Origin of the sequence: Acidiphilium sp. C61 (genome assembly GCF_905116885.1) — a bacterium.
Lineage (GTDB): Bacteria > Pseudomonadota > Alphaproteobacteria > Acetobacterales > Acetobacteraceae > Acidiphilium.
Genome location: NZ_CAJHNI010000005.1, coordinates 1,142,525 through 1,200,195 on the forward strand (window position 1 = coordinate 1,142,525; position 57,671 = coordinate 1,200,195).

Annotated in this window: 48 protein-coding genes and 1 riboswitch (2 of these 49 running past the window's edge); of the genes, 23 read left to right on the top strand and 25 right to left on the bottom strand. The window is 66.3% G+C overall.

All coding sequences use genetic code 11. The features are described from left to right. A protein-coding gene (gene pcaF / locus HUW10_RS08180; protein WP_174503042.1) for a 3-oxoadipyl-CoA thiolase crosses the window boundary here: on the bottom strand, positions 1-4 show its 5' portion. It extends 1,199 nt beyond the left edge of the window; 4 of the gene's 1,203 nt are visible here — the first part of the coding sequence; its start codon is at positions 2-4; the stop codon falls past the left edge of the window. 294 nt (positions 5-298) lie between these two features. On the opposite strand from pcaF, the gene katG reads away from it, so the two are divergent. Then, positions 299-2,485: a catalase/peroxidase HPI gene (katG, locus tag HUW10_RS08185; RefSeq protein WP_174503043.1), complete on the top strand. Its 2,187-nt coding sequence runs from the start codon at positions 299-301 to the stop codon at positions 2,483-2,485. Positions 2,486-2,536: 51 nt separating this feature from the next. On the opposite strand, the gene HUW10_RS08190 is transcribed toward katG, so the two are convergent. The 3 genes from HUW10_RS08190 to HUW10_RS08200 are packed head-to-tail and all read right to left on the bottom strand — an operon-like array spanning position 2,537 to position 5,341. Then, the gene (locus tag HUW10_RS08190) at positions 2,537-3,529 is read right to left on the bottom strand and encodes an ABC transporter permease (protein ID WP_174503044.1); all 993 of its coding nucleotides are present in this window, start codon (positions 3,527-3,529) and stop codon (positions 2,537-2,539) included. Between the two features lie 16 nt (positions 3,530-3,545). After that, positions 3,546-4,565: a substrate-binding domain-containing protein gene (locus tag HUW10_RS08195; protein WP_174503045.1), complete on the bottom strand. Its 1,020-nt coding sequence runs from the start codon at positions 4,563-4,565 to the stop codon at positions 3,546-3,548. Then, positions 4,562-5,341, bottom strand: a complete 780-nt coding sequence (locus HUW10_RS08200; protein WP_174503046.1) for an ATP-binding cassette domain-containing protein — start codon at positions 5,339-5,341, stop codon at positions 4,562-4,564. The genes HUW10_RS08195 and HUW10_RS08200 overlap by 4 nt, the downstream gene beginning before the upstream one ends. Positions 5,342-5,627: 286 nt before the next feature. On the opposite strand from HUW10_RS08200, the gene HUW10_RS08205 reads away from it, so the two are divergent. Continuing rightward, on the top strand, positions 5,628-6,380 hold the full coding sequence (locus tag HUW10_RS08205; protein ID WP_174503047.1) for an SDR family oxidoreductase: 753 nt from the start codon (positions 5,628-5,630) through the stop codon (positions 6,378-6,380). Continuing rightward, positions 6,380-7,228: an amidohydrolase gene (locus tag HUW10_RS08210; protein WP_174503048.1), complete on the top strand. Its 849-nt coding sequence runs from the start codon at positions 6,380-6,382 to the stop codon at positions 7,226-7,228. Before HUW10_RS08205 ends, HUW10_RS08210 begins: the two co-directional genes overlap by 1 nt. A 15-nt stretch (positions 7,229-7,243) precedes the next feature. Here the strand turns inward: HUW10_RS08210 and HUW10_RS08215 are convergent, their stop codons facing one another. Together HUW10_RS08215 and uxuA are read right to left on the bottom strand one after the other, a co-directional pair. Next, a complete protein-coding gene (locus HUW10_RS08215; protein WP_174503049.1) occupies positions 7,244-8,137 on the bottom strand; it encodes a sugar kinase in 894 nt (297 codons plus the stop codon). Next, positions 8,137-9,318 carry a mannonate dehydratase gene (gene uxuA / locus HUW10_RS08220; RefSeq protein ID WP_174503050.1) on the bottom strand — a complete coding sequence of 394 codons (1,182 nt, stop codon included), beginning with the start codon at positions 9,316-9,318 and terminating at the stop codon, positions 8,137-8,139. Before uxuA ends, HUW10_RS08215 begins: the two co-directional genes overlap by 1 nt. Before the next feature lie 177 nt (positions 9,319-9,495). Between uxuA and HUW10_RS08225 the strand changes: the two genes are divergently transcribed. Both HUW10_RS08225 and HUW10_RS08230 read left to right on the top strand, forming a co-directional pair. Next, positions 9,496-10,290, top strand: coding sequence for a GntR family transcriptional regulator (locus HUW10_RS08225; RefSeq protein WP_174503051.1), 795 nt, complete (start codon positions 9,496-9,498; stop codon positions 10,288-10,290). 100 nt (positions 10,291-10,390) lie between these two features. Then, positions 10,391-11,902 (top strand): UxaA family hydrolase, encoded by a 1,512-nt coding sequence (locus HUW10_RS08230; protein ID WP_174503052.1) that lies wholly within the window; start codon positions 10,391-10,393, stop codon positions 11,900-11,902. A gap of 60 nt (positions 11,903-11,962) precedes the next feature. On the opposite strand, the gene HUW10_RS08235 is transcribed toward HUW10_RS08230, so the two are convergent. From HUW10_RS08235 to bioF, 6 genes are all read right to left on the bottom strand, one after another. Next, positions 11,963-12,679 (bottom strand): ABC transporter ATP-binding protein, encoded by a 717-nt coding sequence (locus HUW10_RS08235; RefSeq protein ID WP_174504805.1) that lies wholly within the window; start codon positions 12,677-12,679, stop codon positions 11,963-11,965. Continuing rightward, positions 12,672-14,471, bottom strand: a complete 1,800-nt coding sequence (locus HUW10_RS08240; protein ID WP_174503053.1) for an ABC transporter permease subunit — start codon at positions 14,469-14,471, stop codon at positions 12,672-12,674. The genes HUW10_RS08235 and HUW10_RS08240 overlap by 8 nt, the downstream gene beginning before the upstream one ends. A gap of 33 nt (positions 14,472-14,504) precedes the next feature. Beyond that, the gene (locus HUW10_RS08245; protein ID WP_174503054.1) at positions 14,505-15,389 is read right to left on the bottom strand and encodes a branched-chain amino acid ABC transporter permease; all 885 of its coding nucleotides are present in this window, start codon (positions 15,387-15,389) and stop codon (positions 14,505-14,507) included. Between the two features lie 92 nt (positions 15,390-15,481). After that, a complete protein-coding gene (locus HUW10_RS08250) occupies positions 15,482-16,603 on the bottom strand; it encodes an ABC transporter substrate-binding protein (protein ID WP_174503055.1) in 1,122 nt (373 codons plus the stop codon). 350 nt (positions 16,604-16,953) lie between these two features. Then, positions 16,954-17,625, bottom strand: coding sequence for a dethiobiotin synthase (bioD, locus tag HUW10_RS08255; RefSeq protein WP_174503056.1), 672 nt, complete (start codon positions 17,623-17,625; stop codon positions 16,954-16,956). Then, positions 17,622-18,767, bottom strand: a complete 1,146-nt coding sequence (bioF, locus tag HUW10_RS08260; RefSeq protein WP_174503057.1) for an 8-amino-7-oxononanoate synthase — start codon at positions 18,765-18,767, stop codon at positions 17,622-17,624. The genes bioD and bioF overlap by 4 nt, the downstream gene beginning before the upstream one ends. 87 nt (positions 18,768-18,854) lie before the next feature. Here bioF and bioB point away from each other — a divergent pair, with 87 nt between their 5' ends. Both bioB and HUW10_RS08270 read left to right on the top strand, forming a co-directional pair. Beyond that, complete coding sequence (gene bioB / locus HUW10_RS08265; protein ID WP_174503058.1) at positions 18,855-19,832, top strand: biotin synthase BioB; 978 nt, start codon at positions 18,855-18,857, stop codon at positions 19,830-19,832. After that, positions 19,829-21,085: an adenosylmethionine--8-amino-7-oxononanoate transaminase gene (locus HUW10_RS08270; RefSeq protein ID WP_174503059.1), complete on the top strand. Its 1,257-nt coding sequence runs from the start codon at positions 19,829-19,831 to the stop codon at positions 21,083-21,085. The genes bioB and HUW10_RS08270 overlap by 4 nt, the downstream gene beginning before the upstream one ends. Before the next feature lie 174 nt (positions 21,086-21,259). Here the strand turns inward: HUW10_RS08270 and HUW10_RS08275 are convergent, their stop codons facing one another. The 3 genes from HUW10_RS08275 to HUW10_RS08285 all read right to left on the bottom strand — a co-directional run bounded on the left by HUW10_RS08275 (position 21,260) and on the right by HUW10_RS08285 (position 24,182). Next, positions 21,260-21,955, bottom strand: a complete 696-nt coding sequence (locus tag HUW10_RS08275) for a VIT family protein (RefSeq protein WP_174503060.1) — start codon at positions 21,953-21,955, stop codon at positions 21,260-21,262. A gap of 113 nt (positions 21,956-22,068) precedes the next feature. Next, positions 22,069-23,211: an acyltransferase gene (locus tag HUW10_RS08280; protein WP_174503061.1), complete on the bottom strand. Its 1,143-nt coding sequence runs from the start codon at positions 23,209-23,211 to the stop codon at positions 22,069-22,071. Positions 23,212-23,327: 116 nt separating this feature from the next. Further along, positions 23,328-24,182: a glycoside hydrolase family 16 protein gene (locus HUW10_RS08285; RefSeq protein ID WP_174503062.1), complete on the bottom strand. Its 855-nt coding sequence runs from the start codon at positions 24,180-24,182 to the stop codon at positions 23,328-23,330. Between the two features lie 194 nt (positions 24,183-24,376). On the opposite strand from HUW10_RS08285, the gene HUW10_RS08290 reads away from it, so the two are divergent. The 5 genes from HUW10_RS08290 (at position 24,377) to HUW10_RS08310 (ending at position 31,428) form a co-directional block, all read left to right on the top strand. After that, complete coding sequence (locus HUW10_RS08290) at positions 24,377-25,504, top strand: acyltransferase (protein ID WP_174503063.1); 1,128 nt, start codon at positions 24,377-24,379, stop codon at positions 25,502-25,504. 37 nt (positions 25,505-25,541) lie between these two features. Beyond that, positions 25,542-26,672 carry an FAD-dependent oxidoreductase gene (locus HUW10_RS08295; RefSeq protein ID WP_174503064.1) on the top strand — a complete coding sequence of 377 codons (1,131 nt, stop codon included), beginning with the start codon at positions 25,542-25,544 and terminating at the stop codon, positions 26,670-26,672. Positions 26,673-26,676: 4 nt separating this feature from the next. Beyond that, entirely contained in the window at positions 26,677-28,317 is a 1,641-nt protein-coding gene (locus HUW10_RS08300; RefSeq protein ID WP_174503065.1) for a GMC oxidoreductase, read from the top strand. 99 nt (positions 28,318-28,416) lie between these two features. Further along, the gene (locus HUW10_RS08305; protein WP_174503066.1) at positions 28,417-29,349 is read left to right on the top strand and encodes a DUF707 domain-containing protein; all 933 of its coding nucleotides are present in this window, start codon (positions 28,417-28,419) and stop codon (positions 29,347-29,349) included. Positions 29,350-29,703: 354 nt separating this feature from the next. Then, a complete protein-coding gene (locus HUW10_RS08310) occupies positions 29,704-31,428 on the top strand; it encodes a PAS domain-containing methyl-accepting chemotaxis protein (RefSeq protein ID WP_174503067.1) in 1,725 nt (574 codons plus the stop codon). Between the two features lie 86 nt (positions 31,429-31,514). Here the strand turns inward: HUW10_RS08310 and HUW10_RS08315 are convergent, their stop codons facing one another. The 5 genes from HUW10_RS08315 to HUW10_RS08335 all read right to left on the bottom strand — a co-directional run bounded on the left by HUW10_RS08315 (position 31,515) and on the right by HUW10_RS08335 (position 39,253). Next, a complete protein-coding gene (locus HUW10_RS08315) occupies positions 31,515-33,932 on the bottom strand; it encodes a TonB-dependent receptor (protein ID WP_174503068.1) in 2,418 nt (805 codons plus the stop codon). A gap of 389 nt (positions 33,933-34,321) precedes the next feature. Beyond that, positions 34,322-35,404: a DUF6976 family protein gene (locus HUW10_RS08320; protein WP_217425391.1), complete on the bottom strand. Its 1,083-nt coding sequence runs from the start codon at positions 35,402-35,404 to the stop codon at positions 34,322-34,324. Further along, a complete protein-coding gene (locus tag HUW10_RS08325) occupies positions 35,352-35,561 on the bottom strand; it encodes a hypothetical protein (protein ID WP_174503069.1) in 210 nt (69 codons plus the stop codon). The genes HUW10_RS08320 and HUW10_RS08325 overlap by 53 nt, the downstream gene beginning before the upstream one ends. A gap of 297 nt (positions 35,562-35,858) precedes the next feature. After that, a complete protein-coding gene (locus HUW10_RS18465; RefSeq protein ID WP_174503070.1) occupies positions 35,859-36,611 on the bottom strand; it encodes a TonB family protein in 753 nt (250 codons plus the stop codon). Between the two features lie 203 nt (positions 36,612-36,814). Next, the gene (locus HUW10_RS08335) at positions 36,815-39,253 is read right to left on the bottom strand and encodes a TonB-dependent receptor (protein WP_174503071.1); all 2,439 of its coding nucleotides are present in this window, start codon (positions 39,251-39,253) and stop codon (positions 36,815-36,817) included. Between the two features lie 304 nt (positions 39,254-39,557). On the opposite strand from HUW10_RS08335, the gene HUW10_RS08340 reads away from it, so the two are divergent. From HUW10_RS08340 to HUW10_RS08355, 4 genes are all read left to right on the top strand, one after another. Beyond that, on the top strand, positions 39,558-40,754 hold the full coding sequence (locus HUW10_RS08340) for an efflux RND transporter periplasmic adaptor subunit (RefSeq protein ID WP_174503072.1): 1,197 nt from the start codon (positions 39,558-39,560) through the stop codon (positions 40,752-40,754). A 10-nt stretch (positions 40,755-40,764) separates the two neighbouring features. Further along, on the top strand, positions 40,765-42,858 hold the full coding sequence (locus tag HUW10_RS08345) for an ABC transporter permease (protein WP_174503073.1): 2,094 nt from the start codon (positions 40,765-40,767) through the stop codon (positions 42,856-42,858). Between the two features lie 60 nt (positions 42,859-42,918). Further along, positions 42,919-42,980: riboswitch (Fluoride riboswitch) on the top strand. A gap of 124 nt (positions 42,981-43,104) precedes the next feature. Beyond that, positions 43,105-43,482, top strand: a complete 378-nt coding sequence (crcB, locus tag HUW10_RS08350; RefSeq protein WP_174503074.1) for a fluoride efflux transporter CrcB — start codon at positions 43,105-43,107, stop codon at positions 43,480-43,482. Between the two features lies 1 nt (position 43,483). Continuing rightward, positions 43,484-43,807, top strand: a complete 324-nt coding sequence (locus HUW10_RS08355) for a DUF190 domain-containing protein (RefSeq protein ID WP_174503075.1) — start codon at positions 43,484-43,486, stop codon at positions 43,805-43,807. A 51-nt stretch (positions 43,808-43,858) separates the two neighbouring features. Here the strand turns inward: HUW10_RS08355 and HUW10_RS08360 are convergent, their stop codons facing one another. From HUW10_RS08360 to HUW10_RS08370, 3 genes are read right to left on the bottom strand one after another with little or no spacing between them, the layout of a single operon-like run. Then, positions 43,859-46,942, bottom strand: coding sequence for an efflux RND transporter permease subunit (locus HUW10_RS08360; protein WP_236656296.1), 3,084 nt, complete (start codon positions 46,940-46,942; stop codon positions 43,859-43,861). Continuing rightward, a complete protein-coding gene (locus tag HUW10_RS08365; protein WP_174503076.1) occupies positions 46,942-47,988 on the bottom strand; it encodes an efflux RND transporter periplasmic adaptor subunit in 1,047 nt (348 codons plus the stop codon). The genes HUW10_RS08360 and HUW10_RS08365 overlap by 1 nt, the downstream gene beginning before the upstream one ends. A 4-nt stretch (positions 47,989-47,992) precedes the next feature. Then, positions 47,993-49,354, bottom strand: a complete 1,362-nt coding sequence (locus HUW10_RS08370) for a TolC family protein (RefSeq protein WP_174503077.1) — start codon at positions 49,352-49,354, stop codon at positions 47,993-47,995. Between the two features lie 97 nt (positions 49,355-49,451). Here HUW10_RS08370 and HUW10_RS08375 point away from each other — a divergent pair, with 97 nt between their 5' ends. Together HUW10_RS08375 and HUW10_RS08380 are read left to right on the top strand one after the other, a co-directional pair. Continuing rightward, positions 49,452-50,192: a response regulator transcription factor gene (locus tag HUW10_RS08375; protein ID WP_174503078.1), complete on the top strand. Its 741-nt coding sequence runs from the start codon at positions 49,452-49,454 to the stop codon at positions 50,190-50,192. Further along, on the top strand, positions 50,189-51,598 hold the full coding sequence (locus HUW10_RS08380; protein ID WP_174503079.1) for a HAMP domain-containing sensor histidine kinase: 1,410 nt from the start codon (positions 50,189-50,191) through the stop codon (positions 51,596-51,598). Before HUW10_RS08375 ends, HUW10_RS08380 begins: the two co-directional genes overlap by 4 nt. 28 nt (positions 51,599-51,626) lie before the next feature. Here HUW10_RS08380 and HUW10_RS08385 read toward each other — a convergent pair whose 3' ends face one another. After that, a complete protein-coding gene (locus tag HUW10_RS08385) occupies positions 51,627-52,100 on the bottom strand; it encodes a MarR family winged helix-turn-helix transcriptional regulator (protein ID WP_174503080.1) in 474 nt (157 codons plus the stop codon). 82 nt (positions 52,101-52,182) lie between these two features. On the opposite strand from HUW10_RS08385, the gene HUW10_RS08390 reads away from it, so the two are divergent. Both HUW10_RS08390 and HUW10_RS08395 read left to right on the top strand, forming a co-directional pair. Further along, a complete protein-coding gene (locus tag HUW10_RS08390) occupies positions 52,183-54,012 on the top strand; it encodes a chloride channel protein (RefSeq protein ID WP_174503081.1) in 1,830 nt (609 codons plus the stop codon). Positions 54,013-54,116: 104 nt separating this feature from the next. Further along, positions 54,117-55,322, top strand: a complete 1,206-nt coding sequence (locus tag HUW10_RS08395) for a diaminopropionate ammonia-lyase (RefSeq protein WP_174503082.1) — start codon at positions 54,117-54,119, stop codon at positions 55,320-55,322. On the opposite strand, the gene HUW10_RS08400 is transcribed toward HUW10_RS08395, so the two are convergent. Further along, on the bottom strand, positions 55,308-55,523 hold the full coding sequence (locus tag HUW10_RS08400) for a hypothetical protein (RefSeq protein WP_174503083.1): 216 nt from the start codon (positions 55,521-55,523) through the stop codon (positions 55,308-55,310). The two genes, HUW10_RS08395 and HUW10_RS08400, sit on opposite strands and share 15 nt — an antisense overlap. 143 nt (positions 55,524-55,666) lie before the next feature. On the opposite strand from HUW10_RS08400, the gene HUW10_RS08405 reads away from it, so the two are divergent. The 3 genes in view from HUW10_RS08405 to HUW10_RS08415 are tightly spaced (at most 7 nt apart) and all read left to right on the top strand, a layout consistent with a single transcriptional unit that may run on beyond the window. Further along, the gene (locus HUW10_RS08405; protein WP_174503084.1) at positions 55,667-56,107 is read left to right on the top strand and encodes a cupin domain-containing protein; all 441 of its coding nucleotides are present in this window, start codon (positions 55,667-55,669) and stop codon (positions 56,105-56,107) included. A 7-nt stretch (positions 56,108-56,114) separates the two neighbouring features. Further along, positions 56,115-57,365 carry a flavin-dependent oxidoreductase gene (locus HUW10_RS08410; RefSeq protein WP_174503085.1) on the top strand — a complete coding sequence of 417 codons (1,251 nt, stop codon included), beginning with the start codon at positions 56,115-56,117 and terminating at the stop codon, positions 57,363-57,365. Continuing rightward, positions 57,362-57,671, top strand: partial view of an alpha/beta hydrolase gene (locus tag HUW10_RS08415; RefSeq protein ID WP_236656297.1) — the beginning only. Its footprint extends 596 nt past the window's final position; the window shows 310 of its 906 coding nt (coding positions 1-310); its start codon is at positions 57,362-57,364; its stop codon lies off the right edge, out of view. Before HUW10_RS08410 ends, HUW10_RS08415 begins: the two co-directional genes overlap by 4 nt.

The following is a 57,671-nucleotide window of genomic DNA, read 5'->3' on the forward strand; positions in this document are numbered from 1 at the left end:
TCATGGACACGATCTCTCCCTTCAGAACATGGTGCAGGCGCCGTAGGGTCTCTGCAAATTGTGCGTCAGTCGCACATACGAAACGTCATCGCACATTTCGTATCGCGCTCCACGGCGGTCTCGCAAGCGATTTCATGTGCTGCGACGCACCAATTCGACATCCGGCCAGACATCCCAGTGTTACCGGCGCGTTTCAATAGGCAAAACCTATTCTCTTATTCCATAAAATGGATTGGACCGATCGATTTCTTGTCGCTAGGCCGATGTCGCGGCAGTCCAACATTCCAAGGAGGATCCCTTGTCAGCAGAAGCGAAATGTCCCTTCACCGGCGACGTCCGCCAGCATACTCAGGCGGGTAACCACTCGAACGCCGGCTGGTGGCCGAACCAGATCAACCTCAAGATCCTGCACCAGCATTCCGCGCTCTCGAACCCGATGACCCCGGCGTTCGAATATGCCACCGAATTCAAGAGCCTCGACCTGGATGCGCTGACCCACGACCTCAAGGCGCTGATGACGGACTCGCAGGAATGGTGGCCGGCCGACTTCGGCCATTACGGCCCCCTTTTCGTGCGCATGGCCTGGCACGCCGCGGGCACCTACCGTATCGGCGATGGCCGCGGCGGTGCCGGCACTGGCCAGCAGCGCTTCGCCCCGCTCAACAGCTGGCCCGACAACACGAATCTCGACAAGGCCCGGCGCCTTCTCTGGCCGATCAAGCAGAAATACGGCCGCAAGATCTCCTGGGCCGACCTGATGGTTCTCGCCGGCAACGTTGCGCTCGAAGCTATGGGCTTCAAGACCTTTGGCTTTGGCGGCGGCCGCGCCGATACCTGGGAGCCTGAAGAAGACGTTTACTGGGGGCCTGAGAAGACCTGGCTCGGCGATGAACGCTACAGCGGCGATCGCGACCTCGAAAACCCGCTCGCCGCCGTGCAGATGGGTCTGATCTACGTCAACCCCGAAGGCCCGAACGGCAAGCCCGACCCGGTGGCGGCAGCGCACGACATTCGCGAGACCTTCGCCCGCATGGCGATGAACGACGAGGAAACCGTCGCCCTGATCGCCGGCGGCCACACCTTCGGCAAATGCCATGGCGCCGGCGACGCTGCCCTGGTCGGGCCAGAGCCGGAAGCAGCACCGATCGAGCAGCAGGGTCTCGGCTGGATCAGCAACTTCGGCTCGGGCAAAGGCGGCGATGCCATCACCGGCGGGCCGGAAGTCACCTGGACGCAGACGCCCACGCAGTGGAGCAACTATTATTTCGACAATTTGTTCAACTACGAATGGGAACTGACCAAGAGCCCCGCTGGTGCCTGGCAGTGGGTTGCGAAGGACGCGGGTGACGTGATCCCCGATGCGTTCGACGCAGCCAAGAAGCATCGCCCGACCATGCTGACCACCGACCTGTCGATGCGCATGGACCCGGCCTATGAGAAGATCTCGCGCCGATTCCACCAGAATCCGGACGAGTTCGCCGATGCCTTCGCCCGCGCCTGGTTCAAGCTCACCCATCGCGACATGGGCCCGGTCTCGCGCTATCTCGGCAAGCTCGTCCCGTCCGAGACGCTGATCTGGCAGGATCCCGTCCCGGCGGTGGACCACAAGCTGATCGACGCGGCGGACATCGCGGCGCTGAAGGCAAAGATTCTCGCCACCGGCATCGCGCCGACCCGCCTCGCGCTGACCGCCTGGGCCTCGGCGGCGACCTTCCGCGGCTCGGACAAGCGCGGCGGCGCCAACGGTGCGCGCATCCGCCTTGCCCCGCAGAAGGACTGGGCGGCGAATGAACCGGCTGAACTCGCCAAGGTGCTCGCCGCACTCGAAAAGGTGCAGGCCGAGTTCAACGCGGCAGCAACCGGCGGCAAGAAGGTCTCGCTGGCCGACCTGATCGTGCTCGGCGGCTGTGCCGCTGTCGAAGCGGCGGCGAAAGCGGCAGGCCATGACGTCACCGTGCCCTTCACCCCCGGCCGCACCGACGCGACCGAGGCACAGACCGACACCGCCTCCTTTGCGGTGCTGGAGCCGAAGGCCGACGGGTTCCGCAACTACCTCGGCAAGGGCGACCCGCGCGCGCCGGAGGAACAGCTGATCGATCGCGCTCAGCTGATGACGCTGACGGCGCCCGAGATGACGGCGCTGATCGGCGGCATGCGCGCCCTCGGCGCCAATGTCGGCGGGGCGAAGCATGGCGTCTTCACCACCCGCCCCGGCGCGTTGACGAACGACTTCTTCGTCAACCTGCTCGACATGGGCATGAGCTGGCACCCCACCGCCGAGCAAGGCGTCTACGAGCTGCGCGACCGCAAGAGCGGCGCGGTGAAGTGGACGGCAACGCGGGTGGATCTCGTGTTCGGCTCGAACTCCCAGCTCCGCGCGCTCGCCGAAGTTTACGGCACGCAGGACGGCGAGGCCGCCTTCGTGCAGGATTTCGTCGCCGCCTGGACCAAGGTCATGGAGCTCGACCGCTTCGACCTCGCCTGATCGCCTGCCCCGACCGGCCGGATGCCCCGCATCCGGCCGGCGGCTTTCAGCTCAGCGCAGTCGCCGCCGCAGATTGTCGACATAGACGGCGCCGACCACCACGATCCCGAGAATCACCTGCTCGACATAGGGCGAAATGCCCGCCAGCTGCGTGCCGTTCTTCAGGATCGTCATCAGCAGTGCGCCGAGGATGCTGCCGAGGATCGTCCCGACCCCGCCGAACAGCGATCCGCCGCCGATCACCACCGCGGCAATCGCATAGAGTTCGTAATTCCCCCCCGAAGTCGGCTGCGCCGCCGCCGTGTAGGCGAGATAGATCACACCGGCGAGCGAGGACACGATCCCGCCGAACACATAGACCAGCAGCAGATGCCGCGGCACGTTGATGCCGACCCGCCGCGCCGCCTCGGCATTGCTGCCGATCGCGAGCGTATAGCGGCCGAACCGTGTCTTGTTCAGCAGATAGGCCGAGAACAGCGCGAGCAGCACCGCGATCCACGCCATGTTGGGAAAGCCCAGCACGGTGCCTTGCGAAATCTCCTGGAACCCGTTCGGCAGGCCGAACACCGGCGTGCCGTTGGTGGTCAGCAGCGCCGCCCCGAGCGCCACGGCGAGCATGCCCAGTGTGGCGATGAAGGGCGGCACGCCGAGCGCGACCACCGAGAGCCCGATGATCGCGCCGATCACCGCGCCCAGCGCGAGTGTCAGCACGATCGCGATCGCTGGTGGCATATGCGCATCGACGATCGCGATGGCGCAGATCATCGACGACAGCGCGACCACCGAGCCCTGCGAAATGTCGATCCCGGCGGTCGCGATGATGAAGGTCTGCCCCGTCGCCAGAATCGCGATCACCGCGACCTGCTGGGCGATGTGGAACCAGTTCCCCCCGCTCAGGAAGCGGGGGTTCAGCACGCCGAACACGACGACGAGCACGACGATGCTGATCAGCGCGAAGGCGATCTGGCGGACGAAGCGCCACAGCATGCGCCCGCGCGGCATGGACTCGATATCGAGCGCGGCTGTTCGTGCCTGCTGGTCCATCGCCCGCCAGCCTCCCTCAGCCCGCGGGGTTATATTTGGGCGCGTACTGGCGGATCGCCGCCGTCGCCTGGCTGGAGCCGAGATTCTTCGGCGTCAGCAGGAAATACGGCGTATTGATCCGCTTCGGCAGCGTCTTGCCGTCGAGCTTGTCGAGCAGCGCGACCACAGCGTAATAGCCCATGTCGTAGGGCGATTGCAGGATCGAGGCCTGGATGATCCCCGACTTCACCAGCGCGATCTCGCCAAGGTCGGCATCGAACCCGACGACCTTCACCTTGGCATGCGCACGCTGCACCGCCTCGGCCGGGCCGAGCGCGGCACGGTCATTCGCGCCGAAGATCACCTTGAGATGCGGATACTGCGTGAGCATCGTGGTCGCGATCCGCAACCCGGCGCTGACATCGTTGTTCGAATACTGGATCGGCCCCATCTTCCTGATGTGCGGATAGGATTTCATGCCAAGCATGAACCCTTTCGGCCGGGCGATTCCAGTCGAGGCTGTATGGTTGAAGTCGACGATCGCATACTGCCCCTTGCCGCCCATCAGGTGGTCGGCCGTGTATTTCGCAAGCGCCGCCGCGGCCCCGACATTCGAGGTGGCGAGGAAGCAGTCCGAAATATTGGGCGACAGGCCGGAATCCACCGTCACCACCGGAATGTGATGCGCGATTGCCGACTTCACCGGCTTGAGCAGCGCCTGCGGATTCTGCGCGGCGAGGATGATGCCGTCAGTGCCGCCGGTCACCGCGTTATTGACCATGCCGATCTGCCCGGCGAGGTCGGTGCCGCTGGCCGGCGCCTCGAAGGCGACCGAAACGCCGAATTTCTTCGCCGCCGCATCCGCACCCTCACGCACCGCGAGCCAGTAGGGCGAGGCGTTGGATTTGGTGATGAGCGTGAAATGGTAGTGCTTCGCCGGATTGGCCGGCACCGGCAGCGAATGAACGGTGGGCGCGGCCGCGATGGCCGGCGCAGCCCCGATGGCGCCGAGCAGCGCGACCGCCGCGGCACCGAGCAGTGACTTGCGTAAGTTCATGGATGTTCCCTTTCGGCTTCGTTGGTTTCAGCATCCGCATAGCCGGTCATGTAGCGGATCAGTTCGGTCTGGGACGTCTCGGCCGAGCGCGCGTCGAACACCTTGCGCCCGCGATACATCACCATCACCCGGTCGCAGACCTTGAGGATCTCGACGAGGTTGTGGCCGATGAACAGCACGCCGATGCCCTCGCCGGCGAGCTGCCGCGCCATCTTCAGCACGTTCTCGGTTTCCATCACGGCAAGGGCCGCCGTCGGCTCGTCCATGATGACGACCTTCGCCCGCCAGTAAAGCGCGCGCGCGATCGCCACCGCCTGCCGCTGCCCGCCGGAAAGGTCGAGCACCCGCGTCATCGGGTCGGGAATATGGCTTTCGATCCGCGCCAGCAGGGCGGCGATCTCGCCATGGATCTTCCGCTCGTCGAGCATCGGCACGAAGCCCATGAAGCGTCGCATCGGCTCGCGGCCGAGGAAGATATTGGCACCCACATCGAGATGATCGGCGAGGGCGAGATCCTGGTAGATCGTCTCGATCCCCGCATTGCGCGCATCGCGCGGCGAGCGGAACGACATCTCCGCCCCGCAGAGCCGGATCGATCCGGAATCGGCCCGGTGCACGCCGGAAATCACCTTCATCAGGGTGGATTTGCCGGCCCCGTTGTCGCCGACCACGCCGAGGACTTCGCCGGGGGCCACTTCGAGCGACACGTCGCGGAGGACTTCGACTGCGCCGAACCGCTTGTCGACGCCACGCACCTCAAGGGCGGGTGCGCTCATGCCGCGACATCCGTTCCGACCGGCGCGCCCGTTCCTGGGTCGTTCGCTCGCATCGTTTTTCCTCCCTTTGCCGGCGCTTCATTCCGCACCGGCCTATTTGGGTGCAGAATATCGATATGCAGCAATGCTTACAAGCGCCAAGCGCGCGCCCATCCCTCACCTTTGCGGGATCGTGAGCCGGCTTGCGCGGTGAAGACCCGGTTGATAGCCTCGCCGAAACATCAGACGTTTTTCATTGCGAATACGAAAATAAAACACGCAAGATCCGCAAGAGAGGGAGAAAACGATGGAGCTGGGGCTCAAGGGAAAGATCGTCATCGTCACCGGCGGCGCCTCGGGGATTGGCGCCGCGGTGGTGGATACGCTTGCTGGTGCCGGCGCCGTTCCCGTAGTGCTCGACCGCGCCGCAGCCACCTGCGAGCATCACCGCCTCGATCTGACCGATGCCGCCGCCTGTGCCAAGGCCATTGCCGCCATCGCCACGCGCCACGGCCGGATCGACGGCCTGGTGAACAATGCCGGCGTGAACGACCGCGCCGGGCTTGGCGGCACGCTCGATGCAGCCCTCGCCGCCTTCCGCGCCTCGCTCGAACGCAATCTCGTGCAATGTTTCACCCTGATGCATCTCTGCCTGCCGCATCTGCGCCAGTCGCGCGGCGCGGTGGTGAACATCGCCTCCAAGGTCGCCCTCACCGGCCAGGGCGGCACCAGCGGCTATGCCGCGGCCAAGGGCGGCCTGCTCGGCCTCACCCGCGAATGGGCCGCCGAACTCGCGGCCGATGGCATCAGGGTCAACGCCGTCCTGCCCGCCGAGGTGGCCACGCCGATGTATGACCAGTGGCTATCCGCCCAGCCCGACCCCGAGGCCCGCCGCGCCGCCATCACCCGCACCATCCCGCTCGGTGCGCGCATGACCACGCCGGCGGAAATCGCGGCGAGCGTCGTCTTCCTGCTCTCCGCCGCCGCCTCGCACGTCACCGGCCAGCATCACGTCGTCGATGGTGGCTATGTCCATCTCGACCGCGCGCTGACCGCCTGATGCGCATCGATGCCCACCTGCATCTCTGGTCGCCCGCCCGTGGCGACTATGGCTGGCTGACGCCGGACCTGCCGATCTGCCGCGAGATCACGCTCGACGAGGCCCGCCGCACCGCGACGGGGATCGACGCCGTCATCCTCGTACAGGCCGCGCCCACCGAGGCGGAGACGCGCTTCCTGCTCGACATCGCCGCCCGCGCCGGCGGCTTCGTCCGCGCTGTCGTCGGCTGGACCGATCTCGCGGCGGACGACGCGCCGGCCCGCATCGCCGCCCTCGCCGGCGAACCGTGCCTCGCCGGCCTGCGCCCGATGCTGCAGGACATCGCGGATCCCGACTGGATCCTGCGCCCGGAAATCGAACCCGCCCTCGCCGCGATGGAACGCGCCGGCCTGGTGCTCGACCTGCTGGTCCGCCCGGCGCACCTGTCGCGCTGCGGCGAACTCGCGCGCCGGCATCCCGGCCTCGCCATGGTGCTCGACCACGGCGCCAAGCCGGCGATCGCCGCGCGCGGCCACGCCGCCTGGGCGGAGGCGCTGCACCGCCTCGCCGCCGACACCGCGATCGCCTGCAAGCTCTCCGGCCTGATCACCGAGGCCGAGCCGGGTGCCGGTTTCGACGCGCTCGCCCCCTATGTCCGCACCGTGTTCGACGCCTTCGGGCCAGACAGGATTCTCTGGGGCAGCGACTGGCCGGTGCTCACCCTCGCCGCCTCCTACGACGCCTGGCGCGGCGCGGCGGAAGCCCTCACCGGGATGATGGCACCTGATGCGATGGAGGCGGTGTTCGGCGGCAACGCCGCGCGGATCTATCGGGGCCAGAGCATCATCCGATCCGAAAAGATCGGATGATGCTCTAAGCGCGGCTCACCCCTCGTCGGCGATCAGCGCGCCGCGCGTCAGCACCGCCCGCGCCGCCACCGCCTGCGCCGCCGCCACGGCAGAGGCTGGCGTCATGCCCTGCATCCGGCAGGCAAGGAAAGTGCCGTTGAACGCATCGCCCGCGCCAGTCGAATCCACCGGCATCACCACCTCGCGCGGCACCACCTCGAAGCGCTCCGCGCCAAAGCGCCCCAGCGTCGCCGCCGTGCCGTTCTTGACGACGACATCCCGCACCCCTGCCGCCGCCAGCCGCGCGACCGTCGCCGCCGGCGCCGCGTCGCCGAACAGGGCGGCCTCGTCCTCGAAGGTCGGCAGCGCGATATCCACCAGCGGCAGCACGCGCCGGACGGTCTCCCGCGCCTCGTCGGCGTCGCGCCACAGCGCCGGGCGGTAATTGGTATCGAAGGCGATCTCGGCCCCCGCCGCCCGCACCGCGCCGATGGCATCGAGCAGGGCTGCCCGTCCCGCCGGCGGCAGGATGGCCAGGGTGATGCCGGAGACCAGCACAAGCCGCGCGCCCGCCAGCGCCCGGGCGAGGAAATAGGGATCGTCGGCCAGATGCGTCGCCGCCGACTGCCGGCGCCAATAGGCGAAGGAGCGCTCGCCCGCCTCAACCCGGATCACGTATAGCCCGACCGAAGCACCCTCGACCCGCCGCACGAAGCCGGCATCGATCCCGGCCGCCTCGATCCGCGCGCGCATCGCATCCGACATCCAGTCGGTCCCGATCGCGGTCACGTAGCGCATCTTCAGCGCCCCGCGCAGCCGCACCTGCGCCGCCCAGGCGGCATTGAACGTATCGCCCGCGAAGCCGAGCGCGTATCCGCCCGCCTCGCTGGGCGCGAATTCCGCGAGGCATTCCCCGATGGCGACGAACATCAGGCAGCCCGTCCCGTGGCTTCGAGCGCGCGGATCACGCCGCGCAATTCCGCCAGCCCGCGCAGCCGGCCGATATAGGAATAGCCGGGATTGACCCGCCGCGCCGCATCCGCCGCGAGCAGATGTCCGTGGTCGGGCCGCAGCGGGATCGACGACCGCCGCCCCGCCACCGCCGCCTCGCGTTCCTCGCGCAGCAGCAGGGCGAGCAGGGCCACCATGTCGGTCCGCCCGTCGAGATGCGGCGCCTCGACGAAGGACCCGTCAGGGTCCAGTGCCACGTTGCGCAGATGAGCAAAATGGATGCGACTTCGGAACGTCTCGGCGATCGCCAGCACGTCGTTATCCGCACGCGACCCGAGCGACCCGGCGCAGAGCGTCAGCCCGTTCGCCCGCGAGGGCACTGCCTGGAACAGCGTCGCCAGATCCTCCAGCGTCGAGACCACCCGCGGCAGGCCGAACAGCTTCACCGGCGGATCGTCGGGGTGGATCGCAAGCCGCACGCCGAGTTCTTCCGCCACCGGCACCACCTCGCGCAGGAAATCGTGCAGGTTGGCTCGCACCGCCGCATCGTCCAGCCCGTCGAAGCGTGCGATCTCGGCGGCGATGGTCTCCCGCGTCTGCGCCCCCGCCCCGCCCGGCAGGCCGGCGATGATGGTCCGCTCCAGCCGCGCCAGCGCCGCCGCGTCGCGGGCCGCGATCCGCGCCTCGGCCTGCGCGACCATCGGCGCCGGATAGTCCTCCGCCGCCCCGGCGCGGCGCAGCACGAAGGCGTCGTAGCCGATGAAATCCACCATATCGAAGCGCAGCGCCTTGGCCCCGTCCGGCATTTCATGGGCAAGCTCGGTGCGCGTCCAGTCGATCACCGGCATGAAATTGTAGCAGATCACGCCCACCCCCGCGCGCGCCACGGCAACGAGCGAGTCCTTCCACGCCCCGACGAGGTGCTGCCAGTGATGGTCCCGGCACTTGATGCCGGTCGGCACCGGGATCGACTCGCACACGCTCCAGCGTAGTCCCGCGGCCTCGATCGCGTCGCGCCGTGCCTGCACCGCGGCAACCGGCCAGGGCTCGCCGGGCGGAATATCGTGCAGCGCGGTCACTATGCCGGTCGCCCCCGCCTGACGGACATGATCGAGGGGGATCGGATCTTCCGGTCCGAACCAGCGCCAGGTTTCTTCCATCCTCCTGCCCCTCCCCCTTGTCTGACGGGGACGCGGAAACATGCGGCACACCGCCACCCGATCCGATCATGACCCCTGTCCATCTTTATCCGATCCGACAGGATCGGAAAGTGCCCCTGGCAGTTGCGCGGGCCGGCGCCAACTTGACCGGAAAAGTACACCGGACAAAGAAGACAAATGCCGCGTCCACGCAAACAGGAAGCCGGATGCACCGGGAATGGAACGGAAGATCCTTTCCTCGCTTCGCTTGCCACGGAGCGGCTCGACCCCGCATTCGGCAAGACAGCGCAGATCTATACGCTCATCCGCAACGGCATCGTCCAGCTCAAGCTGCCACCAGGAGCAGCGATCAACGAGCGCGAAATTTGCGCCCGACTGGGCATCTCGCGCACCCCGCTGCGCGAGGCGATCCTGCAGCTCGCAGCGGAAAACCTGGTCACCGTGATACCGAATTTGGGCACCAGCGTCGCACCCATCCATATCCAGGACGCGTTCGACGGCCAGCTGGTGCGCGACGCGCTGGAGATGCGCGTCGTTCGGCTCGCGGCATCGCGCATGAACCTTGCCACCGAACGCGCGCTGGCCGCGAACATGGAAGCTCAGCACAAGGCATCCGCAACCCGCGATTTCGATGGGTTCTATCTGCTGGACGAGGAGTTCCACCGTCTCATCAGCGAATGCGGCGCCTCGTCCACGGTCTGGCGCATCATCAACGGCGCCAAGGCGCAGCTCGACCGTATCCGCAGGCTCGGTTTTCCACGTCCCAACCACGCCGAAACCGTACTCGCTGAACACCAGGCAATCTTCGACGGCCTGATGCAGCGCGATCCCGAGCGCGCCGCCGCCGCGATGCAGACACATCTCGACAGGGTGTTCGAAACCGTGCGCCTGCTGATCGCCGAGCGGCGCGACTATTTCTCGCCCGATGCCGGCGAGGTCGCGCAGCGCGCGGGGCGGCCGGCTGGCGCTTGACCAATTTGCCGTTTATCGGAAAAATACATATCGACCAGTATCTTTCAATGAAGCGGGGCGGACCACCGCCCGGCACAGGGCGAGAAGCGGAACCAGACCCATGAACACCCCCACCACCGTGCGCCTGAACGACGCCGACAATGTTCTTGTGGCGATCGAGCCGATCGCCTCCGGCACCGGCGTCGCCGAAGGCCTGGTGACCTCGGCACGAATTCCCCGCGGTCACAAGATCGCCGCCGCACCGATCGAGGCCGGCGCACCGGTGCGCAAGTTCGGCCAGATCATCGGCTTCGCGAAAGAGACCATCGCACCCGGCGCCTGGGTGCACGAACACAATGTCGAGGTTCACGAATTCGCGCGCGACTACACGCTCGGCGAGGTGACACCGGTCGCCCCCGTCGCCGCACCGGCGACGTTCATGGGCTTCCGCCGCGCCAACGGCCAGGTCGGCACACGCAACTACATCGCCATCCTGAGTTCGGTGAACTGTGCGGCGACCGTTGCCCGGCAGATCGCGCTGCGGGCGGAGCGGAGCGGCCTGCTCGAAGGGTTTGCGAATGTCGATGGCATCGTCCCGCTCACCCACGGCACCGGCTGCGGCATGGCGGCCGATGGCGAGGGCTACGAACTGCTCGAACGCACGCTCTGGGGGGCGGCCTGCAACCCGAACGTGGCTGGCGTGCTGTTCATCGGCCTCGGCTGCGAGGTGCTGCAGATCGCGCGGATGACCGCCCGCTACGGGCTGAAGGACGATCCCCGCTTTCACTGGATGACGATCCAGGACTCCGGCGGCACGCCCGCGACGATCGAGGCCGGGCTTGCCGCGCTGCGCGAGATCCTGCCCCGTGCGGACGCCGCGCGGCGCGAGCCCCTGCCCGCGTCGCATCTCGTCCTCGCCCTGCAATGCGGGGGGTCGGACGCCTATTCCGGCCTGACCGCCAACCCGGCACTCGGCGAGGCGGCGGATATCCTGGTGCGCCACGGCGGCACCGCGATCCTGTCGGAGACGCCGGAAATCTATGGCGCCGAGCATCTTCTCGTGCATCGCGCCGCGAGCCGCCGTGTCGCCGACGACCTGCTGGCGCGGATCGACTGGTGGCGCGACTATCTCGCCCGCACCGGCGGGCAGATGAACAACAACCCCTCGCCCGGCAACAAGGCCGGCGGGCTGACCACCATTCTCGAAAAATCCCTCGGCGCCGTCGCCAAGGGGGGCACCACGCCGCTCACCGCCGTCTACCGCTATGCCGAGCCGGTCACCGCGCGCGGCTTCGTCTTCATGGACACGCCGGGCTACGACCCCGTCTCGGTCACTGGCCAGGTCGCCGGCGGCGCCAACATCCTCTGCTTCACCACCGGCCGCGGCTCGGCCTTTGGCTGCAAGCCGGTGCCCTCGATCAAGCTCGCCACCAACAGCGATCTCTACCGCCGCATGGAAACCGACATGGACATCGATTGCGGCGACATCCTCTCCGGCACGACGATCGCGCAGAAGGGCGAGGAAATCTTCCGCCACCTGCTCGACGTCGCCTCCGGCGCGCGCACGAAATCCGAACTGCTGGGCTATGGCGACAATGAATTCGTGCCCTGGCAGGTTGGCGCGGTCATGTGACCGCGAGATAAATCGTCATGTGACCGCCAGATAAAACCTCATGTGACCATGACGCCGGCATCAGTGGGCGCCGGCACCCAGCATCGCCGCGCGGAATCCCTCATCCGCGCGCAGCGCCTCGGTTGTATCCGCCCGCACGATCCGCCCGGTTTCCAGCAGATAGGCGCGGTGCGCGACCTTCAGGCTGAGATTGACGTTCTGCTCGACGAGTAGCACCGTCATGCCCTGGGCGTTGATCCGCTCAATCGTCGCGAACACCTGCTTGACGATCACCGGCGCAAGGCCGAGCGAGGGCTCGTCCAGCATCAGCAGGCGCGGCTTCGCCATCAGTCCGCGCCCGATCGCCAGCATCTGCTGCTGCCCGCCGCTGAGCGACCAGCCCATCTGCGTGTAAAGCCGCTTCAGATCGGGGAAGATTTCGAGAATCCCCTCGATATCCCGCTCGGTTTCGGCGCGCGACACCTTCCGGTTCGAGGTGCCCATGATCAGGTTCTCGCGCACCGTGAGCCCCGGGAACACATGCCGCCCTTCCGGCACATGGGCGATGCCGCGGCGGACGATCGCCTCGGGCGCCATCCGGTCGATCCTCTCGCCCTCGAAACGGATTTCGCCGCGCGTCGGGTGCAGCAGACCGGAAATCGTCTTGAGCGTGGTCGACTTGCCGGCGCCGTTCACGCCGAGCAGGGCGACGACCTCGCCTGCCCGCACCTCGAGGCTGATATCGTGCAGGGCGGTCACCTGCCCGTAGCGCGACTGGATGTTGCTGACCTCAAGCATATTCGACATCGTCACCCAGATACGCCTTCATCACCGCAGGATCCGACAGCACCTGCTTCACCGATCCCTCGCTGATCTTCTGGCCGAAATCCATCACATAGGCACGTGTCGCCACGCTGGAGACGAAGCTCATGTCGTGCTCGATCAGCAGCATGGTCACCCCCAACGCATGGATCCGGTAGAGGATCTGCGACAGCATCTCGGTTTCCTCGTGGTTCATCCCCGCCGCCGGCTCGTCGAGCAGCAGAAGCTCGGGGCCGGAAACGATGGCCCGCGCGATCTCGACGATGCGCTGCTGTCCGTATGGCAGGTTCTTCGCCTTCACATCGAGCCTGGCGAAGCCGAGGAAGCGCAGGGTCTCCCTCGCCTTTTCCATCGCCTCGCGTTCCTCGCGATAGCCGCGCGGCCGCGAGAGCAGGGCGCCCGCAAGCCCGACCGTGCCCCGCCGATAATAACCGACCGCCACATTCTCCAACGCGGTGAGTTCGGGGAACAGGCGGATGTTCTGGAAGGTGCGGGAAATACCGAGGCGGTTGATCCGCGTCGGGCCGAGATTGGTGATCGCATTGCCGTCATAGACGATCGATCCCGCCGTCGCCGTATAGATCCCGCTCAGCACGTTCAGCACGGTTGTCTTGCCCGAGCCGTTCGGCCCGATCAGCACGGCGACATCGCCACGGTTCACCGTCAGCGACACGCCATTCACCGCCTTGATGCCGCCGAAATGCTTGGCCAGATCACGAATTTCCAGAAGTGGCCGGTCCGAGGCCACTGGCCGCTCGGGTATGGCGCCGGCCTCGAGAGACACGACCTCTCCCTCGTCTGCGCGTCGCCGGCCCGATATCAGCGTCGCCACCGCGCCGACGCCGCGCAACAGCAAGCCGTACAGCCCTTCCGGCATGAACAGCACGACAATGACGACAAGCACGCCATAGACCGCGATGTAATAGGCATGCAGGAAGCGCAGCACTTCCGGCAGGAAGGTGATCAGCCCCGCGCCCAGCGTGGTGCCGACGATCGACGCCTGTCCGCCCACCAGCGCCATCGCGAAGAACGAGACCGACTGGTAGAAATTGAACACGTTCGGGCTGATATAGAGCGAGCCCGAGGCATAGAGAATCCCGCCCATCGCGGCGAGTGCGGCCGAGACGGCGAAGGCGAGAACCTTGGTCCGGAACAGGCTGATCCCGTTCGCCGATGCCGCGATCTCGTCCTCGCGCAGCGCGAACAGCGCGCCCCCCAGCCGCGAGTGGCGGAGGCGAAACACGACATAGCTCGCCAGCACCAGCACCGCGACAGAGACGAAGTAGAATCCGTGATCGCTGGTGATCGCGTAGCCGAACAGGCTCGGCCGGGGGATGTTGGAAATCCCGTCGGCACCGTCGGTCACCGCGTTCCAGTTGTTCAGCACGAGTTCGGTGATGATCTGAAAGCCGATCGTCACCAGCGCGAGATAATGGCTAGCGAGCCTGAGCGAGATCGCACCGAGGAACAGGCCGAAGCCCGTTGTCACCACCACCGCCGCCAGCGCAGCACTCCAGTAACCGACGTGATGGTTCACCGCGAGGATCGAGAACGTATAGGCGCCAATGCCGAAAAACGCCGCCTGCGCCAGCGAGATCTGCCCCGAATAGCCGAGCAGCACGGTCAGCCCGAGCGCCGCGACGGCATAGGACAGCGAGAGGATCAGCAACGTCAGATAATAGGACCCGAGCCGCCCGCCTGGCAGCAGGAACGGGATCAGCACCAGCAGTGCGATGAAGGGCAGGAACTTGGCAATCGACCTGATCATGTTGTCGTTTCCCTGAAGCCGCCGGCGCGCCGGTCAGACCTTCTGCGAGATTTTTTCACCGAACAGCCCGTATGGCCGGAAGATCAGGAACAGGATCAGCACGATGAACGGAAACGCATCGCGATATGATCCCGAAATATACGTCGCCCCATAGGTCTCGATCAGCCCGATGCCGAGCCCGCCGACGATCGCACCCTTCATGCTGCCGAACCCGCCGACGATCGCCGCGGCGAATGCCTTCAGCGCGATGCTCGATCCCATTGTCGCCGTCACCGTATAGACGGGCGCGATCAGCAATCCCGCCAGCCCACCCAGCGCGGTGCTGATCGCGAATGTCAGCGCCGCCATCCAGGCGACGCGAATTCCCATCAGCCGCGCCGTATCCGGGTCCTGCGCCGTGGCCTGCAACTGCTTGCCGAGCTTGGTCCGTTCAAGAAACCAGTTCAGCAGCGCGACCATCGCGGCGGTGACGACGATGATGACGATATATTGCGGATAGACATGCACGCCGAGCACCGCGACCGATTCAGCCTTGAAGATCGGCGGCAGCTGATACGGGATCGGCCCGTAGATCAGCAGGAAGGCCTGTTCGAGAAAGACCGAGGCGCCGACGGTTGCGATCATCACCGGCAGGAAGTTGCGCGGCCGGTTGCGGACCGGCTGGAAGATGAGCAACTGGAACAGCGCGCCGACCAGACCGGTTGCGGCGACCGCGAGCAGCAGCGCGAGCCACCACGGCAGATGCAGCACGACGACAAGGCTGACCATGAAATAGGCGCCGATCATCGCGAAATCGCCCTGGGCGAAATTCACCACATTGACCGAGGTATAGATCAGCACGAAGCCAAGCGCGATCAGCGCATAGATGCTGCCGACCGCGAGTCCCGCGATGGTCAGCTGGATGAATTCGGAGAACACGCAGACGATATCCCGGTCAGCTGGTTTTCATTCACTCAGGATCACGCCAGGCGCCGTCCGGGCAGGCTCGTTGCCCGGACGGCACGCGGCAATCAGCCGACATATTTGATCGGGATCACCTTCCGATGCTGGATCTTGACCACCCAATAGCCATGCAGCCCATCGCCGTTCGTGTCGAAATTGTAGGTGCCCTCGACGCCGTTATAGCCCTTCACCGCGCGAATGCCCTTCTGGATCGCGGCCGGCGCGGTACCATCCTTCGCAATGACCTGGCTGAGAACGTTCATCGCGTCATAGACCCACCCGCCGAACACGTCGGGCTGGCTGTTGTATTTTGCAACATAACGTTTCGTGAATGCCTTCGCCGCATCGTTGCCATCAGCCACGAAATCGGAGACGCCATAGGTATTGTCGACCGCGGGACCAGCAAGCTGGATACAGACCGAGGTCGCGATCGAGGTCGAGCCGATGATCTTCACCTTGAGACCCAGCTGGCGCAGCTGCTTGAGCATCTGCGCCTCGTCCTCGGAATTAGTCATGTAGGTTGCGAGCGTGTCGGCGCCGGAACTTTTGACCTTCTCCAGAAACGACGTGTAATCCCGCGTCGCGGTCGTATAGCCCTGATCGCTGACAACCTTGGCGCCGTTCTTTACCAGCGCCGCCTTGAGCAGCCCATTCCCGGCCGCGCCGAAAGCGTCGGTATCGTAAAGAACGGCGACGTTCTTGCTGCCCATCGTCTTTACCGCATACTGGACCATCGTTGCCGATGCATAGGTGTCGTTCGGCCGGAAACGGAACACCCACTGGTTGCCGACATGCGTCAGCTTCGGGTCGGTACCGCCGATCATGGTGGGGATCTTGTAGCGCGCGACATAGGGCAGTGTCGCCTGCACGATCGTGCTGCGGATCGAGCCGATGATGGCGACGATGTTCTGATTCGCGGCCAGCTTCTGATAGGCGGAGACACCGGCCTGGTTCTGCCCGCGATCGTCCTCGACGATCAGCTTGATCTTCTTGCCGGCGATGCCGCCATGCGCGTTGATTTCGTCGACAGCGAGCTTCGCGCCGTCAACCTTGTGCTGGCCACTGAGCGCGGCGGGGCCGGTCAGATCGGCGATCATGCCGATCTCGATCGTGCCGGATGCGGCGTGAGCCACGCCCGTACCGCACAGAAGGGCAATCATGCCCGCGCCGCCAAGTAATTTTCCGATCATTTGTTTCATCTCCCTGGATTTTATTTGATTGGAGGCTCTATTCCGCTCCCCGGCACGCCAGCCTCGTGGCACACAGCCGACAAGGTCGGCGCTGTATTGCGTATGGCTGTTGCGGGATATGCGGCGTTTCGGAGAGTGTGGGGAAATTTGGCGCCGCAACATATGGCCGCTTGCCCAGGCAACCCGGCAAAAACGCGTGCATCGGTCGACCTCCCCACGCAGATTATTGATAACCGGTATATAGGATTTTTTGGGGTGTCAACACGCGCATGAGGAGCACGATATCGTAGAGCATCATCCGATCGGATTGGGTCATCTGATCGGATAAGGACGCTGTGTTTATCAATATGCTAGCGCCTTGCAGCATCGTTGACCCAGGCAAGCCAGTCCGGCGTCGAACCCACCAGGACCGGCGGCGCGCCTTTGCCAAGGTGGCGCAACAGTGTCTCCCGCGTCTGCCCGACCGGCACGGGCAACGGGTCCATCGGGTTGATGACAATCGCGGCAATCGGGATCGCGCGCGCGCGCAGGGCCTCGACGGTGCAGAGCGTATGGCTGATCGCGCCAAGATAGCCGCCGGCGACCAGCACCACCTCAAGGCCGAGTGCCGCAATCCAGTCGCGCACCGTATGGGTTTCATCCAGCGGCACCATCGCGCCACCGACACCCTCGACCAGCAGCGGGGCCTCGGCCTCGGCCAGCGCGGCCTTGCAGAAAGCCACAAGCTCGTCGAAGGGAATGCGCCGGCCGCATCGCGCCGCCGCCATGTCGGGCGAGATCGGATCGGGAAACCGCCAGGGACAGATGGCGGCAACGTCATCGTCGGTGACCACCGCCTTGCCCATCGCCCGTAGCAGGATGCCGGCATCGCTCTCTGCCGCGAGGACTGGGTCATAGCCACTGGCGACCGGCTTGAGCGCTCGCGCAGGGACGCCGCCCGCCCGCCAGTGGCGGATCATGCCGGCGGCGACATGTGTCTTGCCGATCTCGGTACCGGAGGCGGTGATGAAGAAATCGCTCATGCTTTCCCCATGATCCTGGTTCGGACGAGTTCGGCCAGACGATCGATGTCCTCGGGCAGATGATCGGCTGCGAAGGCGAAGCGGAGCCGCGCCGTACCCTCGGGCACGGTGGGCGGGCGGATCGCGGCGACGAGATAGCCCGCCTCCTCCAGTATCTCCTGGGAAGCAAGGGCGCGCTCGGCGGTACCGAGCAGAAGCGGCACGATCGGGCTTTCAGCCGGTTCGAGGCCGAGTGCCGCACAGAAGCGGCGGGCATGGGCGAGCGGGGCGGCGCACATTGCGGGATCGGTCGCGATCAGGTCGAGGGCCGCGATCGAGGCGCCGACCACCGCCGGCGGCAGGCCGGTGGTGTAGACGAAGCTGCGGGCACGGTTGCGGATCAGCTCGCACACGACATGCGAGGCGCAGAGATAGCCGCCATAACTGCCCACCGCCTTGGACAGCGTGCCCATCTGCAACGGCACGTCGTGGCCGTGCGCCGCCCCGCGTCCGGCATTGATAACGCCGATGCCATGCGCGTCGTCCGTCATCAGCCAGGCGTCGTGCGCCTTTGCCAAGGCGAGCATCTCGCCCACCGGCGCGAGGTCGCCATCCATCGAGAACACGCCATCGGTCGCCACCATCGCGTGGCGGGCGGCCGGGCGATGGGCGGCGAGGAGTTCGGCGAGATGGACGAGGTCGTTGTGGCGGAAAACGTGCAGCGCAGCGCCGGACAGGCGGGCGCCGGCCCAGATGCAGGCATGGGCAAGTGCATCGACGAAGAACGCATCCTCCCGCGCCATCAGCGCCGGGATGATCCCGGTATTGGCGAGGAAACCCGAGCCGAAGACCACGGCGTCTTCGGTCTGTTTCAGCGCGGCGAGGCGCGCCTCGAGCGTGCGGTAGAGCGGATGGTCGCCGGTGACGAGGCGGGAAGCGCCGGCGCCGGCGCCGTAGCGTCGGGCAGCGTCGATCGCGGCGTCGATCACCGCCGGGTGGGTGGAGAGGTTGAGATAGTCGTTGCAGGAGAACGAGATCAGCCGCCGCCCGTCGCGCTCCAGCGTCGCGCCAGCGGCGCGGGCGGTCGGGCGCAGGCGACGTCGCAGGGCGCCGGCCTCAAGGCGGGCGAGCTTGTCGGTCGCGAACTGGTCGAGCGTGGTCATCCTGTCTCAATCTGCCGCAAAAGCTTCACGAACGCGGATGCAGCGTTTATCACCGGTTCGACCCCTTGGGGCAAATCGGAGCTTGCCATGTCCATCGCACTCGAGTCTTCCACTGCTGCCTCTGCCGCCATGCCATCCCCGACGCGGGCGCGCATCGCCGCCCTGCTGGCGCTGCCGCTGCCCGAGCTGATCTTCCAGGCGCAGACGGTGCACCGCCAGCATTTCGACCCGACCCAGGTGCAGATTTCCACCCTGCTCTCGATCAAGACCGGCGGCTGCCCGGAGGATTGCGGCTACTGCCCGCAAAGTGCCGAATTCGACGCGGGAGTTCCGGCCTCGAAGCTGATGGACATCACCCCGGTGCTGGAGGCAGCACGGCGGGCGAAGGAGGCCGGGGCGCAGCGCTTCTGCATGGGAGCCGCATGGCGCTCGCCCAAGGATCACGATCTCGACCGGGTGGCGGCGATGGTCGAGGGGGTGAAGGCGCTGGGGATGGAAACCTGCGTCACCCTCGGGATGCTGCGGCCGGACCAGGCAGCGCGGCTGAAATCGGCCGGGCTCGACTATTACAACCACAATCTCGACACCTCGCCGGAATTCTACGGCAGCATCATCACCACCCGCACCTACCAGGACCGGCTGGACACGCTGGCGGCGGTGCGGGATGCCGGCATCAATGTCTGCTGCGGCGGGATCATCGGGATGGGCGAGGATCTCGACGACCGCGCCGGGCTGCTGGCGACGCTCGCCGATCTCGATCCGCCGCCGGAGAGCGTGCCGATCAACGCGCTGGTCGCGGTGACGGGCACGAAGCTCGGCGAGCGCGCGCCGATCGACCCGATCGATTTCGTCCGCACCATCGCGGCGGCGCGAATTTCCATGCCGAAATCCTGGGTGCGGCTGTCGGCCGGGCGGGAGGCGCTGAGCGACGAGGCGCAGGCGCTGTGTTTCCTCGCCGGGGCGAACTCGATTTTCTATGGCGACACGCTGCTGACCACGGCAAACCCCGCGGTCGCGCGCGACAATGCGCTGTTCGACAGGCTCGGGATGACGAAGCTTTCGTGAGCGAGTGGCTGGAGCGCGGCTGGCGTCATGTCTGGCTGCCCTATGCGCAGATGCAGACCGCGCCATTGCCGCTGCCGGCGGTGCGGACGGAGGGATCAAGGATCCATCTGGCCGACGGGCGGGTGCTGATCGATGGCGTCGCCTCCTGGTGGACGGCGTGCCATGGGTACAATCATCCGCATATCCGCGCGGCGGTGGCGGCCCAGCTTGAGGCGATGCCGCATGTGATGTTCGGCGGGCTGGCGCATGAGCCGGGCTATCGGCTGGCGACGCGGCTGGCCGGGATGATGCCGGACGGGCTGGAGCGGGTGTTCTTCACCGATTCCGGCTCGGTCGCGGTGGAGGTGGCGATGAAGGTCGCGGTGCAGGCCCGGCTCAACCGCGGCGAGCGCGGGCGGCACAAATTCCTTGCCTTCCGCGACGGGTATCATGGCGACACGCTGGCGACGATGGCGGTGTGCGACCCGGAGGAAGGGATGCACGCGCTGTTCGCCGGGCTGCTGCAGGAGCATGTGATCGCGCCCCTGCCCCGGGATGCGGCGTCGGAGGCAACGTTTGCGACGCTGCTGGAGCGGCACGCCGGGGAGCTTGCGGGCATCATCGTCGAGCCGCTGGTGCAGGGGGCGGGCGGCATGGTGTTTCACGACGAAGCCGTGCTGCGGCGGTTGCGGGCGGCAGCGGACCGGCATGGGCTGACGCTGATCTTCGACGAAATCTTCACCGGGTTCGGGCGGACGGGAACGATGTTCTCCTTCGAGCAGGCCGGCGTCGTGCCGGATATCGTCACGCTGTCGAAGGCGCTGACCGGCGGCACCTCGCCGCTGGCGGCAACCGTGGTGCACCGCGACCTCTATGAGGCGTTTCTCGGCGAGGACCCGATGAAGGCGCTGATGCACGGGCCAACCTTCATGGCCAATCCGCTCGGCTGTGCGGCGGCAAATGCCTCGCTCGACTTGTTCGAAGCCGAGGACCGGCTGGGACAGGCCAGACGGATCGAGACCTGGCTGCGCGAGGGGCTGGAACCGTGCCGGGGCCTGCCGGGCGTGGTCGATGTGCGGATGAAGGGGGCGATCGGCGTGGTGCAACTGGAGCGGGGCATGAATCCCGCGGGATTGCGGGAGCGGTTCGTCGCGCGTGGGGCGTGGATCAGGCCGTTCCGCGATATCGTCTATCTCACCCCGGCGCTGACCATCGCTCAGGACGAATTGGCACACCTGACCGGGGCGATCAGGGACGTTCTGGCCGAGACGTAATTTTCCGGCTCCGCGCGGTGCGCCATCCGGCACAACGAACGGCGACGGAGCGCAGGCAGCATCGAGGCGTCTGGAGCATCATCCGATCAGATGGAGTCATCTGATCGGATAAAGATGCTTTATTTATCAAAAAGATAGAGCACGACATCCGATCCGAGAGGATCGGAACGTGCTCTATACCGTCGCGCCAAACAGATGACCGATCAGCGTGGTGGCAACCATGGCAAGAGCCCCCCAGAAGGCGACGCGCAAGGCCGGTTTGACCATCGGTGCGCCGCCGGCACGGCCACCGACGGCCCCGAGCACGGCGAGGAAAACGAGGGCGCCGAGGCCGATTCCGGCTGAGAGCACCGGCTTCGGCAAGGTCGCGGCAAGGATGAGCGGGGCGGCCGCGCCGACTGCGAAGGTCGCAGCCGAGGCGAGTGCCGCCTGGATCGGATTGGCGGCAGTGAACTCGGTCAGGCCGAGTTCGTCGCGGGCATGGGCGCCAAGCGCGTCATGGGCCATGAGCTGGGTGGCCACAGCTCCCGCGAGATCGGGGTCGAGGCCGCGCGCAACATAGATTGCGGCGAGTTCGGCGCGTTCGGACGCGGGGCTCTCGGCAAGTTCGGCGCGCTCCTTGGCAAGCGCGGCAGCCTCGGTATCGGCCTGGGAACTGACGGAAACGTATTCGCCGGCGGCCATCGCCATGGCGCCGGCAACCAGCCCGGCGACGCCGGCGACCAGCGCATCGTGCCGCACCCCGCTGGCCGAAATCACGCCGAGGATGAGGCTGGCGGTGGAAATAATGCCGTCATTGGCGCCGAGCACCGCGGCGCGGAGCCAGCCGGTGCGGCCGAGGAGATGGAATTCCGGATGAGGAAGATGCATTTTGGCTCCTTGGCCTTGCGGGCACAGAGGCATGGCCCGGGCGACGGCGCAGCTTTCCGGCAGGATAGCGCCGTTCGCCGCAGGATTGGAAGCGGATGGGGTGCGGCAGCCGTTCAGCCAGTCCCCGGCGGCACGGCGGCAGGCAATCGGGCGGTTGTGCGGCCGGCGCCGGTGAGCCAGCGGCGGAGCGGCACGTCGTAGAAACGGCCCGCGGCCCAGGCGAGGCCGATCGAGGCCAGTGCCGCAAACAGCGCCATCTCGGGAGCAAAGCGGTGCAGGTGGTGTTTCGTGAGGTTGGCGAGGCCGGCAACCAGCGGGTAGTGCAGCACATAGAGCGGATAGGAAAGCGCACCGAGCCATTTCCAGATCGGATCGAGGCGGCGGCTGGGCGTCGCGAGCGCGCCAGCGGCGACGAGGGCAGGAAAGGCAAGCAATACTGCCGCGATATCGAACCAGGCCTCCATCGGCAACGGCGCGGCGAGGAGCAGGAGAAGTAGCGGCACCGTGGCGTGCGCGGCCCCCCGCCGGGCAAGGCGCCCCGGCGCGGCGGCCATTGATGGCCGCAGCGCACGGCGCATCAGCAGGCCCGCGGTGAAGGGAAAGACAACCCGCGCAGCGGCAGCCCAGAGGTCGATCCAGCGATAGCCCGCGTTCAGCCCGTGATAATGCAAGGCGGTGGCGCCCATCAGCACGGCGCCGAAAACGCATGTGGCGAGAAGGCTCGCACGGGTGAGCCAGCGGAAGCACAGAGCGTAGAGGATGTTGATCAGCAACTCGATCGAGAGCGACCAGAGTGGCGTGTCGAGCGGGAAAGCCCAGGGGCGAAAACCAAGCAGGGACCGGGTGGGCAACAGCAGAGCGTTTGCCAGGGTCGCCTGCAGGACAGCTCCGGCATCGGGGCCACCGGGAGCGCTGGCGGCAACGAGATAGCCGGCGGTGCCGAGCAGCACGCCAAGCCCTGCAAGAGGATAGAGCCGAATCAGCCGCAAGCGCAGGAAACCCGGAAAACCCATGCCGCCGCGCAATTGCCGGTCATAGGCATGAGCGATGACGAAGCCGCTGAGCATGAAGAAGAAATCGACCGCGAGATAACCATGGACGGGCTTGAACGGCAGGCGGAAATATTCGGTGATGTGGAAGGCCAGCACGGTGACCGCAGCGATGCCGCGCATACCGTCGAGGACAAGATAGTGCGTCGTCTGGTCGGACTGGCGGGCCGATATGTCGCGCGGGGCCTGAATGACGGGTCTCCTCAATCCCGAAGCGCTTTTCAGGCGTCAGGTTTGTATAAAAAATGATTTTCTATGTTTAATTGTTTTTTTAAAGTAATTTTTTTGACACAACAACATCACCCCGCAGGAGGGGGCATAATTTAATCTTTGGGATGGCCAAGCCACGGCCGGTCGCGCTGCCAGACCTCGATCTGGCGGATGCGCAAGGTCAGCGGCGGGGTGAGATGGTCGATCGGCCAGCCGCCGCCGAGCGCGAGATCGGCCAGCATATACATTGGCTGGCGGTATTGCCGCGGCGTCGGGGTGGACCAGAAGCGGCGGCGGTTGAGATAGAAGCTTGTGGTCCGCGGCGTGATCAGCACGCCGAAACGGTTGAACCGGGAGGTGAGCAGGCCGGCGGGAACCCGGACCAGCCTGCTGCGCAGCAGAGCGTTGTCGCCATGCACCCAGACATGCTCGGTGGTATGGAAGTAACGCGGAAAGCCGCCGTAATATTCGATAACGTCGATCTCGTCGGCGAAGTCGCGCTTGTCGGTGCCGATCAGCCAGAAGGCCGGCCAGGTTCCCATTCCGCCCGACAGCTTTGCCTTCATTTCGAAATAACCATATTCCTGGGCAAATCCGGCGTGCGGATCGTTATCCCGATAGGCCGAGCTGATCAGACCCGAGCGCCAATTCCCCCGCGCCGTCTTGCTGGCGATGATGGAGAGTCCCTCAGGGGTGATCCGGAAGACCGCCGGGGTGGGATCGGCGAAGGCCGCCTCGCCGAAATCGCCGCCCCAGGGCGTGTGGGCGCTCCATACCGTGCCGGGACCATGGGCCGAGAGGCTAAGGGTCCTGAAGCGGTCAAGAAACGTGACGTGATAGGCGGAGAGGTCAATCCGCGCGCCGCCCCCTGCCCTGCCCGCACCGCCGCGCAACACGACGACGACCACAACGGCGAGGCAAAGCCCCGCTAACGCCAGGCGGCGCAGGGCCCGTCGGCGGGGCCGCAAGAACAGGGACGATCCGGTCACCCGCCGTTGGTGGCAAAATATGCGGCTTATGGCAATCAGCGAGGCAAATGTTCAAAAAAATTAAAAACATCCTGGAATCTCATTATTTTTATTGCGATGTTGTTAATTTAAATTTATTTCACTTCCGGCGGATTGGGTAAGCCGCCCACAGACAGCGATGAACAGGACGCAGCGTGCAGACCATCTCGATATCTGGCCGGATGAGGGAAACCGGCGGACGCAGTAGCGGTTTCGACGACCTGCGGCTGGCTCTGGCGGTGTCTGTCGTGGTTCTGCACGTCGCCGCGGTATCGCACGGAATGCGGGCGGAAATGGCGGTATTCCTGAGCCCGCTGCGGCCGCTGGTGCGATTCATCCTGCCGGCGTTTTTCGCGCTCAGCGGCTTCCTCGTGGCCGGCAGCCTGGCGCGATGCCACACCGCGGGGCTGTTTCTCGGGCTGCGGGCATTGCGCGTGATGCCGGCCCTGACCTTCAAGGTGCTGCTCGCCGCCTTCGTGCTCGGGCCGCTGGCCACACGCGACACGCTTGGACAGTATTTCCACAACCCTGGCCTCTACACCTATCTCCTCAACATCGTCGGCAGCGTGCATTTCGGGCTGCCGGGCGTTTTTATCGACAACCCGTTGCCAGCGGTGGTGAATGGCCAGCTCTGGACCATTCCTTTCGAGGTGGCGAGCTACGTCGTGGTCGCCGGGCTGGCGGTGCTGGGACTTGGCCGCAGGCGGAGCCTCGCGCCGGTTGCGGCCGTCGGAATCACCCTGGCCTATCTGGTCACGACGCTGGCACGCCATGGCGGGGTGCTGGTCCCCGTGCCGGGCATGCCCAACGGAGCGCTGCTGATCGCCTGTTCGCTCTGGGGGGTCAGCCTCTACCAGTATCGTGACACCGTACCTTATTCGTTGCCACTCTGCCTCCTGGCGACAGCGGCAGCAGCTTCCTGCCTCGGCTTCTTACCCTATGGCGACTTCCTGGCACCGCTGCCCGCCGCTTATGTCACGGTCTATCTCGGGCTTCGGAACCCGCAGCGGCGATGGCTGGGCGGGGCCGACTATTCCTACGGTATTTATCTCTCAAGCTTCATGATCCAGCAGGCGTGCTGGCAGTTCCTGCCCGCAGCGCGCAGCTGGGAAGGCAATCTTCTGATCGCATTGCCGCTCTCCGTCGGGGCGGCAGCGATCTCGTGGCATTTCATCGAGAAGCCGGCGCTGGATCTGCGTCACGCTCTGCGCAGGGTCGAGACGGCCTGGCTCGAACGCCAGGCGCGGCGGGGCGGTGCCAGCCTGCCGGCAGAAGCCGACTGAACGTTTCAGGGCACAGGGTAAGGGCAAGGGGACGAACATGACGGTTCTGGTGGTCGGGGCGGGTTTTTCGGGCGCGGTCTACGCGCGCACGCTGGCGGAAGCGGGGTACAACGTCGTGGTGATCGACCAGCGCCCGCATATCGGCGGCAACGCCTATGACCATGATGACGAGAACGGGGTGCGGGTGCATGTCTATGGCCCGCATCTGTTCCATACCCGCTCTGCACCCGTGCTGGAGTGGATCCGCCGGTTCGGGCAGTTCGCGCCCTACGAGCACAAGGTGCGGGCGAAGCTGCCGGACGGGCGGATGGCGCCGCTGCCGATCAATCTCGATACCGTCAACATGGTGTTCGGCACGAACTACGAGACCAGTGCCGAGGTGCAGGCGCATCTCGCCCGGGTGGCACTCGATTTTCCGCAGCCGCGCAATGCCGCCGAGCATCTCTACGGAACCATCGGCCGCGAGCTCACCGACCTGTTCTTCCGCCCCTACACGCGGAAGATGTGGCAGCAGGAGCTTGAGGACATGGCCGCCGCCGTGGTCAAGCGGATTCCGCTGCGCACCGACAGGGTCGACACCTATTTCGCCAGTGAGGACACGCAGCTGATGCCGGTGGACGGCTATACCGCGCTATTCGCCGAAATTCTCGGGCATCCCGGCATCGAGGTGAGGCTGGGGACCAGATTCGAACGGGCGATGCTCAAGGAATTCGCCTTCTGCTTCAATGCGATGCCGATTGACGAGTATTTTGACTTCGAGCTGGGCGACCTGCCCTATCGCTCGATCCGCTTCCATCACCGCAGCGAGCCCGATGGGCCGCCCCCGCCGGCACCGGTGGTCAATTTCACGGATGACGGACCGTTCACCAGGGAGACGTGGTGGGATGCGCTGCCCCATCACCGCAGGCGGCAGACCGGGCGGCGCAGCGTCACCACCGAGGAGCCGTGCGATTACCGCGACAACGGGATGGAGCGCTACTATCCGGTGCGCACCGCGGACGGCCGGTATCAGACGCTGTACACGGCGTATCGCGAATTGGCTGCGCGCGAGACGCGGATGGAATTCATCGGGCGCTGCGGCACTTATCAGTATCTGGATATGGACCAGGTGATCAACCAGTCGCTTGCCGGGGCACGGCGCTGGCTGGCGGCGCAAGGCAGCGCGTAAGCCGGTGCCCTTTTTCTGCGCCCCGGCCGATCTGCCAGCGACGGCCCTCGCCGCGGATCTGTGCATCGTGGGGACCGGTCCTGCCGGGGCCACGCTGGCGCGGGAACTTTCAGGATCGGGTCTGCGGATTCTGCTGCTGGAAAGTGGCAGCGAGGTGCGGCAGGCCGAAGCCGATGCGCTCAACGAGGTGGAGCAGGCTGGCTATCCGCGGGTGGCGGACCAGTGGCTGGTGCGCAACCGCATTCTTGGCGGCACCTCGCATAGCTGGAGCGGGCGCTGCGTTCCGTTCGATGACATCGATTTCGTGCGCCGCCCCTGGGTGCCGCATTCAGGCTGGCCGCTGCCACCGCGCGACCTCTCGCCCTATTTCGACCGCGCCGCCGCCTATCTCGGCCTCGATCCGGGAAACGGGTTTTCCGATGCACGGTTCTGGGCACTGGCGGGGCGGCGGTGCCCGCTTCCGGCCTTCGACCCGGCGCTGGTGCTGCCGCATATGTGGCAATTCTCGCGCGACATGACAGCGCAGCGCGATTACATGCGCTTCGGCCCGAGACTGAAGGCGCAACTCGGCGACAATGTCACGCTGGTGACCAACGCAACGCTCTGCGACATCGACCTTGCCCCGTCCTGCGACCGGGTGAGCGGGATCACGCTCGCGGGACCGGACGGGTCGCGGCGACGGATTGCCACAGGGGCGGTGGCGTTATGCTGTGGCGGGATCGAGAATGCCCGGCTGCTGCTGAACGCTGACAGCCAGGTGCCGGGCGGCATCGGCAACGGGCGCGATCTGGTAGGGCGGTACCTGATGGACCACCTGCGTGGGCCGACCGCGACATTTGCGCTGCGCGGAAGCGCTGGGCTGCAGCGGATGTTCGGCCATTATCGGCTGCGCAACGGGCAGGTGTTTGCAGCCGGGTGGCGGCTGAGCCCGGCGCTGCAAGAGGCGGAGGGACTGCTCAACTGCAGCGCCTGGCTGGAAGGGCGGATCACGGACGACGATCCCTGGAACGCTCTGAAGGGGCTTGCGCGCGGGCGCGGCGGGGCACTGGCGATCGGTCGGGTGGCGGCCCATGCCGGGCTGCTCCTGCGCGGGGCCCACGACTACCTGGTGCGGCGCAACGGGCTGCCACGCAAGATCGACCGACTCGACCTCGTCTGCATGGTGGAGCAGTTGCCCAACCCGGACAGCCGGGTCACGCTATCGGCCCGGCGGGATCGGCTCGGGCTGCGACAGGCACGGATAGAATGGCGGGTGAACCGCGAGGACATTCGCACCATGGCACGGATGACAGCGATCCTCGGCGCAGAATTTGCCCGGCTCGGCCTGCCGCCTGCCCGGGCGGATGCCTGGGTCGCGGAGAGCGAAGCGCTGCCGGAGACATTTCGCGATGTCGCGCATCCGACCGGGACCACCCGGATGGGACACTCGCCGGCGGACAGCGTGGTCGATCCAGATTGCCAGGTGCATGGGGTGGCCGGACTGTTCGTTGCCGGAAGCTCGGTGTTCCCGACATCGAGCCACGCCAACCCGACGCAGATGATCGTCGCACTGGCGCTGCGGCTGGCAGACCGGCTGCGTGAGACCGCGCGGGACGGAAGCACGGCCAGCGGCCTGGCTCCAGATCCTGTAATGGCGCGGATGTAACAGGATGCTCGTCTTTTTTACCGAAGCTTCGCTGGTTCACGCAGCGGTTTGGTTATATCTGGATAATGAAATTGCTTTGAGAATGAGGGTTTCAGCGCCATGAACGGGCAGATTTCCGGCCGACGCCGCAATCTCGTGATCGTGCGGGCAGGCGACAATTCGCTGCACCCCGGCTGGCTCGCCGGCGGGGAGGCGCGGAGCTGGGACCTCGTTGTCAATTATTACGGCGAGCAGGAACAGCTCTACCTCCGGCCGGATGTCGAGCGGATCGACAGCAAGGGGCCGAAATGGCCGGCGCTGCAATTGTTGTTGCAGGAAAATCCCCGCTTCATGCACGACTACGACTACATCTGGTTGCCGGACGACGACCTCGAGACCACGGCCGATCAGATCGATTTGCTGTTCCGCATCATGGCCGGACACAGTCTACAGGTGGCGCAGCCATCGCTGGAGCACAGCAGCTATTTCGGACATCTGACCACATTGCATAACGGCAGGTTCCGACTCCGCTATACCAACTATGTCGAAGTCATGGCGCCCTGCTTCGCCGCCTCGGTGCTCGAACGGGCGGTGCCGCTGTTCAATGCCAATCTCAGCGGATGGGGGCTGGATTTCGTCTGGCCGAAGCTGGTGGACCAGCCTGAATCGCAGATCGCAATCATCGACTCGGTGCAGGTTCGCCATACCCGCCCGGTCGGCGGGCCGAACTACAAGATGCTGCGCGAGCGTGGGGTCTCACCCTGGGACGAACTGCGCAGCTTCTGCCGGATGAACGACATCGAGGAAGAGCCGGTGATCGCGACGCTCGCGGCGGTGACCAGCGACGGCAACCTGTTCGACGCCGTGACGCAGCAGCGGCGCTTTGTCCTGCGCCTCCTCACCGGCTATCTGCCCGCACTGAGGCGAACGCCGCAGCGTCAGCATATGCTGCGGCGGATGGGCGGGATGCTCTGGAAAGCTCTGAACAACCTGCCAGACCGGGTGGCCGAGCTGCCGATGCCACGGAAACTGGCGTTCCGCCGGCCGTATTGACCCAACACGACCCAATTCGCACGGCGGTCCTTATATCGTGGCACTTTTGCCGACATGGTCACATGAATTGACCCAGAGCATCATCTGATCGGATAAAGATGCTCTATTTATCAACAAGATAGAGCATCATCCGATCTTGATGGATCGGAACGTGCTCTAAAAGCCAATCTCATCACGTTTCTGTGAATTTGACCCGGCACACCTACGATTCTCTTGAATTTTCGTGGCCAACGCCAAACGCGCATGGCTGAGGGGCCAAAATTTCGGAATTCCAGGAAATATTCCATTAATAATTCAGATGGATATTCATAACATACCAGAGCGTTCGTTTCATTCTTAGATTTCGGAGCGAAGATGTTTGTATCGACGAGAACGTCGAAAAATTCGCAGAATTTCGAGACCATGCAGAATTCGTTCATGGTGATCAGCTTCGCTCCGGATGGCAAAATTCTCTCGGCTAACGAGTTGTTCCTGCAGTCGACCGGCTACAGCCTCGGTGACATTGTGGGGCAGCATCACCGCATGTTCCTCGAACCTGCAGAACGAGAGAATTCCGATTATGTCCGTTTCTGGCAGGACCTCGCCACGGGCAGACCTAATTCGGGAGAATTCCGCCGGGTTGGCAAATCGGGCGCAGCCATCTGGTTGCGGGCGGCCTACAATCCGGTGCGGGACAGGAGCGGCAAGGTTGTTCGCATCGTAAAGGTTGCGCTGGACATCACCGGCCAGAAGGAAGAAGCGGCGGAAAACGCAAGCGTCCTCGGCGCGATCGACCGATCGCAGGGGATCATCACTTTCGGGCTCGATGGCACGATTCTCGAAGTGAACGATAATTTCCTCTCTTACATGGGGTATTCCCGCGACGAGGTGATCGGCCGCAAGCATAGCATGTTCGCCCGGCCCGACTTCGCGGCCAGCACGGAATACGCAGCGTTCTGGGCGCATCTGCGCCGCGGCGAGTATCTCTCCTCGGAATTCGAACGCATTGGCAAGGGCGGCCGGCAGGTCTGGCTGCAGGCGACCTATAATCCGGTGTTCGACACCCAGGGCAAGGTCGTGAAGGTGGTTAAATTCGCTGTCGATATCACCGAGCGGATGCATAATCTGGCGCGCATCGCTGCGGCGCTGGAAAGCCTTTCGGCCGGCGACCTGACGGCACGGATCGGCGATGCGCTGATCCCCTCGCTCGACCGGTTGCGGGTGGATTTCAATGCCGCGATCGGCACGCTCGGCGAGAGTATCGCGGGGGTAAAGACAAGTACCGAAGAGATCAGCCTCGGGGTCGGCGAAATCGCCAAGGCTGCCGAAGATCTGGCGAGACGCACCGAACAGCAGGCCGCCGCTCTGGAGCAGACCAGCACCGTGCTCGACGGTGTGACCGGCGATATCCGCAAGACCGCCGACAACGCCGCAAAAGCCGCCGTGGCGGTGGACGCGACCAGCACCGCCGCCCACCGCTCCCACAAGATCGTCAGCGAGGCGGTGGTCGCGATGAACGGTATTGAAACCTCGTCGCGAGAGATCGACCAGATCATCGGGCTGATCGACGAAATGGCGTTCCAGACCAATCTCCTGGCGCTGAATGCCGGCGTCGAGGCGGCGCGGGCCGGCGATGCCGGACGGGGGTTCGCGGTGGTGGCATCCGAGGTGCGCGCCCTCGCCCACCGTTCCGCCGAAGCGGCGAAATCAATCAAGGCACTCATCGCCCGGTCGTCGAAACAGGTCGGTGACGGTGTGCGGCTGGTGGATGAGACCGGCACCGCGCTCGACATCATTCTGCGCCACGTCGCGGAAATGCACGGGATTGTGGGAGAGATCGCAAAGGCTGCGGGAAACCAGGCAAGCAATCTCTCCGAGATCAATACCGCGACGGGGCAGATGAACCAGGCGGTGCAGCAGAATGCCGCGATGGTCGAGCAGACCTCGGCCGCCACCCATTCCCTGCGCGAAGAAATCAGCCGGCTGAACGCCCGCATCGCCGGGTTTCTTACCCCGGAAGCACAGGCACAGGACCAGTTCCAGCCGGCGATGCAGGCCTACCGGCCGCGGTCCGCGCTGCGGATGGCGCACTCCGCCTAGAGCACGGCATCCGATCAGATGATTTCATCTGATCGGCTTTGCCAATTTACCGGGCCTGACCGGTCTGGCCGGTCAGGCCCGGATCATCAGAAATGGACGGCTACGGTGCCGTAGATGCCGAAAGGCGCACCCGGATAGGCATAGACCAACGCATTCGACCCTGTCGCGGGGGTCGGGACCGTCGCTCCCGGCGGCGAGAAATAGCCGCCCGCGCCAGCGATCTCATACTGGTTGTAACGGTTGTTGGTGACGTTAAGCGCGGTGAGGCTGACATCCACAGTCTTGCGGCCAGCATAGGGAAGCCGGACCGGCACTTTCAGCTTCAGGGACATGTTGAGCACCCCATAGCCCGGCATCTGGACGTTGGAGGGCGCGCCGGTCGTATCGTCGAACATGTACTGGCTGCCTGTGTACTGATACCAGAGCTTTGGCTGCAGGATCATGCCGCCCACCGGCATGTCGTAATAGGCGCCAACATTGAAGTTTACCGCCGGGACGTAAGGCACATGGCTGCCATTATAGGACGTGCCACCGGTGACATAGCTCTGGTATTTCGCATTAATCAGCGACAGGTTGCCGAACACGAAGAGATTATAGAGCGGATTGTCATCGACGAAGAGATTTGCACCATCATAGATCGAGGTGCCGGTGGCGAAAACCGACTGGCCACCGCCGATCGCGTAGCTCAGCGATTGCTTGGCATAGCGGATATGGAAATAGTCGATGCCGGCAAGGAAGTGGTGCAGCAGGCCGCTATTCTCGATATTGAACTTCAGGCCGGCATCGTAATACTGACCAAGCTCCAGCCCATAGGCGGAGGGATTTATCTTCGCGAACAGGCCGAACGCGCCGCCAACCGCGGGCGTGCGATAGGCCTCGCTATAGGAGCCGTAGGCGGTCAGCCAGGGCAGCAATTGGGCATTCACCGAGATCGAGGGTTCGACGCCATTGCGGCTGGCATGGGAGCCGCAGATGGAGCCGGAGTCAAAGCTGTTGCCGTTGCCGATCTGCAAATGTCCACCGGAAAGGGCGCATTTCGCATAGTAACCCTGGTTGGGCAGGATGGTGAAATCCTGTAGCGCGGTATCGCTATAGGCAGTCTGGAAGCTGACGAACCGGATTCCGGGAACGATATGCAACATGCGGATCGGATGGATGTCGTCCTGCGCGAAGAGGGCGAAATCGTCCTGGCTGAAATTGCCCGAGCGAAAGAACGGCCCGGCGACAGTGGTGTTGGTACCATAGGCGGTCGAGTAAAAATTGTTCCGGGTGTTGTAGAGGTCGTGGATGTAGTAGGCGCCGAGCGTAACCTTGTTCAGCGGCAGGCGGGTGGTGAGCCAGATCTTGTCGCCGATCGCGTTGGTGTGCGGATCGTTGTATTCCATCGCCTCGTTCTGGCCGAAGGAATAGAACAGGTCGTGCAAGCGAGAATGGGTGCGCTTGTAATTCTGGTAATAGGTCAGGTTGTGCAGCGTGGTGGACGAGTCGAGGCGGATGTTTTCCCGCGCATAGACCATCCAGAACCGGTTCTCATCCTGTTTTTCGTAAACGTTGAAGGGTGGAGTGCTATAATACCCCGACGTTTTCTGGCTGTAGGGAACAGTGCCGGTACTGCCGGTGATATAGATGCCGGGATAGGGCGAGGTCGGGATGATCGGCGCGCGATAGGCGACGCTGCGGGCGAAATACCCGCCGAACTCAAAGGAGCCGGCAGAGAAGCTCTTGATGGTCTTCAGATAGATTGCGTAGTCGTTGTAGGGGTTCTGAAATCCGTCGGGCGCCTTGCGGAAGCTGTTACCGTTGCCCATGCCGCCGGCAAGAACCGTGGACCAGCCGTGATAGCTGCCCGTACGCAGGTTGAACTCGATGTTCTTCTGTCCGTAATTTCCATAGGTCGCCGTGATGTCGCCACCCGGCTTCGCAGTCGGCTGGACCGGGGTGAACTCGACATTGCCGGCAACATTGGCATACCAGCGATCGGCCGGATTTCCCGGGCCATAGGTGGTGGTTGCGCTGGCAATCAGGCCGTTCTGCGGAATGAAGTTCGACTGCCACAGATCGGTCGAGGGATCGACCATCGGCACGCCATCCATGGTGATCATCACCGCGCCATCACCGGTGAAGCCGCCAAAGCCGCCCCAGCCCTGCTGCACACCGTTCAGGGTGATCGTGTATTTGTCAGCACCGGTATTGCCGTAGCCGGAGACCTGCACGCCAGGTGCGTAGGACAGCATCTGCGCGGCGCCACCCACCGGGCCGGCCGCATCGAGGATCTTGCGGTTTAGGACGCGCTGCGTCGTGCCGGACTTGAAAATCTTTTTCTGGCTGGGCGCTTGGGTGGCGCCCGCGACGAGCCCCGCCGTGCCGCTGGCGCTCACCTCGCCGGCGCTCACCGTCTGCGCGCCGGCCGTAATGGGGAACAGGCAGCTCGTCGACAGGAGCAGCATCGTCAGCCGACGACACGCGGCCTGCTCGATGCCCCTGGAACCAATATATCTCCGCATCATTCACATCCCTTTTCTGGTGCGAGCGCCGACCCGACACGCACACCGAAAGGACCGCGCGGGAGTCGTTGCCTGCCCCCAGGCAAGGCCAGATCGAGCGAACATGAACAACACGTAAGATCGCTTTTCGAAACGATTTCACCGAAATTTCCCCGAAATTTCAGAAGCTTGTCACGATCCATGGATCGGGATGACACCGAACGCGACCGCGGTCGGACCAGACGGCCGAGGCTGCTTGCGCAATCTGGAGTACGGTGGGGAGATCAATCAGCACGGCCAATAGGGAGAAAGTGCGACAGGCCGGGTCGAGCTGTGCCGCCAAAGCCCCTTGCCGGGTCTGCCCTCAGGCGACCGGCATGGGGGGAGCGCGCAAGTACCGCGGCAACCGCTCAGTCAGCCGCCGCAGCAAGATTTCCGCTCAGCAGATCCAGCCGCACGAGCGTCTGGTTGAGCAGGATGTAGGCGATTTCGCCAAAGGTCACCGGACCGGTGAAGCTGCCAGTCGTGCGGCCTTCAAGCGAGGCATAGAGGTAGTTCAGGATACAGTTGCAAGACAGAGCAGTAGCACCGCCAGCATCATGAAGCGAATTGCAATAGGTGCCATAGGCGGACGGATAATCACCGACGGAAGCAGCCAGGCGATAAATACGGCCAGCGACAACCGGGGCGTAGAAATCAACCTTGTTCTCGTGCACACCCTGGAACGCAACGTTGATCATCGCGCCATTGTAATTCGCGACGAGCGGAAGCTCGGTGCCGGCACCGGTCTCGCGCAGCCATTCGGCGAAATTACGCTCGGCACCATCCACGACGCAGGTAGAGGCCGAGAAGCCGGTCGTCGGGAATACAAGATCAGGGCCGTCACCCTGGGTGAAAAGGTTCACGATGTCAGCTTCGGCAAAGATGTCCGGCTTCAGCGCGACATGCATCACCACCGCCTTGTCCTCAAGGGTTTCGCCGGTCATGCCATTGACGACGATCGGCTTCACCTTGCCGAGATCGCCAAGGTCGATCCCCGTGACCCAACCGATCAGCGGCTGGTCGTACAGGCCGGGCAGGCCGTGCGCGTCAACGGCGAAACGCTGGTGAACAGCCGAGAAGGCCGGGATCAGGAGATACGAAAATCCGTTGCCGAACCGGTCGGACAGCAGCGACGGCAATTCGCTCTCGCCCGCGACGGCGCAACGCACGTCCACCGCATTGTCGAGAACAGTGCAGAACACCTTGTCATGATCAAGCCGCCCACCCTCAGCCGTCATGAAATAGGGCGTCGAGCCGCCGATCCATTTGCCCCGCGGCAGCGCGGCGAGCGCCTGGGCGCTACCCGCGGCAAGCAGGACGACACCGGACGCAATGAGGTCGGACGCCTCCCGCGTGGAGAGAAACATGTTGCGCATGGGATATCTTTCGAAAGGAGGATCAGAGTGCGGAAAGGTCGCGGGCGGCGAAGGCATTCGCGGAAAAGAAGCCATGGAGCTGGCTCACGGCATCATTCATCGCGGAGGGATCGCGGCGGACATCGTCACGCAGGCGGGAAATCAGCAGCCGTGTGGCCAGCGACGTGACTTTCGGCTCGTCCCCGGTCAGCGCGCGTCGCCAGCGCGGATCCATAATCGAGGGGATGGACATGGAACAGCCTCCTGTTGCGGTGCTGTTCCGACTCTAGATCCCAACGATTAACTATGACTGAGCGTTATTCGTAACGAAATATTGTTCGATCACAATTCACCGGCATACGTTGATCATGTGCCTTCTGGAACATCCGAAGGGCGCTAAAGATATCCTGAATATTTCAAAACAAGAGGGCGATATCTCAGCTTGCATAGAACACTTTCCGATCCTTTCGGATCGGATGCAGCGCTCTATCTTGTTGATAAAGAGAGCATCTTTATCCGATCAGATGTTTCCATCCGATCGGATGATGCTCTAACGACTGCGCAGCCGGATGAAGATCGTCACCGTGATCGGGTGGTGAGGCATATCCGACGAAAAGGGCGGCAGGTGAGTCGAATGCACGGCTGCAAGGGCAGCGCGATCGATCGGCGGAGCGCCTGAGGAGCGTATCACGCTGGCCGAGAGCAGATGCCCATCGGGGGCGATGCGCAAGGCGAGCTCGGTGACCCCGGAAAGCTGCATCATCTCCACGATCCGCGGCACTTTGAGATCGGCCTGGACGGCAGCATGGACCGCACCGGCATAGGATTCGAGCGCAGTTTCCTGAACGGCAGCAGGCACCGGCTGCGGCTTGGGAGGCGGCGGGGCGACGGGTTTGGGCACCGTACGCGGCAGCGGCTTCGGTTTCTGATGAACCACGTGATGCGGAACCGGGCGGGGTCGCGGCTTCGGCAACGGCCGAGGCGGGGGAACCGGCACGGGCGGCTTCGGCAAAGGCGGCGGCGGTGGCGTCTGCGGCTTGGGAGGCGGCGGCAGCGGCTTCGGTGGCGGCGGAACCGGCTTGGGCGGTGGCGGCAGCGGCTTCGGCTTTGGCGGCGGTGCCAGCATCTTGATCCGTGTGACCTGCGGATGCGGTGCGACCGCGACATGGCTCGGCGGCATATAGGCAACGAACAGAACCAGCCCGAGTTCAAGGGCCAGCGCCACGATGAGCGCGAGAGGAAAAGAGAAGCGATCTTCAGGCAAGGGGTTCATGCCATCACCGACGCCGCGAAAAGTGTTCATGAAAACTCATGGTCTGATTGGAAGACACCCGGCCGGATCATCACATCCGGCCGGATCGTCTCCGCGTGGGCAGAAGGGCGAGATCTGCGATCCTGCCCTTGAGGGCCCGGACGTGTTCCAGAACATCGCCCTGGCCGATGCCCCGCCGCGGCATAGCCGACAGCGGGGAGGCGGACCGGGATGCGGCAGTGGGATCGCAGGTTTCAGAAGTGGAAACCGACGCTGCCATAGATGGTGAACGGCGCACCCGGATAAGCAAGACGATATCCGCTGGTCGGCGTTCCAAAATAACCGCCGCTCGAAATGTATTCGAAGGCGTTATACTTGTCGCCGGTGATGTTGAGAGCCGTCAGCGAAACGTCCATGGTCTTGTGCCCGGCGTAAGGCAGGTTGACCGGGACATTCAGCTTGGCAGACATGTTGAGCGTGCCGTAGCCAGCCATTTTCTGGTTGCTCGGCCCGGGGTTACCGCCAGGGCTCGACGCGCCGGTATTGTCGAACAGATACTGCGAGCCGGTGTACTGGTACCAGATCTTCGGCGTCAGAACCATCGAGCCAATCGGGAAATTGTAATACGCGCCGATATTGAGGTTCATGTCAGGCACGTAGGGAACGTGATAGCCGTTGAAATATTGCGGCGTATTCCCGGGCCCGGGATTGGCGTTGTAGCTCTGGTATTTCGCCTGGACAAAAGAGGCGTTGCCAAAGACGAACAGGTTGTAGATCGGGTTGTCGTTCGCGAACAGATTGACGCCCTGATAGACCGACGAACCCGTTGCGAAATACCCGTTGCCATTGATCTGAACGCTGAGCGACTGCTTCGCATAGCGGAGATGGAAATAATCCACTCCGGCGAGGAAGTGATGCAGGAACGGACGGTTGTTCACATGGAATTTCAGGCCAGCATCGAAATACTGCCCGTATTCCAGGGCGTAGGTCGTGACCGGGTTGATCTTCTGGAACAGGCCGCCACCGCCGCCCACCTGCGGTGCACGGTACACGTCCGCGACGGTGCCATAGACCGCCATCCACGGCAGGACCTGGAAATTCGCCGACAGCGACGGCTCGACACCGTTGCGGCTGACATGCGCACCGCAGACCGAGCCCTGCTCGGTAACAGTGCCGGCGGTCGAAGTGCCGTTCAGGACGCACTTGGTGCTCAGTACTGCGCCGGGAGCGAGCCCGAAATCCTGCTGCGCCGAGTCGCCATAAGAGGTCTGGAAGCTGACGAAGCGAATACCCGGCGTGATGTGCAGGCGCTGGATGGGATGGATGTCATCCTGCAGGAAGAAGGCCACATCGGTCTGGCTGAAATATCCCGAGCGGACCTTGCCGCCGATATTCGCAATACCCTTGTTGCCGCCGTTCGCGGTGTTATAGAAATTGTTTCTTGAGTTATAATCGTCATGGATGACGTAGGCACCGACATCGACGGTGTTGAACGGCAGCTTCTCCGTAAGCCAGAGCTTGTCGCCGATCACGTCGGTATGCGGGTTGTTGTATTCCATCTGCTGCGGCCCGGCGCTGTAAATGTCGTTGAGCCGGGAATGGACGCGGGAGAAATTCTCGAAGTAGGTCAGGTTGTGCAGGGTCGTGTTGCGGTCGAGATTGATGTTTTCGCGGCCGAACACCATCCACAACGCGTCGGTGTCGAATTTCTCGTAGTTGGTGAAGCTCGGGGTGCTGTAGAAGCCCGAGCTCTGCTGGCTGTAGAGCGTGCCGGAAGTCCCGTTGGTGTAGACACCGGGCTGCACGGCGGTCGGGATGACCGGAGTACGGTAGCCGGCGCTGCGGGCAAAGTAACCCCCGAACGCGACATCGCCGGCAGAGAAGGTCTTCACCGTCTTGAGGTAGATCGAATAGTTCTCGCTCGGGCTCTTGAACCCGTCAGGCGCGGTACGGAAGCTGTTGCCGTCGCCGGCACCGCCAGCAAGGATGGTCGACCAGCCGTGATAGGTGCCGGTGCGCAGGTCGAACTCGATGTTCTTCTGCCCATAGCTGCCATAGGTCATGTTGATGTCGCCGCCCGGCTTCGCCGTCGGCTGCAGCGGGGTGAACTCGATTGCGCCGCCGAAATTGTTATACCAGCGGTTGGCAGCCTCACCAGGACCATAGGTGGTGCTGACGCTCTGGATCATCCCGCTCTGCGGGATCATGTTCGACTGCCAGAGATTGGTGGACGGATCGACGACGGGAACGCCATCGAGCGTCACACCGAGCAGGCCGTCGGCGCTCAGCATGCTGCCATAGCCACCCCACCCCTGGGAAACGCCGTTCAGGGTGACGGTATATTTGGTGGACCCGGTGTTGCCGTAGCCGCTGACCTGCACGCCCGGCGCGTAGGACAGCATCTGCGCGGCACCCGCGACGGGGCCGGCGGCATCGAGAATCTTGCGGTTCAGCACGCGGGTCGTGGTGCCCGACTTGAAGACCTTCTTCTGGCTCGGCGCCACGGTGGCTCCCGCGACATAGCCGGTGCCGGCAGCACTCACCTCGCCGGCGCTGACCGTCTGCGCTTGTACCGCCACCGGAATGAGGCAGCTGGAAGAGAGAAGAAGCGCCACGAGGCGACGCTGCGCGACACGGCCGCCTGACCGGGTCGGCTCACGGTCGAGCGACCGGGCCTGCTGATAAAACCGCACAATGAGTCCCTTTCCGATAGTGGGTTTTTTCAGACCATCTCGCCCGCAAGCCTGGGAGCGTGCGGGGGGTCTGATTGGTTCGGCGTGTAAGCAGACCGGACGAAAGGTTACAACGCGCCTGAGCAGCCACGCCCTTTGGTTTCACGGAAACTTCGTTGAAACGACCCCGAAATGTAACATTCGCGGTCCGCCCATTTTTAAACGGTTGATATGCGTCATGGCGGTGGGCGGCCCGCGATACGCAAGCTGCGAAGCGGTTTGCCGGCGGGCCGCTCCTTCGAATACGCCGTGCAGGAGACGACGCATGAGCGGGACGCCGCGCGCGGAGACGAAGGGACGTTCGGGACGACGCGCGAAACGCACGACAATTCTGCTGGCGGTCGCGGCTCTCGCGGCAGCTGCGTTGTTCGGCTGGCAGGCACTACAACGGAGGCGGCAAGTGCCTGCCTACATCACCGCCGCCATCACCCGTGGCAACATCGTCGAGGCCGTGACCGCGACGGGAACGGTGAACCCGGTACTCAGCGTGATCGTCGGCTCCGCGGTTTCGGGGATCATCCAGTCGATCGACTGCGACTACAATACGATCGTGCGGCTCGGGCAGGTCTGCGCGCGGATCGATCCCCGCCCCTATCAGGCCGTGGTCGACCAGGATATCGCGGCGGTGGCGGTGGCGCGGGCGCAACTCTCCAAGGATGCCGCCGGGCTCGACTACGCGCGGCGCAACGCAAGCCGGCTCGCCGCACTGGCGCCGCGTCAATACGCCTCGCGCAATGCTGCCGACAGCGCGGAGGCCGCGATGCGCCAGGGCGTGGCGCAGACCGCGCTGGACCGGGCGGTGATCGCGCAGGATGAGGCCAGGCTTGCCGCCGCCCGCGCCAATCTCGGCTATACCGACATCGTCTCGCCGGTGAACGGCATCGTCGTTTCCCGCAACGTGACGATCGGGCAGACGGTGGCAGCCTCGTTCCAGACCCCCACACTCTTCCTGATCGCCACCGACCTGACGCGGATGCAGGTGGATACCAATGTCAGCGAGGGCGACATTGCCGGCATCCGGGCCGGCGAGACGGTGCAATTCACCGTGCTGGCCTTTCCGGGAAAGATGTTCGAAGGGCGGGTGACGCAGGTTCGCCAGTCGCCGCAGACGGTGCAGAACGTCGTGACCTACGATGTCGTGGTGGCGATCGATAACCGCGACCTCGCACTGAAGCCGGGCATGACCGCCTCGGTCAGGATCATCACCGCATCGCGTGAAAATGTGCTGCTCGTGCCGGGCCAGGCACTGCGCTTCCTCCCCGCGGGCGCGGCCGGCGGACCGGAGGCGGGTGCGCGGGTCTGGATGCTGCGGGCTGGCCGGCCGGTTGCCGTGCCGGTGGAGACCGGGCTTGCCGGCGACAGCCAGACCGAGATTGCCGGCGGCGGGCTGCGGGCGGGCGATGCGGTGATCATCGGCGAGCGGCAGAAGCGCCCTGGCTCGCCCTGGGTGCCGCGGTTCTGAGGGCGGTGGGATGACGGCGGCACCGGTGATCCAGCTGCGCGGAATCGGCCGACTCTATGGCAGCGGCGGGTTCGCGGTACACGCGCTGCGCGATGTCGATCTTGTGATCGAACGCGGCGAATTCGTCGCCATCATGGGGTCGTCCGGATCGGGGAAATCGACGCTGATGGCCATTCTCGGCTGTCTCGACCGTCCAAGTTGCGGCGAATACCGCTTCGAGGGCGTCGATGTCGCCGGGCTGGCCGAGCCGGCCCTTGCGGGGATCCGCAGCGCGCGGATCGGCTTCGTGTTCCAGAGCTTCAACCTCCTCGCCCGCACCAGCGCGCTCGACAATGTGGCGCTGCCGCTCGTCTACGCCGCGGCGGGGCCGGTGGATGGTGCTGCACGGCGGGCGCGGGCGCGGACGGCGCTCGGCCGCCTCGGCCTCGCCGGGCGGGAGGCCAACACGCCGGCCCAGCTTTCGGGCGGGCAACAACAGCGCGTGGCGATCGCGCGGGCGCTGATCAACGCGCCGCAGCTGCTGCTGGCCGACGAGCCGACCGGCAATCTCGATACCAGGACATCGCATGAAATCATGGCGACGCTGGCGGCGCTGAACCGCGAGCAGGGAGTCACGATCCTGGTGGTGACCCATGAGCAGGACATCGCGCGCTATGCGCGACGTGTGCTGACCATGCGCGACGGTCGGATCGTGGCGGACGAGCGGCAGGACGCACCGGCCGGACCGTCACCCTTGCCGGCGGCAGCAGAACCCGCGCCGGCCGCAGCCCCGGCCCGTGCGGGCAGTGGCGCCGCGCTCGGCTTCGTCCGCATGATTGTCGCGGCGGCACTCCAGGCGCTGGCGCGCAACCGGCTTCGGGCGGCTCTGACAATGCTGGGCGTGTGCATCGGTGTCGCCGCGCTGATCGCCATGGTCGCGGTTGGCCAGGGCGCGAATCAGGCGATCCGCAAGCAGATCGAGGGGCTCGGCACCAACCTGCTGGTCGTGCTGCCGGGTGCGACGACGGCGGGCGGCGCCCATGCCGGGTTCGGCAGCGCCTCGACGATCACGGTGGACGACGCGCGGGCGATCCTGCGCGAGGATCCGGCGGTGGGCCGGGTCGGCTACCTGATCCGCGCCGCCGCCCAGGTGCGCCATGCCAGCCGGAACTGGACCACGGCGATCCTTGGCGTCAGTCCCGACTATCCCGCGATGACCAACTGGCGGATTGCCGAAGGGCGGCCGCTCACCTCGCATGACGAGGCCGCCGGCGCACTCGTCGGGCTGATCGGGCAGACGGTGCGGCAGATGCTGTTCGCCCGCGGAGAGACGGCGCTCGGCGCCACCATGCTGGTGAAAGGCGCACCGATCCGCATCGTCGGCGTGCTCGCCGCCAAGGGGCAGACGCCTTTTGGCACCGATCAGGACGATGTCGTGATGCTGCCCTTCAGCACCGCCGAGCAGCGTGTGCTCGGCGCCGCAGCACCAAGCCGGGAGGAAACGCCGCTGAACTGGCCCTATCCGCCCTGGCCGAACCCTTACGCACTGCAACCCCGGCTCGCCGGCTATGTGAACCAGCTCTTCGCACAGGCGACGACACCGGAGGCCGTGCCGGAGGCGATGGAACAGATCGGCCACACGCTCAGCCTTCGCCACCGGATCCAGCCGGACGGGCTTAAGGATTTCTCGGTGCGCAATCTGAGCCAGATCGCCGCAGCGGCGCAGGGATCGAGCCGGGTCATGGCGCTGCTTCTCGCCATCGTCGCCTCGATCTCGCTGCTGGTCGGCGGCATCGGGATCATGAATATCCTGCTCGTCTCGGTCACCGAGCGGACCCGCGAAATCGGGCTCAGAATGGCGATCGGGGCGCGGCGGCTGCATGTTCTGCTGCAGTTTCTCGCCGAATCGGTGATCCTGAGCGTGACCGGCGGGCTGGCCGGCATCGTGCTCGGCGCCACGCTTTCGGGCGCCATCACGCTGTTCGCCGGCTGGCCCGCGCCACTCTCCCCGCTGGCGGTGGCGGGAGGTTTCCTGTTCGCCGCCGGCGTTGGCGTGGGGTTCGGCTTCTACCCCGCCCGCAAGGCATCGCGGCTCGATCCGATCGAGGCGCTGCGCTACGAGTAAGCGGCGGCAGACGGATTGACAGCGCCCGGCCTCGCATCGCAAACACGGCGCGCGCGGCCCGCCCGCGCCGGTGATGGGGTTCGCCGCAAACCGCCCGCGGGGCTGATGACTCCTGTTTCGTTCCGTCAGTCGCGGAGGAGCAGGCGCGCCCATGACCCAACCTTGCCGAACGGATTTCGCGGCCCACGCCGCCGCCGTTCCCCCTCCCCGCAATTCAAGTGTTTCGCCACGACAGGAAGGCAGTTCATGATCAAGACGCTTGCGTCCATCGCCGTGTTCGGCTCGCTCGGCTGCTGGGCGCGCTACGGCCAGACGATCTTCATGCAGGGCCTGTTCGGCCGCGGCTTCCCCGTCGCCGTTCTCAGCATCAACGTGCTCGGTTCGTTTGCGATCGGGTTCCTTTTCGTGCTGACGGCCGAGCGCGTCGCCATCGATCCGGCGTTGCGCACCGGCATCCTCACCGGGTTTCTCGGCGGATACACCACCTTCTCGACCTTCGAGCTCGAATCCCTCATGCTGGTCGAGAACGGCGAGATCGCGAAAGCGGGGCTCTATGTGCTGCTGTCGGTCGTGCTCGGGTTCATCGGCGCCTTTCTCGGCGTCTATCTGGCAAGGAATGTCTGAGATGGAAGAACAGGCCACACTGGTGCGCATCGCCCTCGACGAATCCGATCACGGACGGCGGCGCCATCTGATGCAGACGATCCTGGAGCGGCTGCGCGATGATTTTGCGCTCGACGGGGTTTCCGTGTTCCGCGGCATTGCCGGAATGAACGGGCAGCGGATCATCCATGCCGCCGACCTGATGCATTTTGATGTCGACCTACCGCTGATGATCGAATTCTGCTGCCCGCCGGACGTTGCCCGCGCGGCCGCGGCGTCACTCACCGATCTGGTGCCGGACGGGCATGTGATTTCCTGGCCGGTTACCCGTCATCGGCCGGGGTAGAGCGCCTTCCGATCCTTCTCGATCGGATGTCGTGCTCTATCCTGTTGGTCATCAGAGCATCTTTATCCGATCAGATGAGTCCATCTGATCCGATGATGTTCTGACGAGGCACAGCAGCGCCGGCAGGGCGAACAGCACCAGCGGAAACGCAACCGCGAATCCCGAGATCACCGCGATGGCGAGCGGCTGCTGCATGCCGCTGCCCTCGCCGATGCCGAGTGCGAGCGGCAACAGCGTCAGGATCGCGGCAAGCGTGGTCATCGCGATCGGGCGCAGCCGGTTCCGGCTTGCCGCAACCAGCGCCTCGCGGGGAGCCTGATGCGCGGCAAGGCTCTGGTATTCCGAGATGTAGAAAATCGCCATTTCGGTCGCGAGCCCGACGATCATCGTCATCCCCATCAGCGCGGTTATGTTGAGCGCCACACCCGAGAGATCGAGCCCGATGAACACCGCAAGGCTCGAGAGCAGCGCGGTGGCGACGATCGCCCCGGCGATGACGAAGCTGCGATAGAGGAACAGCAGCAGCACGAACTCGGCCAGCACGGCGGCGACGAACACGCGGGCAAGGCCGATGAATGCCTTCTGTTGCTGGCGGTAGAGCCCGCCAAGCCGGTAGCTCATGCCCGCCGGCAGCAGTCCAGGCTGCGCCAGCACGCGGCGCACCGAAGCAATCGCCGCGGAAATGCCGCCGCCGCTGATCCGCCCCGTTACCGCGACGATCTGACGCAGATTGTCGCGGGCGATCTCCGGCCGGCCCGACACCGTCTTCAGCGTCGCGAACGCCCCGAGCGGCACCAGCGCGCCGGAGGGTGCGGCGAGCGGCAGGCGCAGCAGATCGTCGGTCTGCGCGAAGGCATCGCGCGGCAGTTCCAGCCGCACGCCGGTAAACCGATCCTGGCCCGGCAGCGCGGTGACCACGCTGCCGCGCAGCGCCGTCGCCACCAGCCGCTCTACGGCGGCGGGATCGAAGCCAAACATCGCCGCCTTCGCAGGATCGACATGGATGTCGATCGAGTCCCCGGCGATCACCACGCCGTCCTGCACGCCCACCACGCCCGGAATCCGGCCGATCGCCGCTGCCACCCGCTTCGCCGTTTCATCCAGCCGCGCCGGGTCGCCATGCAGCTCGATCTCGATCGGCTCCGGCTGGCTGACAAGATCGCCAAGCAGGTCCGACATCAGCTGCGATTCGTCGAAATCGATGCCCGGCACACGGTCGGTGATCCGCTGGCGCAGCCGGTCCATCACCGTCCAGATCGGCGGTCGCTGCCCGAGCGGGCGAAGCTGGACGAAAATGTCGCCCTGATACGGCTCGTTGAGGTCGCCGCCGAGCCCGGCGCCGAGCCGGGTCGACCATGTCGCCACCGCCGGATCGGCGCGGAGAATATCCCCCACCTGGCGGATCTCGCGCGCCCCCTCGTCCAGCGAGGTGCCAGGACGCGCCTGGTAGTTGATCACGAACCCGCCCTCGTCCATCCGCGGCATGAAGCCGGTCGGCACCGCCGAATAGGCATAGGCGCCAGCCAGCACGAAGGGCACCAGCGCCACCAGCAGCCAGGCTGGCCGCCTCACCACAAGGTCGAGCACCCACCCATGCGTCCGCGCCAGCACCGACTCACGCGCGCCGCCGCCCGCGACCGGGTCGTGCCATTTGTCGAAATCGATCAGCCAGCGCGCCAGCACCGGCACCGCGAAGGCCGAGAACAGCCAGGAGGCGATCAGCGTGGAGGCCATGGTGATCGATAGCGCCTTGAAGAAGGCGCCGGTCACGCCGGAGAGGAAGGCAAGCGGGACGAACACGATCAGCGTCGCCAGCGACGAGCCGGCAAGCGGTGCCAGGAATTCCTGCGCCGCCGCCAGCACCGCGCCGCGCGCCGCGATCCCGCCCGCGCGCCCGGCCCGCCGCGCGACATGCTCGATCATCACGATCGCATCGTCGATCACCAGCCCCACCGCCGCGGCAAGGCCACCCAGCGTCATGATGTTGAAACTCATCCCCAACAGCGTGAGGATCAGCACCGCGGTCGCCATCGAGGCCGGCAGCACCAGCAGCGCGATCAGCGTGACACGCCAGCTCCGCAGGAAGCCGATCAGCACCAGCCCTGCCAGCACCACGCCGATCGCGATCGCATCGCGGACCGAGCCGGCGGCAGCGGTCACCAGCGTGCTCTGGTCGTACCATTTCACCAGCCGCACGCCCGCCGGCAGCCGGGTCTCATAGGCCGCGAGCGCGCGGCGCACCGCTGCATCCACCTGAACGGCGTTGCCGCTGGGCTGCTGGAAGACCTGCAACGTCACCGCGCGGTGATTGTTCTCGCTCACCCGGTAATAACGCGGCACCCGGCCCATCTCGACCCGTGCCACCTGCCCGAGCCGCACCACCCCGTCCGGCCCGCCGCCGACCACGATCCGCCGCACCTGCGCCATGGTTCGCAGCGTGTTCTGCTGCACCACCAGATAAAGACTGTCATGATCGGCGAGCCGGCCGACCGAGGCGAGCACGTTCGACCGCGATACCGCCTGCTCGACACTCGTCAGCGTCACATGCATCGCGGCGAGCTTCGCCGGATCGACGACGACATGCACCTCCGGCGTGTCGCCCCCCTGCACGCCGATCTTGGCCACACCGGGAATCCGCTCGAGTACCGGGACGATGTGATATTGCGCGATCGTCCTGAGATCCGCCTCCGAAATGCTGTGCGAGATCAGCGCATAGGCGATGATGGGAAACACGGTCGGGTCCATCCGCCGCACCACGTAGCGCGTGCCCTTGGGCAGGTCGGGCAATTGCTGCGCCAGCGCGGCGTCGACCTCGAGCGTTGCCGCCCGCATGTTGGTTCCCCAGTCGAAATCGATGAAAGCCTGCATCGATCCGCGCGAGGTGGTCAAGCGCACACCGCGCACGCCGGGCAGCGCCCGCAACGCCTGCTCGACCGGCTGGGTCACCTGCAGCATCATCTGATGCGCCGGCCGCGCCCCTGAATCGATGTTGATCCGCACCCGCGGGAACGAGGTGCGCGGGAACAGCCCCACTGGCAGGGATACCGCGCTGACCGCCCCGGCCAGCGCGAGGCACGCCATCAGGAACAGGACCGCCTTCTGCTGGCGGGCGAGGAACGCGGCGAAGTCCGGCATCAGTATCCCGGCTCCGCCTGCACGCGCACGGCAATTCCGGGTTGCAGCTGGGCATTCCCCGCGACCACGACCGGCAGAGACGGGTCGACCGGGCCGGCGACGATGCTCTCGCCATGCGCGCTCGCCAGCACGTGAACGATCACCCGCACCGCGTGACCGTCCCGTATCTGCCAGATCACCTCGCGCCCCTCCGCGGGCAGCGCCGCATCACGCGGCACGATCACGCCACGCACCGTGCCGGTGTCGATACGCGCGCGGACCATGCCGCCGATCAGCGCCTGCGCGGCGCCGAGCCCGACCGTCGCATCGACCAGCCCCGTCCGCGGATCGACCTCGCCTGACACCAGATCGATCCGCCCGCGCAATACAGCACCGCCAAACACACTCACCGATGCCGGCTGCCCCGCGGCGAGGCGCCGGGCCGCCGCCGGATCGACGCCGACGACCGCGACCAGCGCCGCCCGCCGCACCACCGTCGCGATCGCCGTCCCCGGCTGCAGCGCGGCGCCGGGTGCGGTTGAAATCGCGGTCACGATGCCGGCAAACGGCGCCTCGACCGCAGCCGTGGCCCGATCCGCACCCTCGCGCTTCAACGCATCGAGCGTCGCACGCGCCGCCTGCGCCGCCTGTTCCGCCTGCGCCAGCTGGATCCGGGTGGCGAGATGCTGCGCCAGCAGCGCCCGCGTGTGGGCGAGTATCCGCAGCGCCCCATCCCGCGCCGCGACGGCCTGTGCATAGGCGGCTCGCGTCGCCGCCGCGGCGGCGATCCGGGCGATCACCTGCCCCTTGCGGACAGCCATGCCCGGCCGCGCGTCGATCGCCGTCACAACCGCTTCGTAAAAGGTCGTGAGCGTCCGCGCCGCACCCGCCCCTGGCGCGATGTGGCCATAGGCTGTGATCGTGTGTTTCAGCGCGCCCCTTGTTACCGGAATGGTAGTGACCAGCACGCTCGGCTCGTCCGCCAGCGCGGCATTGCCCGCGAACCCGGCAACGGCCACCAGCACCAAGGTAAGACGCCGCACACCGGAGCAGAAAAATCGTGTCATGACATCAGTCCTTGGCGGGGCCAGAGAGGGAGCGAATCATCGGCAGGCCGGCGCCGAGCAGCGTGCGCAGCGATACGCGCCCGGCCGCGATCCGGCCCCGGAGGTCGATCGCCTCGGCCTGCCGGTTCGCCGCCGCATCGATCAGGTCGGCCTCGGCGCGGGCATCGACCAGCCCCGCCGCATAGGCGAGCCGCGCCGCCGCCGCATCGCGCCGGGCGATTGCCGCGCGCCGCGCCGCCTGGCGATATTCCGCGCCAAGCAACGTCAGCGCCTGTTGCGCCGCTTCCGCCTGTCCTGCCGCCTGGTCGAGTGCGGCGCGGAAGGCGGCTTTGAGTTGCCGGCGCGAGGCCCGCGCAACCGCGATCGCGCCGCGCTGGCCATCGAACAGCGGCAGGTCGAGCGTGATCGTCGGCCCCAGACTGGCCACCCGCGTCGTGTCGGTCCCGCCATTCACCGCGAGCGAGACCAGCGGGAACTGCGCGCGGATCGCAGCGCGCAGATCGGCATTCGTCGCTCGATAGCCGTAGCGCAGGGCGATCAGGTCGGGCCGCCGCCGGGCGAGATTGCCGACCAGCGCCGCCACACGCCGGGCCGGCAGCGGGGCGATGTCCGGTGCCGCGACCGGCAGGTCGGCGCCGGGTGCGAGGCCGAGCAGCGCGGCAAGGGCCGCGTGATCGGCCTGCTCCTGCTGCGCGATCGCATCCCGCGCTGTGTCGATCCCGGCGAGACTCGCCGCCGCCGTCGCCCCCGCGCCAATCGCAAGATTTCCCTGCCGGATCGCGGCGCGCGATGCGCGGTCGAGCCCGACCAGCGCGCTGCGCGCCCGGTCCAGCGCGGCCAGCCGTCGCCGCTCGTCCCAGAGGCCGATCGCCAGAATCTCCGCCTTCGCCGCCACTTGCCATTCCTGCCATTCGAACCGCGCCGCCGCCGCGGCGGTCCGCGCCCGGGCGGCGGAAAGGCGCGGGCCGCGTGTCACCAGCGCCGCGATGTCCTGGGTGATGCCGCCGGAGATCGACGGCGCGACCGCCGGCCCGCCGAGCAGGGCGGCGAACCCGCCGCTCACCTGCGGATCGGGCAGCAGCCCGGCGGCAAATTGCCGGGCGGCAGCGAGCCGCACCCCCGCCCGCCCGGCGGCCAGCGCCGGATCGTTCAGCACGGCGAGTGCGGCATAGTCCTCGGGCGTCAGGGCACCGCGCGCCGCAATCGTCCCGCCGCCCGGCAGCGCGCGGTCGAGTGCCGCAAGCGACCCGGCGGGGGATGGGTGCAGCGCGAGCGGCTCAGGGTGAAAACTGGCGCAGGCGGACAGGCCGAGCAGCGCGGCAAGGCCGGCGAAGCGGCGGAGAGAAGCGAGGGGAGAACCGATCACGCGTGGTTGGATGCCGGAGCGCAGCTGCCCCGCAGCTTACATGCAGTTTGTGATTCGGTAATGTTTCCCGTCGCGGCTTGACCGGCGCGCCGGTACCATGATCCTCCGCTCCGTGCATGACCGGACCGATGCGATGACGCAACCCAGCCTGGCCATTCTGCTGGTCGAGGACGACGACCTGACAGCGAATCTCGTGCGCGCCGCGCTTGGCGCCGAGGGGCATCTCGTCGCTGTTGCCGGCGATGGCAGGGAAGGCCTGCTGCGCGCCGCCGCCGGCCACGCGGGCAGGGCCTGGGATCTGCTGATCGTCGATCGCATGTTGCCGGGCCTCGATGGTCTCGCTCTGATCCGCACCCTGCGCGGCGCCGGCCTGAGCATGCCGGCGCTGTTCCTCACCGCCCTCGGCGGCATCGACGACCGGGTGGAGGGCCTGCGCGCCGGCGGCGATGACTATCTCGTCAAGCCCTTCGCCGCCGCCGAACTCGCCGCCCGCGTCGCCGCCCTGGCCCGGCGCGGCGAGATGCGCCCCTCCGGGCCGGTGCTCCGGGTCGAGGATCTCGAACTCGACCGGCTCACCCGCGCCGTCAGCCGCGCCGGCCGGCGCATCGACCTGAAGCCCCGCGAATACGAGGTGCTGGAATACATGATGCGCCATGCCGGCCGCGTGGTGACGCGGACGATGCTGCTCGAGGATGTCTGGAACTTCCATTTCGACCCGCGCACCAGCGTGGTGGAGTCGCATGTCTCCCGGCTGCGCGCCAAGCTCGGGGCGGGCGCCGGGCGCGAGCTGCTGCACACCGTGCGCGGCGCCGGATACCGCATCGGCGATCCCGCATGACTCGGCTCTGGCCGGCACCCGGTCACCCCGCGATCCTGCGCACCTCCGGCGTGCGTCTCGCCGCGCTCGGCGCCGCCGTGGCGGCGATGGGCGCCGTCATCGTCTTCGTCGTCATCTATTATGGAACCCTTGGCTCCCTGCGACAGACGCTCGATGCTTCGATCACCAACGAGATCGGCGAGATCCTGCCGCAGGGGACGGCAACGCCTGCCGCGGAGGCCGCCGGCGCCATCAACGCGGCCCTCGCGGAGAAGCCGTTCCGCATCTTCTACGCGCTTTCCGGGCCGAACGGCGCCGCCCTCGCGGGCAATCTGCGCCTCCCGCTGCCCGCGCCCGGCTGGCACACGCTGGACACGCCGGCCGGCGGCGCCTTCGCCCAAGGGGTGATGGAACTGCGCGTCCTCGTGGTCCGCCTGCGCGACGGCGCGTCGCTGCTCGTCGGCGTCGACGGCACGATGATCCGCCGGCTGAACGACCTGATCCGCCGCAGCTTCCTGATCGGCTTCGGCCTCACCCTCAGCCTTGGCCTCGCCGCCGGAATCGGTTTCGGCCGCAAGGCCCTCGCGCGGGTGAACGCGGTCAGCCTCGCCAGCCGCGAGATCATGGCCGGCGACCTCTCCCGCCGCATCCCGCTCGCCGGCAGCGGCGACGAGTTCGACCGCCTGGCCGAAACCGTGAACGCGATGCTCGACCGCATGCAGCATCTGATGGAAAATCTCGCAGCCGTCGGCAACGAGATCGCCCATGATCTCCGCTCGCCACTCGCCCGGTTGCGCGAAACCCTCGAACTCGCGCTGCGCGACCCCGAGCCGGCGGCGACCGGGACAGCCATCGCCGAGGCGATCGCGCAGGTCGACGGCGCGCTGGCGCTCTGCGGCGCCGTCCTCCGCCTCGCCCAGATCGAAACCGGTGCCCGCCGTGCCTCCTTTTCCAACATCGATCTGACCGACCTGCTGAACCGCCTGGTCGAGACCTACGAGACCGTGGCGGAGGAGGCGGGCCACCGTCTCATCGCGCAGGTCACGCCTCGCCTCGCCATCCGCGGCGATGCCCAGCTCCTCAATCAGATGTTCGCCAACCTGATCGAGAACGCGATGACCCATGCGGGCGGCCCGGCGCGCATCGGCCTCGTCGCCCGCGCTGAAGCGACGCGCGTGACGGTTCGCCTGACCGATGACGGCCCTGGCATTGCGCCGGACCACCGTGGTGCCGCGCTGCGCCGCTTCGGCCGGCTCGACCCGGCGCGCCATCGGCCCGGTTACGGCCTCGGCCTGCCGCTCTCCGCCGCCATCGCCGAACTGCACGATGCTGTCTTCACGCTTGACGATGCCACCCAGGGCGCGAACCGCCCGGGCCTCACCGTCACCCTCGTCTTTCCGGCGAGCAACGCCCCCAGACCGGGGTAAGGGTAGCGCCGACGAGCAGGAGACGATTTCAGGTCAGGGGTTTTCCCTCCGCCATGCCGTTGCGCGCGGAACCGCGGATCAGGCGCCGATACCGCTGGATGCGCGTCAGCAGGTGCCGTAACTCGGGACCGATCTGCTCCAGCTCGTCCAGATGCGTCTGCGACAGCGCGGCGAGCCTCGCCTCCCCGCTTTCGGTCAGCGCCAGCCGCACCCGCCTCCCATCCTCCGGATCGGTCGTCCGCGCCACGAAGCCGGCGGCCACCAGCCGGTCGACCAGTTCCACCGTGCTGTTGTGCTGCAGGATCAGGAACGCCGCGAGGTCGGACACGCTGGCGCTCCCCCGCCCCTGCATGGCGCGGATGCCGAGCAGCGCCTGGTGCTGGCGCGGCGTCAGCCCGTCGCGCCGGACGGCGGCCTCGCTGAAGGCGAGGAACTTCCGCAGGGCGAAGCGGAACGATGCCAGCATCTCGTAGTCCTCGTCGGTCAAACACGCATCAGCCATGCTGTCTCCTCTTCCCGGCGGGTTGTTGTATATCGTATTACGATATATGGCCAGCTCTTCCCTGCCCCGGAGTCCGCGATCAATGTCGTCATCGCCCCACCTTCCGTCTCCCGCCCGCCTTGGCGACTACACGACCGATCGCGGGATCTTCCGGCTGATCGGGTTCGGTGCCTGTGCCGGCCTGTTCGGCGTCATCGCCGGCTGGATCCTGCTGCGCATGATCGGGCTGATCAATAATCTCGTTTACTACGGGGTATGGTCGACCCGGATGCTCGCGGCAGGCGGCGCTGCGCCGGGCGGACATCCCGCGCTCTGGACGATCCTTGTTCCTGCCGGCGGTGCTGTGCTGATCGGCCTGATGGCCCGCTACGGATCGGAGAAAATCCGCGGTCATGGCATCCCCGAGGCGATCGAGGCGATCCTGCTCGGCGGCGCCCGGCTCGACCTGCGGGTAGCGATCCTCAAGCCGATCTCGTCAGCGATCTCGATCGGCACCGGCGGCCCATTTGGCGCCGAGGGGCCGATCATCATGACCGGCGGCGCCGCCGCCTCGCTGATGGCGCAGTGCTTCACCCTCACGGATGCCGAACGCAAGACCCTGCTCGTCGCCGGCGCCTGCGCGGGCATGACGGCGGTGTTCGGCACCCCGGTCGCCGCCCTTCTGCTCGCGGTCGAACTTCTGCTGTTCGAGCTGAAGCCTCGCAGCATCATTCCCGTCGGCGCCGCCTGCATCACCGCCGCGATCCTCCGCCGCTTCTGCATGGCTCCGGCACCGCTGTTTCCCTATGCCGGCGGCGTGATCGTCGATCCGCTGCACGCCCTGGGCTGGCTCGGCGTCGGGCTTGCCGCCGGGTTTGGCTCCGCCTTGCTCACCGTGCTCGTCTATGCCGCCGAGGACGGGTTCGAGACACTCCCGATCCACTGGATGTGGTGGCCGGTGCTCGGCGGCCTCGTCGTCGGCATCGGCGGCGTGTTCGACCCCGCTTCCCTCGGCGTCGGCTATCCCGACATCGCGCGCCTGCTCGCCGGCACGCTGGCCGGGGGTGCCGCGATCCGCCTCGTCCTGGTCAAGGGCGTGATCTGGTCGGTGGCGCTGGGCTCGGGCACGTCGGGCGGCGTGCTGGCCCCGCTGCTGATCATCGGCGGCGCGCTCGGCGCGGTCATGGCCCCCGTGATGCCGCACGCCGCCCCCGGCTTCTGGGTGGTGCTCGGCATGGCGGCGATGATGGGCGGCACCATGCGCGCCCCGATGACCTCGACGCTGTTCGCCGTCGAACTCACCGGCAATCACCTCGTCCTCCTGCCGGTGCTCGCCGCCAGCATGGCCAGCATGGCGGTGACCGTCCTGCTGATGAAGCGCTCGATCCTGACCGAGAAGATCGCCCGAAGGGGCCATCACCTCACCCGCGAATACAGCATCGATCCGCTCGCCGTGACCCGCATCCGCGACATCATGGCGACCAAGGTGGACACGCTGGCCGCGGATCTGCCGGTGGGGGCGGCGATCGAGCGGTTCCTCTCGCACGCGGCAGCACACCGCGCCTTTCCGGTGACCGGGCCGGACGGCCTGGTGCTCGGCCTCGTCTCCCGCGCCGACATCCTCGACTGGATCGGCGACGAGGTGCGGCGCGACCTGCCGTTGCGCGCGATGCTCGCCGGACGCGAGGTGGCCACCGCCGCGCCCGACGAGATGGCCGACACCATCGCGGTGCGCATGCTCACCCGGAACGCCCCGCGCATCCCCGTGGTCGACACGGATGGACGCCTCCTCGGCATCGTCTCCCGCGCCGACCTGCTGCGCGTCCACCAGCGCGTCATGCTCGCTGAAACCCGCCGCGAGCGGTTCTTCCCCTTCCGCCGCCGCGCCGCCGCACAGGAAGCGCAAAAGCCCGAGCCGCTCGCCGTGCCGTAAGGCGCCCCGCCGTCCGGAGCGCGGCGGATTGGCGCGCCGCCCCGTCCCCGGCATAACGGGGGCGACCACTTGGCCGACCCCTCGATTCCGGCGGGAGCACAAACATGCTGATCCTGAACCCCGATCCCGCCCATCGCGCGCCGCTCGACACCGCCGATGCGGCACTGCTCGGCGCGGATGCGGCCGACGAACTCGCCCGCCACCTCGCCCACCGCCCCGATCACCGCCCGACGCCGCTCATCGCCCTGCCTTGCCTCGCAGCCCGGCTCGGCGTCGCTGCCCTCCACCTCAAGGACGAATCGTCCCGCTTCGGCCTCGGCAGTTTCAAGGCGCTCGGCGGCGCCTATGCCGTGGTCCGCCTGGTGCTGGAGGAAGCCGCCCGCCGCCTCGGCCGCCCCGTCGGCTACGCCGACATGACCACGCCGGAGGTCCGCCGCATCGCCGCCACCATGACCTTCGCCTGCGCGACCGACGGCAATCACGGCCGCTCGGTGGCGCAGGGCGCGGCGATGCTGGGCAGCCGCTGCGCGATCCTCGTGCATGCAGGCGTCAGCCCGGCGCGGGTGGCGGCGATCGCGGACCTCGGCGCCGAGATCATCCATGTCGATGGCACCTATGATGATTCGGTGGCGGAGGCCGCCCGCCTGTCCGCCGCCCGTGGCTGGACCCTCGTGTCCGACATGTCGTGGCCGGGCTACGAACGGATTCCGGGCCTCGTCATGCAGGGCTATGTCGCGATGGTGGACGAGGCGCTCGCCGCCATGCCGGCGCCGCCCACCCATGTCTTCATCCAGGCCGGCGTCGGCGGCCTCGCCGCCGCGGTCGCCGGCCATCTCGCCGAACGCTTCGGCGCGCTTCGGCCGACCCTCATCGTCGTCGAGCCCGACCGCGCAGCCTGCGTGCTGGCGGCGGCGCGCGCCGGCAGAACCATCCGCATCGAGGCCGGCGCGCCGACGGTGATGGCCATGCTCGAATGCTACGAAACCTCGCTCGTCGCCTGGCGAATCCTCGCCCGCGCCGCCGACGCCTTCATGACGGTGAGCGAGGACGATGCCGTTGCAGCGATGAACCGCCTCGCCCGGCCCGACTCCGGCGATGTGGCGGTGGTGGCCGGCGAAAGCGGCGGCGCTGGCCTCGCCGGACTGCTCCGCGTCACCGGCGATGCCGGGGCACGGCAGGCGCTCGGCTGCGGCGCGGAAGCGCGGATCCTGGTCTTCAACACCGAGGGCGCGACCGATCCGGCGCGCTACCGCGACCTCGTCGGCCTCGACCCGGCGCTGGTGGCCGGCGCGGGATTATGCTCGATATAGATCGCCGCGCCCCCTGAGCGCTTGATCGAAGCGCTTGATCGAGCGGACGAAGTCCAGCCTTTCCTGCACCTCGCTGATGGCGGGTGCCGTGGCCGGCTCGCCGAGCGACTTTCCCTCGTACACCGCCTCGAATTTCAGCGAATGCGCTCGGCGGCCCCAGGAATTGCAGAGGTCCACCGGCGCGTCGCGAATACAGAGCATTACATATCGCGCCACCGGGATCGGAAAATGCTCTGGCGCCGCCCCGAACTCGGCTGGACGCCCCCGGTCAGCACCTTGATCAGCGCCGTCTTGCCCACACCGCCGCCGCCTGATTTAACCATGCGAAACAGGGGAGACCGACCATGAACGACATGCCGCCCGGAATCACCAGGACCGACGAGGGGATCGACGGCGTTGTCTGGAACGTCCTCGGCCAGACCTACACGCTGAAGCAGGAGTCGGACCATTCGATGGCCTGGCACGCGGTCTTCCCGCCCGGCACCTTCGTCCCCCCGCATGTCCACCCGACGCAGGACGAATTCATCTACATGCTGGAGGGAAAATTCGATCTCTGGCTCGACGGGCAGGATCTCTCGGCCGGTCCCGGCGACCTGGTCCGCATGCCGATGGGCAAGCCGCACGGCATCTTCAACCACTCGGATGCCGACGTGAAATGCCTGTTCTGGGTCGCCCCCAGTCGCTCGCTGCGCGCCCTGTTCGAGCGGATCCACAACCTCGCCGACCCTGCGGAGGTCGTCCGCATCGCGGCCGAGCACGAGGTCCATTTCCTGCCGCCGGGCTGAACCCGCCATGCGCGTGCTCATCGCCGGCGGCGGCATCGGCGGACTCACCCTCGCCCTCATGCTGCACCGAAGCGGCATAGAGTGCCTCGTGCTGGAGGCCGCACCGGAAATCCGTCCGCTCGGCGTCGGCATCAACATCCTGCCGCACGCCGTCCGCGAACTCGCCTCCCTCGGCCTGCTGCCCGCGCTCGACGAAATCGGCCTGCGCACCCGCGCGCTCTCCTACCTCAACCATCGCGGCCAGGTGATCTGGACCGAGACGCGTGGCCTGCATGCCGGCCACGACGTGCCGCAATTCTCCATCCATCGCGGCCGGTTGCAGGACATGCTCTGGCGCACCGCGCGCGAGCGGCTGGGGGAGCGGGCGCTGCGCCCGGACGCACGCGTCGCCGCCGCCACCGAGGCGGACGGTGCCGTGCGGGTCACGCTCACCAACGCCGCCGGTAATCGCGAGACGATCGCAGGCGATGTGCTGATCGGCGCTGACGGCATCCATTCCACCCTGCGCCCGCTGCTGCTCGACGCCGACCCGCCGATGCGCTGGAACGGCATCCAGATGTGGCGCGGCGCGCTCGACTGGCCGGCCTTCGGCAGCGGCGATGAAATGATCATCGCCGGCAACGCCACTGCCAAGCTCGTCTTCTACCCGATCGGCCAGCCCGCCGCCGGCGCCGCCGGCACGCGGCTGACCAACTGGGTCGTCTATGCCCGCACCGGCGCCGAGGGCACCTCGCCGCCCGCGCGCGAGAGCTGGTCGCGCCGCGGCGCCTGGGAGGAGTTCGCCCCGCTGGTCGCCGGCTTCGCGCTGCCCTTCGTCGATATCGAGCGCCTCGCCCGCACAACGCGCGAAATCTTCCTCTACCCGATGTGCGACCGCGATCCGCTGGACCGCTGGACGCGCGGGCGCATCACGCTGCTCGGCGACGCGGCGCATGCGATGTATCCGGTCGGCTCGAACGGTGCCTCGCAGGCGATCCTCGACGCCCGCTGCCTTGCCGACCGTCTGGCCGCAAGCGCCGACACCCCCGCCGCACTCGCCGCCTACGAGGCCGAGCGCCGCCCCGCGACCGCCGCCGTGGTGCGGTCCAACCGCGTCGGCGGCCCCGAGCGCGTCATCGACCTCGTCGCCGCCCGCGCCCCCGACGGCTTCGCCCGCATCGACGACGTCGCCCGCCCGGACGAGCTGGAGGCCATCGTCCGCGGCTACGCCACCCTTGCCGGCTTCGCAGCACCGCAACCTGCGAGCGGCGCGCCATGACCGACCCGTCCGACCCCGTCTTCCAGTATCTCGCCGGGCAGATGCGCCCCAGCCATCCGGCGCTGATCGAGGCCTTCCTGCGCGAGGGCGACGCCGCCATCGCCGCCCGCGCGCCCCGGCTCGACATCCCCTACGGCCCGCATGAGCGCGAACGCTTCGACTTCTTCGCCTCCCCCGGTGCCGCGGCGACCCTGCTCTACCTGCACGCCGGCTACTGGCAGGGGCGCGACAAGGCGCAATTCCGCTTCCTCGCGCCGCCCTTCGTCGATGCTGGCTTCAACGTCGCGCTGGTGAACTACCCGCTCT

What these genes read in the sequence shown, in the direction of transcription:
- HUW10_RS08190 (WP_174503044.1), bottom strand. Translation starts at nt 3,529, where the DNA reads ATGGACCAGCAGGCACGAACAGCCGCGCTCGATATCGAGTCCATGCCG.
- HUW10_RS08195 (WP_174503045.1), bottom strand. Translation starts at nt 4,565, where the DNA reads ATGAACTTACGCAAGTCACTGCTCGGTGCCGCGGCGGTCGCGCTGCTC.
- HUW10_RS08200 (WP_174503046.1), bottom strand. Translation starts at nt 5,341, where the DNA reads ATGAGCGCACCCGCCCTTGAGGTGCGTGGCGTCGACAAGCGGTTCGGC.
- HUW10_RS08205 (WP_174503047.1), top strand. Translation starts at nt 5,628, where the DNA reads ATGGAGCTGGGGCTCAAGGGAAAGATCGTCATCGTCACCGGCGGCGCC.
- HUW10_RS08210 (WP_174503048.1), top strand. Translation starts at nt 6,380, where the DNA reads ATGCGCATCGATGCCCACCTGCATCTCTGGTCGCCCGCCCGTGGCGAC.
- HUW10_RS08215 (WP_174503049.1), bottom strand. Translation starts at nt 8,137, where the DNA reads ATGTTCGTCGCCATCGGGGAATGCCTCGCGGAATTCGCGCCCAGCGAG.
- uxuA (WP_174503050.1), bottom strand. Translation starts at nt 9,318, where the DNA reads ATGGAAGAAACCTGGCGCTGGTTCGGACCGGAAGATCCGATCCCCCTC.
- HUW10_RS08225 (WP_174503051.1), top strand. Translation starts at nt 9,496, where the DNA reads ATGCCGCGTCCACGCAAACAGGAAGCCGGATGCACCGGGAATGGAACG.
- HUW10_RS08230 (WP_174503052.1), top strand. Translation starts at nt 10,391, where the DNA reads ATGAACACCCCCACCACCGTGCGCCTGAACGACGCCGACAATGTTCTT.
- HUW10_RS08235 (WP_174504805.1), bottom strand. Translation starts at nt 12,679, where the DNA reads ATGCTTGAGGTCAGCAACATCCAGTCGCGCTACGGGCAGGTGACCGCC.
- HUW10_RS08240 (WP_174503053.1), bottom strand. Translation starts at nt 14,471, where the DNA reads ATGATCAGGTCGATTGCCAAGTTCCTGCCCTTCATCGCACTGCTGGTG.
- HUW10_RS08250 (WP_174503055.1), bottom strand. Translation starts at nt 16,603, where the DNA reads ATGATCGGAAAATTACTTGGCGGCGCGGGCATGATTGCCCTTCTGTGC.
- bioD (WP_174503056.1), bottom strand. Translation starts at nt 17,625, where the DNA reads ATGAGCGATTTCTTCATCACCGCCTCCGGTACCGAGATCGGCAAGACA.
- bioF (WP_174503057.1), bottom strand. Translation starts at nt 18,767, where the DNA reads ATGACCACGCTCGACCAGTTCGCGACCGACAAGCTCGCCCGCCTTGAG.
- bioB (WP_174503058.1), top strand. Translation starts at nt 18,855, where the DNA reads ATGTCCATCGCACTCGAGTCTTCCACTGCTGCCTCTGCCGCCATGCCA.
- HUW10_RS08275 (WP_174503060.1), bottom strand. Translation starts at nt 21,955, where the DNA reads ATGCATCTTCCTCATCCGGAATTCCATCTCCTCGGCCGCACCGGCTGG.
- HUW10_RS08295 (WP_174503064.1), top strand. Translation starts at nt 25,542, where the DNA reads ATGACGGTTCTGGTGGTCGGGGCGGGTTTTTCGGGCGCGGTCTACGCG.
- HUW10_RS08305 (WP_174503066.1), top strand. Translation starts at nt 28,417, where the DNA reads ATGAACGGGCAGATTTCCGGCCGACGCCGCAATCTCGTGATCGTGCGG.
- HUW10_RS08310 (WP_174503067.1), top strand. Translation starts at nt 29,704, where the DNA reads ATGTTTGTATCGACGAGAACGTCGAAAAATTCGCAGAATTTCGAGACC.
- HUW10_RS08315 (WP_174503068.1), bottom strand. Translation starts at nt 33,932, where the DNA reads ATGCGGAGATATATTGGTTCCAGGGGCATCGAGCAGGCCGCGTGTCGT.
- HUW10_RS08320 (WP_217425391.1), bottom strand. Translation starts at nt 35,404, where the DNA reads ATGGCTTCTTTTCCGCGAATGCCTTCGCCGCCCGCGACCTTTCCGCAC.
- HUW10_RS08325 (WP_174503069.1), bottom strand. Translation starts at nt 35,561, where the DNA reads ATGTCCATCCCCTCGATTATGGATCCGCGCTGGCGACGCGCGCTGACC.
- HUW10_RS18465 (WP_174503070.1), bottom strand. Translation starts at nt 36,611, where the DNA reads ATGAACACTTTTCGCGGCGTCGGTGATGGCATGAACCCCTTGCCTGAA.
- HUW10_RS08340 (WP_174503072.1), top strand. Translation starts at nt 39,558, where the DNA reads ATGAGCGGGACGCCGCGCGCGGAGACGAAGGGACGTTCGGGACGACGC.
- HUW10_RS08345 (WP_174503073.1), top strand. Translation starts at nt 40,765, where the DNA reads ATGACGGCGGCACCGGTGATCCAGCTGCGCGGAATCGGCCGACTCTAT.
- crcB (WP_174503074.1), top strand. Translation starts at nt 43,105, where the DNA reads ATGATCAAGACGCTTGCGTCCATCGCCGTGTTCGGCTCGCTCGGCTGC.
- HUW10_RS08355 (WP_174503075.1), top strand. Translation starts at nt 43,484, where the DNA reads ATGGAAGAACAGGCCACACTGGTGCGCATCGCCCTCGACGAATCCGAT.
- HUW10_RS08360 (WP_236656296.1), bottom strand. Translation starts at nt 46,942, where the DNA reads ATGCCGGACTTCGCCGCGTTCCTCGCCCGCCAGCAGAAGGCGGTCCTG.
- HUW10_RS08365 (WP_174503076.1), bottom strand. Translation starts at nt 47,988, where the DNA reads ATGACACGATTTTTCTGCTCCGGTGTGCGGCGTCTTACCTTGGTGCTG.
- HUW10_RS08375 (WP_174503078.1), top strand. Translation starts at nt 49,452, where the DNA reads ATGATCCTCCGCTCCGTGCATGACCGGACCGATGCGATGACGCAACCC.
- HUW10_RS08380 (WP_174503079.1), top strand. Translation starts at nt 50,189, where the DNA reads ATGACTCGGCTCTGGCCGGCACCCGGTCACCCCGCGATCCTGCGCACC.
- HUW10_RS08385 (WP_174503080.1), bottom strand. Translation starts at nt 52,100, where the DNA reads ATGGCTGATGCGTGTTTGACCGACGAGGACTACGAGATGCTGGCATCG.
- HUW10_RS08390 (WP_174503081.1), top strand. Translation starts at nt 52,183, where the DNA reads ATGTCGTCATCGCCCCACCTTCCGTCTCCCGCCCGCCTTGGCGACTAC.
- HUW10_RS08395 (WP_174503082.1), top strand. Translation starts at nt 54,117, where the DNA reads ATGCTGATCCTGAACCCCGATCCCGCCCATCGCGCGCCGCTCGACACC.
- HUW10_RS08400 (WP_174503083.1), bottom strand. Translation starts at nt 55,523, where the DNA reads ATGCTCTGTATTCGCGACGCGCCGGTGGACCTCTGCAATTCCTGGGGC.
- HUW10_RS08405 (WP_174503084.1), top strand. Translation starts at nt 55,667, where the DNA reads ATGAACGACATGCCGCCCGGAATCACCAGGACCGACGAGGGGATCGAC.
- HUW10_RS08410 (WP_174503085.1), top strand. Translation starts at nt 56,115, where the DNA reads ATGCGCGTGCTCATCGCCGGCGGCGGCATCGGCGGACTCACCCTCGCC.